General features: G+C 61.1%; 54 protein-coding genes, 1 tRNA gene and 3 pseudogenes (2 of these 58 cut by a window edge). 26 read left to right on the top strand and 32 right to left on the bottom strand.

Annotated features, from left to right (window positions below):
- The 8 genes from FJ970_RS25025 to FJ970_RS24990 form a co-directional block, all read left to right on the top strand.
- Window positions 1-3,294, top strand: the 3' portion of a protein-coding gene (locus FJ970_RS25025) for a DEAD/DEAH box helicase (RefSeq protein ID WP_181178800.1). Its footprint begins 66 nt before the window's first position; only the last 3,294 of its 3,360 coding nucleotides appear in the window; its start codon lies off the left edge, out of view; its stop codon occupies window positions 3,292-3,294.
- 299 nt (window positions 3,295-3,593) lie between these two features.
- On the top strand, window positions 3,594-4,049 hold the full coding sequence (locus FJ970_RS25020) for a hypothetical protein (RefSeq protein ID WP_140764484.1): 456 nt from the start codon (window positions 3,594-3,596) through the stop codon (window positions 4,047-4,049).
- A 9-nt stretch (window positions 4,050-4,058) separates the two neighbouring features.
- Complete coding sequence (locus FJ970_RS25015; protein ID WP_140764481.1) at window positions 4,059-6,155, top strand: pyrroloquinoline quinone-dependent dehydrogenase; 2,097 nt, start codon at window positions 4,059-4,061, stop codon at window positions 6,153-6,155.
- 225 nt (window positions 6,156-6,380) lie between these two features.
- On the top strand, window positions 6,381-7,340 hold the full coding sequence (gene cyoA, locus FJ970_RS25010) for a ubiquinol oxidase subunit II (protein WP_224597697.1): 960 nt from the start codon (window positions 6,381-6,383) through the stop codon (window positions 7,338-7,340).
- Window positions 7,330-9,333, top strand: coding sequence for a cytochrome o ubiquinol oxidase subunit I (gene cyoB / locus FJ970_RS25005; RefSeq protein ID WP_140764478.1), 2,004 nt, complete (start codon window positions 7,330-7,332; stop codon window positions 9,331-9,333). The genes cyoA and cyoB overlap by 11 nt, the downstream gene beginning before the upstream one ends.
- On the top strand, window positions 9,330-10,037 hold the full coding sequence (locus tag FJ970_RS25000; protein ID WP_140764475.1) for a cytochrome (ubi)quinol oxidase subunit III: 708 nt from the start codon (window positions 9,330-9,332) through the stop codon (window positions 10,035-10,037). Before cyoB ends, FJ970_RS25000 begins: the two co-directional genes overlap by 4 nt.
- A complete protein-coding gene (gene cyoD / locus FJ970_RS24995) occupies window positions 10,034-10,498 on the top strand; it encodes a cytochrome o ubiquinol oxidase subunit IV (RefSeq protein ID WP_140764472.1) in 465 nt (154 codons plus the stop codon). Before FJ970_RS25000 ends, cyoD begins: the two co-directional genes overlap by 4 nt.
- 116 nt (window positions 10,499-10,614) lie before the next feature.
- Window positions 10,615-11,346 (top strand): DUF4396 domain-containing protein, encoded by a 732-nt coding sequence (locus FJ970_RS24990; RefSeq protein ID WP_140764469.1) that lies wholly within the window; start codon window positions 10,615-10,617, stop codon window positions 11,344-11,346.
- A 346-nt stretch (window positions 11,347-11,692) separates the two neighbouring features.
- Here FJ970_RS24990 and FJ970_RS24985 read toward each other — a convergent pair whose 3' ends face one another.
- Window positions 11,693-11,887: a c-type cytochrome gene (locus FJ970_RS24985; RefSeq protein WP_140764467.1), complete on the bottom strand. Its 195-nt coding sequence runs from the start codon at window positions 11,885-11,887 to the stop codon at window positions 11,693-11,695.
- Window positions 11,888-12,426: 539 nt separating this feature from the next.
- Between FJ970_RS24985 and FJ970_RS24980 the strand changes: the two genes are divergently transcribed.
- A complete protein-coding gene (locus FJ970_RS24980; protein ID WP_140764464.1) occupies window positions 12,427-13,647 on the top strand; it encodes a cation:proton antiporter in 1,221 nt (406 codons plus the stop codon).
- 556 nt (window positions 13,648-14,203) lie between these two features.
- Here FJ970_RS24980 and FJ970_RS24975 read toward each other — a convergent pair.
- Window positions 14,204-14,528 (bottom strand): annotated as a pseudogene (locus tag FJ970_RS24975) (pyruvate oxidase); the annotation flags it as partial.
- Window positions 14,529-14,922: 394 nt separating this feature from the next.
- Here FJ970_RS24975 and FJ970_RS24970 point away from each other — a divergent pair.
- Window positions 14,923-15,486 carry a sigma-70 family RNA polymerase sigma factor gene (locus FJ970_RS24970; protein ID WP_140764462.1) on the top strand — a complete coding sequence of 188 codons (564 nt, stop codon included), beginning with the start codon at window positions 14,923-14,925 and terminating at the stop codon, window positions 15,484-15,486.
- Here the strand turns inward: FJ970_RS24970 and FJ970_RS24965 are convergent, their stop codons facing one another.
- The 21 genes and pseudogenes from FJ970_RS24965 to FJ970_RS24865 form a co-directional block, all read right to left on the bottom strand.
- Complete coding sequence (locus tag FJ970_RS24965; RefSeq protein WP_181182874.1) at window positions 15,487-15,663, bottom strand: hypothetical protein; 177 nt, start codon at window positions 15,661-15,663, stop codon at window positions 15,487-15,489.
- A gap of 121 nt (window positions 15,664-15,784) precedes the next feature.
- On the bottom strand, window positions 15,785-17,131 hold the full coding sequence (locus FJ970_RS24960; protein ID WP_227791903.1) for an IS5 family transposase: 1,347 nt from the start codon (window positions 17,129-17,131) through the stop codon (window positions 15,785-15,787).
- Between the two features lie 250 nt (window positions 17,132-17,381).
- Window positions 17,382-17,600, bottom strand: a complete 219-nt coding sequence (locus FJ970_RS24955) for a hypothetical protein (RefSeq protein WP_027144326.1) — start codon at window positions 17,598-17,600, stop codon at window positions 17,382-17,384.
- A 270-nt stretch (window positions 17,601-17,870) separates the two neighbouring features.
- Window positions 17,871-18,530: pseudogene (locus FJ970_RS24950) on the bottom strand (class I SAM-dependent methyltransferase); the annotation flags it as partial.
- Between the two features lie 70 nt (window positions 18,531-18,600).
- Entirely contained in the window at window positions 18,601-19,593 is a 993-nt protein-coding gene (locus FJ970_RS24945) for a GNAT family N-acetyltransferase (RefSeq protein WP_140764672.1), read from the bottom strand.
- Entirely contained in the window at window positions 19,590-20,654 is a 1,065-nt protein-coding gene (locus FJ970_RS24940) for a glycosyltransferase family 4 protein (protein ID WP_140764675.1), read from the bottom strand. The genes FJ970_RS24945 and FJ970_RS24940 overlap by 4 nt, the downstream gene beginning before the upstream one ends.
- A 159-nt stretch (window positions 20,655-20,813) precedes the next feature.
- Window positions 20,814-21,746 carry a beta-xylosidase gene (locus tag FJ970_RS24935; protein ID WP_140764678.1) on the bottom strand — a complete coding sequence of 311 codons (933 nt, stop codon included), beginning with the start codon at window positions 21,744-21,746 and terminating at the stop codon, window positions 20,814-20,816.
- The gene (locus FJ970_RS24930; protein ID WP_140764681.1) at window positions 21,739-22,500 is read right to left on the bottom strand and encodes a TIGR04290 family methyltransferase; all 762 of its coding nucleotides are present in this window, start codon (window positions 22,498-22,500) and stop codon (window positions 21,739-21,741) included. The genes FJ970_RS24935 and FJ970_RS24930 overlap by 8 nt, the downstream gene beginning before the upstream one ends.
- 2 nt (window positions 22,501-22,502) lie before the next feature.
- Window positions 22,503-23,306 (bottom strand): sugar phosphate nucleotidyltransferase, encoded by an 804-nt coding sequence (locus FJ970_RS24925; protein WP_140764684.1) that lies wholly within the window; start codon window positions 23,304-23,306, stop codon window positions 22,503-22,505.
- Window positions 23,306-24,406, bottom strand: a complete 1,101-nt coding sequence (locus FJ970_RS24920; protein ID WP_140764687.1) for a glycosyltransferase family protein — start codon at window positions 24,404-24,406, stop codon at window positions 23,306-23,308. Before FJ970_RS24920 ends, FJ970_RS24925 begins: the two co-directional genes overlap by 1 nt.
- Before the next feature lie 14 nt (window positions 24,407-24,420).
- Complete coding sequence (locus FJ970_RS24915) at window positions 24,421-25,017, bottom strand: histidine phosphatase family protein (protein WP_140764690.1); 597 nt, start codon at window positions 25,015-25,017, stop codon at window positions 24,421-24,423.
- A complete protein-coding gene (locus FJ970_RS24910; RefSeq protein ID WP_140764693.1) occupies window positions 25,014-26,117 on the bottom strand; it encodes an inositol-3-phosphate synthase in 1,104 nt (367 codons plus the stop codon). Before FJ970_RS24910 ends, FJ970_RS24915 begins: the two co-directional genes overlap by 4 nt.
- A 246-nt stretch (window positions 26,118-26,363) precedes the next feature.
- Window positions 26,364-26,561 (bottom strand): hypothetical protein, encoded by a 198-nt coding sequence (locus FJ970_RS24905; RefSeq protein ID WP_224597712.1) that lies wholly within the window; start codon window positions 26,559-26,561, stop codon window positions 26,364-26,366.
- Window positions 26,562-26,638: 77 nt separating this feature from the next.
- Entirely contained in the window at window positions 26,639-27,685 is a 1,047-nt protein-coding gene (locus tag FJ970_RS24900; RefSeq protein ID WP_140764765.1) for a UDP-glucuronic acid decarboxylase family protein, read from the bottom strand.
- Between the two features lie 23 nt (window positions 27,686-27,708).
- Window positions 27,709-28,812 (bottom strand): glycosyltransferase family protein, encoded by a 1,104-nt coding sequence (locus FJ970_RS24895; RefSeq protein WP_140764696.1) that lies wholly within the window; start codon window positions 28,810-28,812, stop codon window positions 27,709-27,711.
- Complete coding sequence (locus tag FJ970_RS24890; RefSeq protein WP_140764699.1) at window positions 28,809-29,903, bottom strand: glycosyltransferase family protein; 1,095 nt, start codon at window positions 29,901-29,903, stop codon at window positions 28,809-28,811. The genes FJ970_RS24895 and FJ970_RS24890 overlap by 4 nt, the downstream gene beginning before the upstream one ends.
- The gene (locus FJ970_RS24885; protein ID WP_140764702.1) at window positions 29,900-31,030 is read right to left on the bottom strand and encodes a glycosyltransferase family protein; all 1,131 of its coding nucleotides are present in this window, start codon (window positions 31,028-31,030) and stop codon (window positions 29,900-29,902) included. Before FJ970_RS24885 ends, FJ970_RS24890 begins: the two co-directional genes overlap by 4 nt.
- Before the next feature lie 2 nt (window positions 31,031-31,032).
- The gene (locus FJ970_RS24880; protein WP_140764705.1) at window positions 31,033-32,133 is read right to left on the bottom strand and encodes a glycosyltransferase family 4 protein; all 1,101 of its coding nucleotides are present in this window, start codon (window positions 32,131-32,133) and stop codon (window positions 31,033-31,035) included.
- Window positions 32,118-33,410 (bottom strand): TIGR04295 family B12-binding domain-containing radical SAM protein, encoded by a 1,293-nt coding sequence (locus FJ970_RS24875; protein WP_140764708.1) that lies wholly within the window; start codon window positions 33,408-33,410, stop codon window positions 32,118-32,120. Before FJ970_RS24875 ends, FJ970_RS24880 begins: the two co-directional genes overlap by 16 nt.
- Complete coding sequence (locus FJ970_RS24870; RefSeq protein ID WP_140764711.1) at window positions 33,407-34,486, bottom strand: NAD-dependent epimerase/dehydratase family protein; 1,080 nt, start codon at window positions 34,484-34,486, stop codon at window positions 33,407-33,409. Before FJ970_RS24870 ends, FJ970_RS24875 begins: the two co-directional genes overlap by 4 nt.
- Window positions 34,483-35,589 carry an NAD-dependent epimerase/dehydratase family protein gene (locus FJ970_RS24865; protein ID WP_140764714.1) on the bottom strand — a complete coding sequence of 369 codons (1,107 nt, stop codon included), beginning with the start codon at window positions 35,587-35,589 and terminating at the stop codon, window positions 34,483-34,485. The genes FJ970_RS24870 and FJ970_RS24865 overlap by 4 nt, the downstream gene beginning before the upstream one ends.
- Window positions 35,590-35,802: 213 nt before the next feature.
- Between FJ970_RS24865 and FJ970_RS24860 the strand changes: the two genes are divergently transcribed.
- Window positions 35,803-36,075 (top strand): hypothetical protein, encoded by a 273-nt coding sequence (locus tag FJ970_RS24860; RefSeq protein WP_140764717.1) that lies wholly within the window; start codon window positions 35,803-35,805, stop codon window positions 36,073-36,075.
- Window positions 36,076-36,196: 121 nt separating this feature from the next.
- On the opposite strand, the gene FJ970_RS24855 is transcribed toward FJ970_RS24860, so the two are convergent.
- The gene (locus tag FJ970_RS24855) at window positions 36,197-36,793 is read right to left on the bottom strand and encodes a response regulator (protein ID WP_181178807.1); all 597 of its coding nucleotides are present in this window, start codon (window positions 36,791-36,793) and stop codon (window positions 36,197-36,199) included.
- A gap of 4 nt (window positions 36,794-36,797) precedes the next feature.
- Window positions 36,798-37,043: a hypothetical protein gene (locus FJ970_RS24850; protein ID WP_181178808.1), complete on the bottom strand. Its 246-nt coding sequence runs from the start codon at window positions 37,041-37,043 to the stop codon at window positions 36,798-36,800.
- Window positions 37,044-37,125: 82 nt separating this feature from the next.
- Between FJ970_RS24850 and FJ970_RS24845 the strand changes: the two genes are divergently transcribed.
- The 3 genes from FJ970_RS24845 (at window position 37,126) to FJ970_RS24835 (ending at window position 41,204) form a co-directional block, all read left to right on the top strand.
- Window positions 37,126-40,236 (top strand): CheR family methyltransferase, encoded by a 3,111-nt coding sequence (locus FJ970_RS24845; RefSeq protein ID WP_140764723.1) that lies wholly within the window; start codon window positions 37,126-37,128, stop codon window positions 40,234-40,236.
- Complete coding sequence (locus tag FJ970_RS24840) at window positions 40,233-40,610, top strand: response regulator (protein WP_140764726.1); 378 nt, start codon at window positions 40,233-40,235, stop codon at window positions 40,608-40,610. The genes FJ970_RS24845 and FJ970_RS24840 overlap by 4 nt, the downstream gene beginning before the upstream one ends.
- Before the next feature lie 327 nt (window positions 40,611-40,937).
- Entirely contained in the window at window positions 40,938-41,204 is a 267-nt protein-coding gene (locus tag FJ970_RS24835; protein WP_140764730.1) for a hypothetical protein, read from the top strand.
- A gap of 328 nt (window positions 41,205-41,532) precedes the next feature.
- Here FJ970_RS24835 and FJ970_RS24830 read toward each other — a convergent pair whose 3' ends face one another.
- Window positions 41,533-43,833 (bottom strand): FdhF/YdeP family oxidoreductase, encoded by a 2,301-nt coding sequence (locus tag FJ970_RS24830; protein ID WP_140764733.1) that lies wholly within the window; start codon window positions 43,831-43,833, stop codon window positions 41,533-41,535.
- A 127-nt stretch (window positions 43,834-43,960) separates the two neighbouring features.
- Here FJ970_RS24830 and FJ970_RS24825 point away from each other — a divergent pair, with 127 nt between their 5' ends.
- The 3 genes from FJ970_RS24825 to FJ970_RS24815 all read left to right on the top strand — a co-directional run bounded on the left by FJ970_RS24825 (window position 43,961) and on the right by FJ970_RS24815 (window position 45,143).
- Window positions 43,961-44,182, top strand: a complete 222-nt coding sequence (locus FJ970_RS24825; protein ID WP_227791902.1) for a hypothetical protein — start codon at window positions 43,961-43,963, stop codon at window positions 44,180-44,182.
- A gap of 74 nt (window positions 44,183-44,256) precedes the next feature.
- The gene (locus tag FJ970_RS24820; protein WP_224597725.1) at window positions 44,257-44,757 is read left to right on the top strand and encodes a diguanylate cyclase; all 501 of its coding nucleotides are present in this window, start codon (window positions 44,257-44,259) and stop codon (window positions 44,755-44,757) included.
- Window positions 44,758-44,915: 158 nt separating this feature from the next.
- Window positions 44,916-45,143: a hypothetical protein gene (locus tag FJ970_RS24815; RefSeq protein ID WP_181178809.1), complete on the top strand. Its 228-nt coding sequence runs from the start codon at window positions 44,916-44,918 to the stop codon at window positions 45,141-45,143.
- A gap of 992 nt (window positions 45,144-46,135) precedes the next feature.
- Here FJ970_RS24815 and FJ970_RS24810 read toward each other — a convergent pair.
- Window positions 46,136-46,339, bottom strand: a complete 204-nt coding sequence (locus FJ970_RS24810; RefSeq protein ID WP_140764736.1) for a CsbD family protein — start codon at window positions 46,337-46,339, stop codon at window positions 46,136-46,138.
- A gap of 600 nt (window positions 46,340-46,939) precedes the next feature.
- Between FJ970_RS24810 and FJ970_RS24805 the strand changes: the two genes are divergently transcribed.
- Window positions 46,940-47,122 carry a hypothetical protein gene (locus FJ970_RS24805; RefSeq protein WP_140764739.1) on the top strand — a complete coding sequence of 61 codons (183 nt, stop codon included), beginning with the start codon at window positions 46,940-46,942 and terminating at the stop codon, window positions 47,120-47,122.
- 381 nt (window positions 47,123-47,503) lie between these two features.
- Here FJ970_RS24805 and FJ970_RS24800 read toward each other — a convergent pair whose 3' ends face one another.
- Entirely contained in the window at window positions 47,504-48,025 is a 522-nt protein-coding gene (locus tag FJ970_RS24800) for a ferritin-like domain-containing protein (RefSeq protein ID WP_140764742.1), read from the bottom strand.
- Window positions 48,026-48,845: 820 nt separating this feature from the next.
- Here FJ970_RS24800 and FJ970_RS24795 point away from each other — a divergent pair.
- The 4 genes and pseudogenes from FJ970_RS24795 (at window position 48,846) to FJ970_RS24780 (ending at window position 51,186) form a co-directional block, all read left to right on the top strand.
- Window positions 48,846-49,748, top strand: a complete 903-nt coding sequence (locus FJ970_RS24795; RefSeq protein WP_140764745.1) for a hypothetical protein — start codon at window positions 48,846-48,848, stop codon at window positions 49,746-49,748.
- 266 nt (window positions 49,749-50,014) lie between these two features.
- Window positions 50,015-50,494: a divalent metal cation transporter gene (locus tag FJ970_RS24790; protein WP_265336195.1), complete on the top strand. Its 480-nt coding sequence runs from the start codon at window positions 50,015-50,017 to the stop codon at window positions 50,492-50,494.
- Between the two features lie 61 nt (window positions 50,495-50,555).
- Window positions 50,556-50,914 (top strand): annotated as a pseudogene (locus tag FJ970_RS24785) (hypothetical protein).
- A gap of 2 nt (window positions 50,915-50,916) precedes the next feature.
- On the top strand, window positions 50,917-51,186 hold the full coding sequence (locus FJ970_RS24780) for a hypothetical protein (protein ID WP_227791900.1): 270 nt from the start codon (window positions 50,917-50,919) through the stop codon (window positions 51,184-51,186).
- Between the two features lie 27 nt (window positions 51,187-51,213).
- On the opposite strand, the gene FJ970_RS24775 is transcribed toward FJ970_RS24780, so the two are convergent.
- Both FJ970_RS24775 and FJ970_RS24770 read right to left on the bottom strand, forming a co-directional pair.
- Window positions 51,214-51,540 (bottom strand): hypothetical protein, encoded by a 327-nt coding sequence (locus FJ970_RS24775; protein WP_140764748.1) that lies wholly within the window; start codon window positions 51,538-51,540, stop codon window positions 51,214-51,216.
- A gap of 62 nt (window positions 51,541-51,602) precedes the next feature.
- Window positions 51,603-51,761, bottom strand: coding sequence for a DUF982 domain-containing protein (locus FJ970_RS24770; RefSeq protein WP_415752050.1), 159 nt, complete (start codon window positions 51,759-51,761; stop codon window positions 51,603-51,605).
- Window positions 51,762-52,117: 356 nt separating this feature from the next.
- On the opposite strand from FJ970_RS24770, the gene FJ970_RS24765 reads away from it, so the two are divergent.
- From FJ970_RS24765 to FJ970_RS24755, 3 genes are all read left to right on the top strand, one after another.
- Window positions 52,118-52,858: a DUF4142 domain-containing protein gene (locus tag FJ970_RS24765; RefSeq protein ID WP_140764753.1), complete on the top strand. Its 741-nt coding sequence runs from the start codon at window positions 52,118-52,120 to the stop codon at window positions 52,856-52,858.
- 21 nt (window positions 52,859-52,879) lie between these two features.
- A complete protein-coding gene (locus FJ970_RS24760; protein ID WP_140764756.1) occupies window positions 52,880-53,482 on the top strand; it encodes a general stress protein in 603 nt (200 codons plus the stop codon).
- A gap of 447 nt (window positions 53,483-53,929) precedes the next feature.
- Window positions 53,930-54,592: a hypothetical protein gene (locus FJ970_RS24755; RefSeq protein ID WP_181178810.1), complete on the top strand. Its 663-nt coding sequence runs from the start codon at window positions 53,930-53,932 to the stop codon at window positions 54,590-54,592.
- Window positions 54,593-54,665: 73 nt separating this feature from the next.
- Here the strand turns inward: FJ970_RS24755 and FJ970_RS24750 are convergent.
- A tRNA-Pro gene (locus FJ970_RS24750) sits at window positions 54,666-54,742 on the bottom strand.
- 198 nt (window positions 54,743-54,940) lie between these two features.
- Here FJ970_RS24750 and FJ970_RS24745 point away from each other — a divergent pair.
- A complete protein-coding gene (locus tag FJ970_RS24745; RefSeq protein WP_227791898.1) occupies window positions 54,941-56,461 on the top strand; it encodes a phosphomannomutase/phosphoglucomutase in 1,521 nt (506 codons plus the stop codon).
- A gap of 18 nt (window positions 56,462-56,479) precedes the next feature.
- Here the strand turns inward: FJ970_RS24745 and FJ970_RS24740 are convergent, their stop codons facing one another.
- Window positions 56,480-56,820: the end of an NmrA/HSCARG family protein gene (locus tag FJ970_RS24740; RefSeq protein WP_140762821.1), read on the bottom strand. Its footprint extends 547 nt past the window's final position; the window shows 341 of its 888 coding nt (coding positions 548-888); its start codon lies beyond the right edge, outside the window — the gene reads right to left on this strand; the stop codon is at window positions 56,480-56,482.

Genomic DNA, 56,820 nt, shown 5'->3' with positions numbered 1-56,820 from the left:
CGTCCGGGAGAACAGGGCGTCCCGCCTTCTGCGGCAATTGCGGCGGCGCTGGCCGACTCGCTGGAGGAGGGTCCGAACAAACATCTGGTCCATATCACCGCCTCGGAACGCAGCGCCGAAGAAATCGCCGGGGCTTTGCATCAGTTTCTGCCGAGCGCGGACATCATCTTCCTGCCCTCATGGGACTGTCTGCCTTACGACAGGGTGTGGCCGACACGCGCCAATATGGGGCGGAGGCTTTGCGCGCTCCGTGAGATCGCAAGCGAGCCCAAACGTGCGCGCGTCGTGGTTCTGTCGATCGAGACCACTCTGCAGCGAGTGCCCCCCGCACCAGTCATCGCCAGCGGCTTCACAATCCTGGAGCCCGGACAAAGGTTCGACCCGGATGATTTCCGAACGAGAGCCGAGGCGGTCGGATACGGTGTCGACGAGAGAGTCGATGAACCGGGAGAGATAGCCTTTCGGGGCGACCTCATGGATATTTTTCCCGCCGGCGCCGATCACCCCGTTCGCGTCGTCCTCGGTCCGGATAGCCGCATCCGAGAACTCAGGACATACGACCCGATCAGCCAGCTTAGCGAACGACCGCGTGAGTCGATCACGGTTGGACCGGCGTCCGAACTGATTTTTGAAGCGGGGAACCATCCCGAGTTGGCGGCCATGCGCGCGACGTCGATGGAAGATCGCCTTGTCGCCTTGTATGTCGGTATGCCATCAGTATTGGATCTGGCATCCAGCGCCTGTGTCTCCTTGCCAGAAGGTCTCGAGGGCCCGCCGCTCGATCGGTTCCTGGACCTGATCGAAGACGCACGTCGTGCCAGGCGAGAGGTTACCGGGCCAGAAAAGCCCCTGCCGGCACAGTTTTACCTGTCGCGTGGGGAATGGGACGCCGTAGTTCGAAAACACTGCAGAACAAATGCTACTGTTTCGGCCACCCGAGTTGCCAAATTCTATCAGCAAGCGCGATCCCGGGATCAATTCGCCGAGTTCGTCGAAAGGCAGACAAGGTCGGGCGTCAGCGTGGTGTTCACGGGAGAGGCCCCTGAACTGCACCGAGCGGATCGTCTGCTCGATCGGAAGCTTGGCCGGCGCATGGAAGCGGCGGCGGACTGGCCGCAAATCCGTTCGGCCGAAAGCGGCTCTCTTCTCAAGGCTGAATTCGTCATCGACGACGGGTTTGTCGACGAGCAATCCTGTGTCGCGGTGGTGACGGCGACCGACCTATTTGGTCCTGCCTTGAAGGCAAACGGCAGCGCGGCCAGCCTGCTCGAACCCGAGTTGCGCATTGGCGATGTCGTCGTCCATGAGGACCATGGCCTGGCCGTGCTCGTGGCGGTCGAACAGGTCGACTTGGCCGGGCAACAACAGGATGTCGTCAGGCTGGAATACGATGGCGGAGCTTCCTTGCTGGTTCCGGTCGATGAGTTTGGGCTTATATGGCGCTACGGGTCGGAGCCCGGTGCGGTGCCGCTCGATCGCTTGAACAGCGACGGGTGGCTCAGCCGACGCAAGGCTGCGTTGCGCGAGATCGACAGGCTAGCCAGGGGCCTGGTGGGCCTTGCCAAGGCCAGGTCCAGCCAGCCAGCCGAGATCATAAAACCTTCCCGCCAGGACCTGGCCCGGTTTGCGGCGAAATTTCCCTATACGGAGACTCCCGACCAGGCTGCCGCCATCCACGACGTGCTCGACGACCTGTCGTCTGGGAGAACAATGAACCGGCTTGTCTGCGGCGATGTCGGTTTCGGCAAGACTGAAGTGGCCCTGCGTGCCTGCGCCGCCGCAGCCCTCTGTGGGAAACAGGTTGCGGTAATAGCGCCGACAACGGTCTTGGCACGGCAGCACTACGAGACGTTCAGCCGCCGATTTGCGGGAACTGGCCTCGAGGTCGCCCACCTTTCAAGAATGATCGGAGTGGCGGAGGCGAGAACGGTCAAGGAGCGGCTGCGGAGCGGCCAGCTCGCCGTGGTTGTGGGTACGCAAGCCCTGGCTGCCAAGAGCGTCATCTTCGCCAATCTGGGACTGCTGGTGATCGACGAGGAGCACCGGTTCGGCGTCAAGTTGAAGCAGGCGCTGCGGAACATGGCGCCCCGCCTTCATACGCTGAGCATGAGCGCCACCCCGATACCGCGGACGCTAAAATCGGCGATGTCGGGTGTCCAGGAGGTCAGCGTCCTCAACTCTCCGCCCGCCAAAAGACGCCCCGTCCGCACGATCCTGGCGCCCTTCGATCCAGCTTCGGCTAGAGCCGCCCTTTTGCGCGAATTTCGCCGGGGCGGACAGAGCTTCCTAGTGGTTCCGCGCATCGAAGACATCGATCCGGTTCGCCAGCAGCTAAACAGACTGGTGCCGGAACTCGCGGTCAAGACGGCGCATGGCGCAATGAAAGGGAGACGGCTAGACGAAATCATGGTGGGATTCGCTGACGGTGACGGCGACGTCCTGTTGAGCACAGACATCATCGAGAGCGGCCTCGACGTACCGCGGGCCAACACCATCCTGATCTGGCGGGCGGACAGATTCGGTCTGGCACAGTTGCACCAGCTTCGCGGCCGAGTCGGAAGGGGAGCGGTGCAGGCCATTGCCTTTCTTCTGACCGAGCCTGGCGTCGAACTGGCCGAAGGCACAAGAGCTCGACTTTCGACCATGATTGCGCTCGATCGGCTTGGCTCCGGCCTCGCGATCAGTCAAAGAGACCTCGACCTGCGCGGGGCAGGAGACCTCTTCGGCGAAGATCAAGCCGGGCACATGAAGCTGATCGGAGCGGGCCTTTATCAGCATTTTCTGGAGCGGGCTGTCTCGCTGGCTGGAGGTGGGGCCAATCCCGACAAGCAGCTTGCCGACATCAACGGCCCCGGCAATGGGGCCTTTCCCGCAAGCTACGTCAGCGAGCCCACGGTGCGTGTCGGCCTTTATGCGAGGCTGTCTCACATGACTTCGGAGACGGACCTCGACGCATTCGGCGAAGAGCTTGAGGATCGCTTTGGAGAGATTCCCGGCGAAGTCGCGGATTTTCTGGAACTCACCAGGTTGCGCATAGTCGCGGCGGAACTGGGCGTCAGCAAGATCGATGTGGGGCCCGAAGCCATCGCGATCACCTTCCGTAAGAAACCGGTGGCATCCGAATGGCGCTTCAAGAACGCACAGGGCTTCGAGTTCCGCAACGGTCGCTTGATTTTCAGGCCATCGATCCCGCCTCGCGGTTCAGATATCGATGCGGTCCGCGCGGTGCTCGGCGCCTTGCGTGCCAGGGCCGCCAGCCGACTATCCAGGCGCGATCGGTTCCCGGGCGACTAAGGCCGAGGCAGGGACTGTCGACCAAGGGAAACATCGATGGATAACGAAGGCGCGTCCGGTCTCCACGGTGATAACCCGATCGCCGTTACCGATCGCGCTATGCCTGATGTAAAGGAATTGGCTGCGATAGCCTTCCAACGGACGCGAATGCCGATGGCGGTAACTGAAGCCACCCAGAAAAATCTTCCTATCGGAATTGCTCGCCTATGTGCCCGCCCTCGGTGCGGCGCGGGCCGCCCAGCGCTGAGGCCTACGCACAGCCGCGCGCTTCCGCCGCTCACCAAATCTTGAAGCCGCGGTTGGAACAGACCGTCCGGCTTCAGGTTAGCAAACTTGCCTCGCCGCAGGCGCAAGACGCCCGCGGGCGGCTATCCCAAGACCTCGCAGGAATGATCATGAAGACCCATCAACTGCCGCACGTCACCGCTAGTGGGCCGCTCGTCATCATCACGGCGGCGGTGCTGGCGTCCGCGATCGCCTTCTATTACTTCGCGGCCCCGTTGACCGGGGTAACCGGATCCGCCGGAGCCATGCTCGTGCTCATCGCCAGCTTGGCGCTTGCGCTGGACGGCCTCGTCTTGCGCTTCAGAAATAGCGGGCCCGTTTTCATCCTGGCCTGGATCTTGGGCCTTCTGGGAGCGCTCGGCACATTCACTGCCGCCGTCTTTCTCCACGCTTGGTGGCTCGTGGCGGTCGTTGCCGTTGTGCTGGCCGGACTGTTGATCACGCTAGGTTTCCGCCAGACCAAGACTTAGGACACAACCATGAGAACTGCTGTCTTCCGCTCGGCCCTGAGCTTTGCCGTCTTTCTGTTGCTGGCGTTTGGCCTTCATCCCGTCTCTGCCCAAAATGACAACAATTCACCCGAGTCACAACCGGGCGGCATACCGGATGCCGCTAAACAGCCGAAAGAGACGAGCGGGGGCAGCAATCCTTCGGCCGTGGATGCAGGATCGCCGAAGGAGGCGGCAACAGCCCCGCTGCCTGCGCCCAAGCCAATTCCGCTGATCCCGCCTGGACCGACCTGGAACAGCTTTCACGGCCAACTCAACGGCCAAAAGTATTCGCCGCTCACCCAGATCACCGTGCGAAACGTCGGCTCGCTGCGTAAGGTATGGGAGGTGCATACCGGCGATATGTCGGATGGCTCAGGCGCATTGCCGGCGTCCGTCTGGTCCGCAACCCCCATTTTCGCCAATGATACGCTTTATATCGGGACCCCCTTCTACGGGGTGCTGGCGCTCGATCCCGGCACAGGGGCGATCAAGTGGAAGTTCGAGTCCAAAACCACCTTGAAAGCCTTGACACAGCCGGCTCTCAAGAACCGAGGCGTCGCTTACTGGGAGAGCAAGAAGCCCATTGCGGGCGAGGGCTGTCAGAAGATCGTGTATCTCGGCACCATGGACGCGCACCTCTTCGCGCTGGACGCCGATACCGGACAGCTCTGCAAGAAATTCGGCTCGGCTGGCGTGCTGGACGTGAACCAGTGGAACGATGTCAATGCCAAGTTTCCGCTGTCGCTCTTGCAGCCGCCGACCGTGGCGGGCAATCATGTCATCATCGGCTGGGCCGGCAAGGATTGGGCCTATGCCGAGGCGCCACCCGGCACGGTGTTCTCGCTGGATCCGCAGACGGGCGCGCGACAGTGGTCGTTTTCGGCGCTGCCGTCGCGGATCGCCAGACGCACCGGCACCGCCAATGTCTGGACGGCAATGTCCGTGGACGAAGGGCTTGGGCTTTTGTACCTGCCAGTCTCCAGCCCGTCGCCGAACTATTGGGGCGGCAACCGTACCGACCCGATACCGCTTGCAACGTCCACCACCGCCCTGGACCTGGAATCCGGCAAGGTCGTCTGGTCGCGACAGTGGGTTCATCACGACATCTGGGATTACGACATCAATTCGGCGCCCACGCTCATGGACATCACTGTTGCGGGCAAACAGATTCCCGCCCTGATGCAGGCGACGAAGATGGGCTTTCTGTTCGTGGTCGACCGGCGCACCGGAAAAGACGTCTGGCCGATCGAGGAGCGCCCCGTGCCTGCCGGAGACGGTGCCGTGCAAAGGGAGGTCTACGCCCCCACCCAGCCATTTCCGACCAAACCCGCGCCGCTGCTGGACCAGTCCAGAAAGCCACCAATCTGGCGAATAGCTGATGTCGTCGGCCTGGGCGAGTGCAGCCGGTTATGGGACAGCCTTTCGTACCGTGGCATGTACAGCCCGCCCACCCTCAAAGGCGACGGCGTGCTGGCTTACCCGGATTCGGCGGGCGGAGTGCAATGGGGTGGGGTCGCATTCGATCCTAACACCCAAACTGCGGTGGTCAATTTCTCGCACGTCGTCCAATCCATAAAGCTCTATCCCCGCGCCGAATACGAGCGGCTTGCTGGCAATTCCGGCAATGAGCAGGGCTACTATCCACAGGAGGGCGCACCGTACGGCATGTCACTGCGAAACGCTCTCAATTGGCTTGGCATGCCCTGCTGGGCGCCGCCCTTTGGAGAAATCGCGGCCATCGACATGACCACCGGCGACATCAAGTGGCGCCGGCCGATGGGGGCGTCGCAAAAGTGGGGCTTCTATATGCCCGAAGACCTCGGCTCCGTGACGATTGGCGGCCCCGCGGTGACGGCAAGTGGTCTGATCTTCATCGGCGCTTCCATGGACGCCAAGGTACGCGCCTATTCGCTCGCCAGTGGCAAGGAACTGTGGTCCGACATCGTCCAGGCGCCCGCCGTGGCCAATCCGGCCGTGTATGAATATCACGGCCGCGAATACGTCGTGTTCGTTGCCGGCGGCAACACCATTCTGAAGCACCAGGTCGGTGATCAGGTTGCCGCTTACGCTCTCCCGGGGCCGTAGCCACGAAATGCCGGTTTTGTCGGGACCGTTGGCAAGCCCATGTTGGGGGCGCTGCAGCGCTGTGATGGTGTCGCGGATTCAACATCGGCCACGCCGGGAGGCCGTGAAGGGTTGGTTCGAATGAGAGCTGGGAACCGCCAAAGCGCAGGGATGGCGCTGTGCAGGGCGCGCAGGGGCGAGGTCGAAGGACGCGCCTGGGAAACGTGCGATTGCCACCAAGCCGCCATGGCGCGCATCTCGCGAGCCGTCCCCACCTTGTTGGGCATGTCGGCGATTTTGACCGGGTGTTCGGGAGGGGTGTTGGACCCGCAGGGACCAATCGCGGCCGGCAACGCCAAGATCCTGCTCAACTCCCTGGCCATCATGCTGGTAATCGTGATCCCGACATTGGTTGCTTTGCTTTTTTTCGCCTGGAAATACCGAGCCTCGAACAGCCAAGCCCGCTACGATCCCGAGTTTGTCTACTCCGGTCGCATAGAGCTGATCGTCTGGGGTATTCCAACCTTGACGATCCTCTTCCTGGGGGGGCTTATCTACTACGGATCACAGCACCTCGATCCGCGCACGCCGATAGCCTCCGATAAGCCGCAGCTCAACGTCCAGGTCGTGGCGCTCGACTGGAAATGGCTCTTCATCTATCCCGACCAGCAAGTCGCCACCGTCAACAATCTGGTCATCCCGGCTGGTGTGCCCGTGCATTTCACATTGACTTCCGCCAGCGTCATGAACGCGTTCTTCATACCCCAGCTCGGCAGCATGATCTACGTCATGAATGGCATGCGGACGGAGCTGCACCTGCAGGCAGACCATGTGGGCACCTACTATGGGCAGTCGGCGCATTTCAGCGGCGACGGCTTCTCGGACATGCATTTCCTGGTGCATGCGGTTCCCGCGCGGGAATATGGCGCGTTCCTGTCCGGCCTGAAGGCTGATACCGGCGTCTTGAACGCGGACCTCTACCGCAAGCTGGCGCAACAAGGCTCCGAAGTGCCGGCGTCCGTGTTTGGTCATGCACAACAAGGCTTGTTTGATGCCATCGTGCGCCAGGCGCTGCCCCCGGGCCCCGGTCGGGCCAAGAACCAGTCCGGCGGCGAGCCGGCCATCAGGCCCAAGGCAGCGCCGTCGCCCACCGGTTCGGCAAGCCCAACACCGCAGGAACGAGAGGAGGCGAACGATGCTCGGTAAGCTCGACTGGTCGGCCATTCCGTTTGACCAGCCGATCCCACTTGGAGCGGCGTTGATCGTGTTTATTGCCGGCCTCGCCGTGCTGGGCTGGATCTCGCTCAAGGGATACTGGCCTTATTTGTGGCATGACTGGATAACGTCGGTCGATCACAAGCGCATCGGTGTCATGTACATCGTGCTTGCCATGCTGATGTTGCTGCGTGGCTTCGTTGACGCAATCATGATGCGTACTCAGCAGCTGTTTGCGATTCACGGACCCGGTTACCTGCCGCCCGAGCACTTCAATCAGATATTCTCGGCCCACGGGACCATCATGATCTTCTTCGCCTCGATGCCGTTCATGATCGGACTGATGAACTTCGTTGTGCCGCTGCAACTGGGAATACGTGATGTGGCCTTCCCCACCCTCAACTCGGTCAGTTTCTGGCTGACGGCGACGGGCGCCCTCCTGGTCAACATGTCCCTGGTCGTCGGCGAGTTCGCGCGTACCGGCTGGCTGCCCTATGCGCCACTTTCCGAGCTCGCATATTCGCCCGGGGTCGGTGTGGACTACTATCTGTGGGCGATCCAAATATCCGGCGTCGGGACCCTTTTGACCGGCGTGAACCTGGTTACCACCATCTTGAAAATGCGTGCCCCGGGCATGGGCTATCTGCGCATGCCAATGTTCTGCTGGACATCGCTGGCCGCCAATCTCCTGATCGTGGCTGCCTTCCCGATCCTTGCCGCAACGCTGGCGATGCTGACGCTCGACCGTTACCTCGGCTTTCATTTCTTCACCAACGAAGCCGGTGGGAACCAGATGATGTTCGTCAATCTCATCTGGGCCTGGGGCCACCCGGAAGTGTATATCCTGGTGCTTCCCGCCTTCGGTGTGTTCTCCGAAATCTTCTCCACGTTTTCGTCGAAGCCGCTGTTCGGCTACCGCTCGATGGTGACGGCGACGATGTTCATCTGTCTCGTGTCTTTCATGGTCTGGCTGCACCACTTCTTCACCATGGGCGCGGGCGCAAATGTAAATACGGCCTTCGGCATCGCCACCTCGGTGATCGCTGTCGGGACGGGGGTGAAGATCTACAACTGGCTCTTCACCATGTATGGCGGGAAGATCCGCTTCGACACCCCAATGCTTTGGGCGCTTGGCTTCGTCACCACATTCACCATCGGCGGAATGACCGGCGTTCTGCTTGCCGTCCCGCCAGCCGACTTTGTCCTTCACAACTCGCTCTTCCTGGTGGCGCATTTCCACAACGTGATTATCTCAGGCGTTCTCTTCGGCGCGTTCGCCGGCTTCACCTTCTGGTTTCCAAAGGCGTTCGGCTTTCGCCTTCACGAGGGCTGGGGCAAGGCGGCTTTCTGGTTCACGCTGCTCGGCTTCATCCTCGTCTTCGCACCGCTTTACGTGGTGGGTCTGCAGGGCATGACGCGCCGGTTGCAGCATATCGAGGTGGACGCCTGGGTACCGTGGATCGTCATCGCGGCGGCCGGTGTCGCGGTGATGCTTGTTGGAGCGGCGTGCCAGATCGCTCAGCTCTTACTGTCGATCAGGGACCGTGACCAGCTTCGCGACGACACGGGCGACCCTTGGGACGGGCGCTCGCTGGAGTGGTCCACACCGTCGCCTCCGCCTCCATTCAACTTTGCGCACCAGCCGCATGTTGAAAACCAGGAGCCCTATTGGAGCATGAAACAACACGCGATCGAAGGCCAAGATCCAAAGACGGACAGGCAGTACGAGCCGATCGACATGCCCAAGAACAGCCCGACGGGTTTCGTGTCAGCCTTCTTCGCGACGATCATTGGGTTCGCACTCATCTGGCACATATGGTGGCTGTCAATCCTCGGGTTCCTCGGCGCCTATGCCACATTTGTCGTGTTCGCCTGGCGCGACCAGGCCGAGATCGTGATCCCGGCCGAGGAGGTCGAACGGATCGACCGCGATCGCACGGCCGCGCAAATCGCCAGGCTGCGGCGCAGGGAACAACTGACATGAGTGACCACTTCGACACGATGCCCAGCGACATCGCCGCTGGAAGTGCCAGACGCGATCCCTACGTGCTGGGCCGTTCGAGCGGGCAGGGAGAAGGGCGCTCACGACACCAGGGTGCCACCGGACACGGCGAGGGCGGTCCCGCCTCGAAATTTGTAACCGTCACCTACGGATTTTGGATCTTTCTCCTGTCCGATATCATTATGTTCTCGGCGTTTTTCGCTTCGTACGCGGTGCTAGCGAATGCAACCGATAACGGGCCGACCGGCAAACAGCTGTTCGACCTCACACGCGTTGCCATTCAGACCGGACTTCTGTTGACCTCGACCTTCACCGCAGGCTTGGCCTCCCTGGCGGTCGAAAGACGTTCGATGATCCGCACACAGGCGTGGCTCCTGGTCACCGGCGTGCTTGGCGCGTTGTTCCTGCTCCTCGAGGGACAGGAATTCATCACCATGATCGGGGAGGGTGCCGGTCCCGCCCGAAGTGCGTTCCTGTCGGCCTTCTTCGCATTGGTCGGCTGCCATGGCGTCCATGTGGGGCTTGGGATCCTGTGGCTTGGAACCATGATGGCCCAGCTTTGGGTGAAGGGCTTTCGGGTCGAGATCTTACGCAGGCTCCACTGCTTCAGCCTTTTCTGGCATGCCCTCGACATTATCTGGGTCGCCATTTTCAGCCTGGTTTATCTGCTGGGAGCATCACAATGACAGACGAGACCGTCTCATCCGACGCCTCCAGGGACACCCGCGATACCGCCCCCGGTGAGGAGACGATCGCGCGCAACGAGCCCGCGGCTGGACTGCCGGGATATCTACTCGGCTATGGCCTCGCGGCCTTGTTGACTGTGGGGTCCTTCATCGCCGCCAGGACGGAGTTGATCTACCAGCCCGCGGTGATTTCCGCGCTGGTCGTGCTGGCCCTTGCACAGATTGGCGTGCATCTGGTTTTCTTCCTGCATCTGACGAGCGGACCAGACAACACAAACAACATTCTGGCCCTCGCCTTCGGAGTGTTGATCGTCGCGCTGATAGTGCTCGGTTCCATCTGGATCATGGGACATCTCGACCAGAACATGGCGCCGATGAAGTCGCAACAGCTTGCCTTACTACCCCTTTGTTCTGCCGTACGCCTTCGGCTGGCGTCGGCCATGGCCCGTCCGGCGGGCTGATAAGAGCAAGACACCGTCGCAGAGGCGAAACGATTGGATGGCATCTGGATGCGGCGGACCGGAGAACGACAGGACGCATCGACAGTTCGACCCGAAGAACAGTGAAGGAGGAACTGATGATCCCCGAATGGCTGCATTGGGTGTCCCTGCTTTCGTTGCTGGCCGGCGTTCTATCTTCGATCTGGATAGCACTAGACGAGTTCCGAAATCCGCGAGAGATGTGGATCATGAACCTCGTTTGGCCGGTCTGTGCCCTCTTCGGTTCCGGCTTCGTTCTTTTCGTCTATCTGCATGCCGGCCGGTCAGGTTCGAAGGCCAGAGGGGAGCGGCCGGGCGGCGCAAGAAGGGCAGGCTCCGACAAGCCGGTTCTTTCGCCGATGGCGATCGCAAAGGCTGCTTTTCATTGCGGAGCCGGCTGCACCGTGGGCGATGTCATCGCCGAGACGCTGGCGCTTGCGTTCCCGACCGTCCTGTTGTGGCTGGGCTGGAAAAGCCTGTTTGCCGAAAGAACGATTTCGATCTGGATCCTGGACTACATCTTCGCCTTTGTCCTGGGCATAGCTTTCCAATATTTTACCATCAAGCCGATGCGACAGCTGTCTGTGACGCAGGGATTGCTACAAGCGCTCAAGGCCGACGCTCTGTCGCTGACGGCCTGGCAGGTTGGCATGTACGGCCTGATGGGCCTCGGGCAGCTTTTGATTTTTGAACCGGCCTTCGGAACACGGCTGGAAGCCAACACGCCTGAGTTCTGGTTTTTGATGCAACTGGCCATGCTGGGCGGCTTTGCAACCAGTTATCCCGTTAATTGGTGGCTCCTCAGAAAAGGCGTAAAGGAAGTAATGTAGGCGGGCGCAAGCCATGGTCCGCTGCCGCTGCAACCAGATGCTTGATCCGATCCTCGCGACCGCGGATGTCGATGCAGAACACCTGATAGGAACTCGCGGCAGACTCGACCGACTTGCGCAGGTCTCGCACTTCGTCTGAGGTCACCGCGCCGCCTTGCTGCCCCGGGCAGCTGGCGACTGCCGCAATCCGACCGTCCGAAAGTTTGATCCAAATGACGTCATCGCCAGTGAGTTCGGGCTTTCAGGCGTGGACGCAGCGTGCCCGCCGTTGAGGATGATGCGCAAGAGAGAAAGCGGCCGTCGGACTGGACGATGCCGTCGCCTTTGAGCGATGGAAAAAGTCCTTTCACGCCGACGCCCCCGCTTGGTGGCATGCCGAGCATTGGGCGGCATAGACTGCCTGTCCGGCACGAACGACGTCCTGGTCTGGAACCTCAGTGCTTTCCAGCGCGGTAGCCGGGAGTGACCTCAGATAGGTTGCGATCGCCTGCAAATCTTCGTCGGTCATCTTGGACGTCGAATCCTTGATCACCTCGGCCATCGGCCCGTACCCCGTGGTGCGGTCATTACGCCCGGTCTTGAGAAAGCGGGCTATGTCCTCTGTGTCCCACGATCCCAGATCCGCACGCCGGTCCCCAGTCAGGCTATGAGCGGGATGAGATTAGTTTCGGTCATATCCGGAGTTTTCGAAATAGTGTGAGCATTCTGTCGGTGTGATGCGGTTGAGAATTTGGCCGATCGCGTCGCAAACGGTTTGGACGGTGCGGCTTGCTGCCTTTCTCAGCCAGTGCTTGAGTTTTGAAAAGAGCTGTTCGATCCCCGGTTCCGGGCAAGAATGAGCCCAGGCGACGCATGGGCAGCGCTCTCTGGTCGGAGGTTTGCGGAGCGTCAGCGTCTCCTGGGCGGTCGGCGACGTTTCTGCGACCAGATTGGCTTGAGCGCATCGGAATTAGATCCTGCGTGCTGCCGGCACGTCTCCGATTCGAGTTGCTCGACTTCTTCACGCCGGCGCTTCCAAAGGGGCTCATTTCCCTAGTTGTGGAGCCTCGCCAGGTTGACCAGATAGTATCTGAGGCTGCTATGAACGATCTTCCAATCCTCACCCTGGGAATGATCCTGCTTACCGCTTCTTTGGTGGCGATGATTTCCAGACGGCTGCGGCTTCCTTACAGCGTCGGGCTTGTCGCGGCAGGTATCGCCCTTGGCTTCACGCCCGGCGTTGTCGCACTCCCCCTCAGTCGGGATTTGATTTTCACAGTGTTTTTGCCACCGCTAATCTTCCAGGCGGCACTCGCGATCGAATGGCGTCGTTTTCGCCTGAACCTGCCGGTCACCATTCTGCTCGCGTTCCCCGGCGTCGCGATAGCCGCTGCGGTGGTTGCGAGCGGCATGCATCTACTGCTCGGATGGACCTGGATCGGTGCCGGGCTGTTCGGCGTGCTGATAGCCGCCACCGATCCGGTGTCGGTTATCGCGGCCTTCAAGGAGATGAAGGTTCAACCCCGCCTCGCTCTGCTTGTCGAATCTGAAAGTCTGCTCAACGACGGCGCAGCCGCGGTTGGCTTCGGCATCCTGGCGGCAATCCTGGCAGGCGCCGACGCAACGCCCCTGAGCATTGTCGGGTCGCTGTTCTGGACGGTCGCGGGTGGGATTGCCTCCGGCGCGACAGTGGCAGCCCTGCTCCTTCTGATCGCCGGCCGGACCGAAGACCATCTTGTTGAGATAACCCTCACGACCATCGTCGCTTACGGTTCGTTCCTGCTTGCGGAGGATCTTGGCATGTCCGGCGTGCTGGCCACTCTCACGGCGGGCCTGATTGTGGGCAATGTCGGTTGGAAAGGCGCTATTTCCGCCAACGCAAGAAGTCACGTTCTGGCATTCTGGGAGTACGCGGCCTTCCTGGCAAATTCGATCGTGTTCATCTTGATCGGCGGCCATGAAGCTCATCAGCCACTTGGAATATTCGCAGGCACCTCGGCAGTCGCGGTCGTGCTCGTGCTGTTTGGTCGGAGCTTGGCCATCTATCCCTTCGGTGCCCTGCTTGCCGCCACGCGCTTGAAGGTGGATACCCGTTATCAGCACGTTTTGGTCTGGGGTGGGCTGCGCGGCGCGCTCGCCCTGGCCCTGGCGCTCGCACTTCCTGAAAACGTTGCAGAGCGCGGTGAAATAATCGTTGCCGCATTTGCGGTCGTTGCCTTTTCCATTTTCGTCCAGGGCTTGACCATGCCCTGGCTTATCAGATGGATGGGGTTGACCGCCGAAAACGCGGGTTCCGCGACAAGCGATCGCAGCAGGCGATGAAGAGGCCCGACGGCGTTCTCGTATTTGTGACTAATGTGGCCATAGGATGTGACCGGGGCTGGAAAGACGATGCCAGGACCGGGACAGCATTGGCCCGTTCACACATGTTGCATCTCACTCCACAAAACAGAACTGTGAGGCGGCGCCATCGTTGGCCGATTGACCCGGCTGTGGCATTGGCCCCGCGCGGGGATTGCGCTTCGATGCAAATGCGGGCGAATATGTGCCTGGCGAAACCGATCGGGACGGTGCTCGAGCAATCAACCGCCCTTGAACAGCCAGCCCCGCCGCTAACAGCGGCCGGGCAAGTCGAACATGCAGAACTGCAACAAACGAGCCAGTGCTTCGGAGCGCTGCCGAAGGCTGGACCTTCTCCGGTTGGCGACGATTTGGAAGCCCTTCCGAGCCGGCGATTGCAGCAGGCTCGGATGAGCCGACAGGCGATCAAGTAGGCGCCATCCGCCCTCCCGTGGCGGCCAGCAGTTGCATGGGCGGCTGCCGGACTGGCGTTTGCGCATCGGCTTCCTTCATGCAACAGTCTACAAGAAGCCACCATCTAGGCGTCCATCATCGACTTCGACGGCTCTCGGCCGATATGTTCTTCAATGCGTTCGTGCCGGCGTCTGTGGCAAAGCCTTGCGGAAGTTCTTGGGATAGTCGGGAGGCATCCTGGGCGGCATCAGCGGTTCATAGGCACCGACCAGCGCTAGGACCTTCGGCTGCGAAGGCCTCGTCGAGCACGGTCTCGATCTGATCGGCCCCGCTTGATGCGAAAACCGCTTCCCCCATCGTTTCCGCGGCTTGGGCAAAATCGATCGCCTGCAGTTCGCAACCGAATTGCGGGTTGCCCAGAAACTCATCTGCTCGCAGGCAATCTGATTGAAATCGTGACATCTTGGAAAGCGGCCGCCGGGCGCCTTGCCGGGGAACCCCGCTCATCCCGAACCGTAACCGCAAGGGTCATGGAGCGTCTGCACCAAGCGGGCTTCTGTAGTTGTGGGGGACATTTCGGGGGGCATGAAGTGTCTTCAGATGTGAGGAAACATCGGCGATCAGCCGTCGTTGACACGCTTGTGAGTGCGAGGACCCCTACTCAAAAGAGGCGCCTTCCGCGCGATGATATCCACTGATTGGAAGACAGCTATTTCGACCTGCGGAATTTCTGAAGAGTCGTCTCCAGCACGAGGAACGAACCAAAGTTCCATGCATTTAGCAGGCTGCGTTCATACACTATTTCTTCTGGGAGCTGGACCATTGTCATCCGGAGGCTACCTCTTGGGCGACCAGGAAACCAATGAAGTTTCCATCGTTGAGCTGATCCCCGCCCTGCGGGCTTTCGCCCGTACCTTCTGCCGTATCCCCGATGATGCCGACGATCTGGTGCAGGAGACACTGACCAAGGGCCTCGCCAATATCGACAAGTTCGAACCCGGGACACGCATGAAGTCATGGCTCTTCACCATCATGCGCAACACCTACTACACCCGGATAAAGATCGCTGCCCGGGAAGCGCCAGGCCTGCTCGACTGTGCATCTTCCAAACCGACTTCGGAAGCCACCCAGGAATGGAGCGTTCAGGGCAAGGAAGTTCACCGCGCGATTCAAAAGCTACCCGAACACCAACGCGAGGTTCTGATGCTGATCGGTGTTCTAGGGGTGAGCTATGAGGAAACGGCCGAGATATGTGGCTGCGCGGTGGGGACGGTCAAAAGTCGGCTAAACCGTGCCCGGGCCAACGTTCTCGAATTGCTTGGGGAGAGTTCGCTGCAGACATTGGTGGAAAGGCGAAACCATCTGTCGGACGGTCAGCTCGATATCGACGGTGACAGCCGCAGATAGTCAGTTCTTCACGTGACGTTTACGTCTCTCGACCAGCGCGTTTTGCAACTCCATCGCCAGTTTGGTCAGCCGGTCCGGTATCCTTTCCTGCTCAATCGCAGATAGGAGAGAAGTGATCTCCCGATCCATAGCCAGACCGAATTCTGGGTCCACCGTATCATCGCTCGAACGAGACATCATATTCTCTTGATAGACAGCAGTCCCTTGGTCGTAGTGTGGTGACGAATGCTCGACATTACAAGGTGAGGTTCGCCGCCGGCACGGTTGCTGGCTAGTCGTCCGTGAACAATGAAGTGGGTCAGGCTGCGCTGGATCTGGGGCGGCTTTGGAGTGCTGTGATGAGAAGCCACAAAAGCAGCCTGAACCATTTGATCAGGAGCGAGAAGTTGTAGCCGGCGGCGGCGAGGATGGCGTTGATGGCGTCGCCCTGTTCGCCGGCGAGGTAGTTGCGGCCCATGCGGTGCTCGGCCTTGATGTGGCCGATGACGGGTTCGACTGCCGATCGCCTGCGCATCTGACGCTTGATGGCAGGTGTGACGCGGCGCTTCTGGCCGGCGGTGAAGACCCTGAGCTTGTGGCTTTCAGGTGCGTTGTGGCCGCGATATCCGGCGTCGGCGAGGATGCGGCCGATTTCGTTGCCGATGGTCTTTTCCATGTCGGGGATAACGGTCGCGAGCGTATGGCCGTCATAGGGATTGCCGGGCAGTGCCTGAGCGTGCAGGGCGAACTGGCCGCCCTTCGAGCGTTCGAGCGTCGTGGCGATCGAGACCTTGACGCCGAACTCGTAAGGGGCATGCGCCTTGCCCTTGCCGATGCACTCGACCTCATGGGCGTGCAGGCTGTAGATTTTGCGGCCGCGCTGGCGCTGACGTTGCTCCAGAACCGCCGAGGCCTGGTAGAGCGGCCACTTGAAGCTCGCCTCGAGGTCCGTTTGGCCGGTGATCCGGCGGGAGATGTCGCGAATGGTGCGGCCGAGATAGGTCTTGAGCTTGCGCAGCGCCTTGTTGGCCCGCTTGAACTGCTTGGCGTGCGCGTAGCGCTGGTGCTTGATCAGCGCCAGCTTGCCGACCCGCACGTAGGTCTGGCGCAAATCGAGCCCCGCCTTCTTGGCCAGCCGCACCAGCCGCTCGCGCGCCCGATTGACGAGCTTGGCGTCGGTGGGGAACATCACGTTCTTCGGCTGCACGGTCGTGTCGACGATCACCCGGCGCGTATCGGCCGGCTTCATCGCTCCGCTCTTGACCGCCACCGCCAGGCTTTCTTGCAGGAGCGCCGTGATCGGCTCCTCGCCCATGCGCTGGCGCCAGCGCGTCATCGATGAGCGCTCGAAGGAGAGCTCGTGGCGGAAGAACTCTTCACCGCACAGATACTGGAAGTAGGGGTTCTCCACCCAGCGGGCGCACAGCTCCTCGTCCGACAAGTCGAAAGTGTGCTTCAGGATCGCAAGGCCCGCCATCAGTCGCGTCGGCAAGGGCGGCATGCCAGGACCGTCCGAATAGACCGCGCCGAAACGCTCCTCCAGCACCGGCCAGTCGATCGCCTGCGCCAGCCGCACCAACTCGTGCTTCATGTTGATGATCTGATCGAGCCTGGAGCGGAACAGGTCCTGCTCTCCCGTCTCGCGCTTCTCGCGTGGCCTGGACATTCGCCGTCCCCTCGATTCGCCCGCCAAAACGAGTGAATCACGCATCGGCGCACAAGGGAATCGTCAAATCGAATTGCAAGAAAACGGCAACCAGACACCGCAAATGTTGCAACGCTATTCCCGCATTCCTCGCCGATTAGGAAACCAGATCAAAGCCTTGCGGATAGTTCACCGACGACTGGCTAGGCTTGCACAGATTTATTTCCTTAGCCCCATGTCGCCGCGGGCCAAGAATGCGGTGTGACGGCGTTCAATCCTTCGGCAACTGGTTCGCGGCATGGTCCTGATATTGATCGGACTTGATGCGATTGCCATCCAGTCCACGCTCCTCGCTGTGCTGCTTCTTGTCGCGATTGGACAAAACGGCGTTTTCTCCGACCTTGTCCTTGGGCAGGTCGGTCATCGCGCCGGCGCCGGTACCCTTGCCCTGTGTGCCGCGGCCGAAATGTTTTTTGTCGCCGGATGCCATGACTTTCTCCTTTGGATCGGTGACGTTCTTCAGCGCTTCTGGTTCGACGTCCGAACTGGCGGTGCGCGGTAATGTTCCGCCGCCGCGAGCAAGCAGGAAGGCATCGCCATCCCATAACCGAAACGGCTTCTCGCCATTGATGACGACCCGCAATTGGTGAGCTTCGGCCAGACGACTGATATCGGCGCGGTCCAAAAAAAGCGATCCGCGATAAGAATAGTTCAGCAGGGCCAGCCACCCCGGCTGTCTCAGAACGCGTGCAATCTCCTCGAAATGCCGCTCAGCCATGCCGGCCAGAACGAGATAAGGAAAGCAGTCGACCGCCAGCACGCAATCGAAACTGCTGTCGTCGAATTCGGTCAAGTCGAGACCGGAGGTTCGCCGCACCTCGACATTGCCCAGCGCGGCGCACCGCTCAGAGGCGATGGAGATCATCCGCGAGGATATGTCGATGCCGACCATCCGGTTGAAGGAGTTGGAAAGCGCACCTTCGAAACGGCCGATGCCGCAACCAATGTCCAGGACGTCCCGGCCGGTGCCGGTGAAATCCTGCTCTTTGAGCCATGCAGCGATTTCGTCGGTGGTGCCTGACAGCCTGTCCTCATCGCCGAGGGATGCGAGTTGGACGCTTGCTGTTCCCGAAATCGCTGCCGCCGCATCGAAGCTCGATGCCAATCGCGTGACGACAGCGGCATCTGTCTCGTCCTCGTCGCGTGCGTGCCGAACGGCCGCGCCCGTGGCCCGTAACAAGGCGAATGCGCTTGGATTGCGGCGAAGCAGCCCGGCTACCTCTTGCAGTCTGTCCGCGTATTGAGGAACCGACGGGATGATATCCAGCACGATCTCCGCCAATTCCGCCGCCCCGATCCTCGTCTGTAGGTAAAGCGCCAGCCTGGCGATGACGGCTTCGGCGCAAACGCCATCCTTCATGCAGTCTTCGACGGCCGATCTCATCGCTGTCCGGCGCTGGGCCGATTTTGGGCCGGTCGCGATCATGGTATCAATTCCGCGTCCAGACCCTGCGCATCGTCCACCTGTCGATGGCGCCCCAGCCATATTTGTAGGCTTCCTGACCGCGCAGGAAATCGAACTCATGCGCCCCCTCGCGGATCGACTCCTCGATCGCGTGGCCGATCAGGATCGCGCCTGGACTCTCTTCGGCATAAGCAGGGTCGAAGCCCCCGAGATAGGCATAGGCGCGACCGCGATGATGAAAGCCGTAATAGACGCCGACGGTTCTGCCGTCGATTGCGAGCAGCCAGCACCGGGCAAGGCCACGAGCGTCGAGCAAGGGAAGCGAGTGCCTGTGGAATTGCTTTACGGCGACGTCGGCCAACACACCACCTCCGCGTCCGGCCCAGCGCGCGTCGTGAAGGCGGATCAACTGATCGAGGAAGGTTTGGGGTTCGCCGCGTGCCGACGACAACGCGGTCCGGCCGCGCCTGGCTGCGGCCTGTCGCGCCCGTCGCAACTGGCGCCTTCGTCGGGAGGGCACACAGCCCGCAAGGGTTTCGTCGCCGGCGAGAGCGAGCACGGGGCAAACGCCATGAAGGCCTGGCCGCCCGGCCTTCAGGTCGGGATAGATCATGGCAAGACCGGCAGCGTCTTGCGGCAAATCCGACAAGACCCATTGCGACCATTCAACCGAGAGGATCTTTTCAGCAATTGCGGCTGCGACCAGGGCTTCGGTGCCGGGAACACACAGGATGTCCAGATAGTCGCTGAGCGAAATCCCGACCGGAAGCAATTTCGAGCCCGCGACCCCGTGCTCGAGATAGAGCGGCGCCAGTCCCAACAGATCGCCTCCGTGCCAGACCGCGACCGTCGCCAGGTCGCCCGGCGCGAATGTACGCCACCATGGCACCAGCCAGGCGGGAGATTGAAACGGCGTCGCGGAAGAACTCTGCTCCCACAGTTTCCACCAGTGCGGCGCGAGGCTATCGAATTGCGCCGGATCATCGATGATCTCGCTACGCAGCACAGGCTCGCTCACGGTGTGGTGGCGAGGCGCGCGGCATCGGTGCCAAGTCGCGCCAGTGCTTGATAGGCATCCATGTAGGACGAGATCATTCGTTGCAGCGAAAACCGCCGCCGCGCCTCGGTCCGGCATGCCTCGGCGTCCAGGCTGGGTGCCGCAATGATGGCTTGGGCCATCTCGTCGATAGAGTTGACGAGAAAGCCGGTCCTGCCATGCTCGATCACATCGGGAAGCGCGCCATTTGGAAAAGCCACGACCGGCGTGCCGCAGGCCAGTGCCTCCATGGCGACAAGTGAACTGGTTTCGGCGGCAAGGCTCGGGATGACCAGACAGCGCGCTGCGTTGAGAAAGCGTCGCTTGGCGGTGAAACCGATCGGACCAAGGAAGCGGCGGCGGCCATCGAGTCGAGGTTGGACCTCGTCGCGAAAGTACCGCGTGTGCATTTCGTAGGGATAGACCTTGCCGCCGACAACCAGTGGCACACCCGCCCGTTTGGCTGCCTCCAGCGCCAGGTGAATGCCCTTTTCCGGGCAGACCCGGCTCAGAACCAGTGCAAAGTCGCGCTTAGCTAGCGGCAGACTGAGCGCCTCTATGTCGACGCCATTCGGAATTGGCGCCGCCAGCCTGGCGCCGGGAGGCGCGGTTTTCTGCTGGGCAGCCGAGACGGCGTGGAGCCACAGGTCGTCGCGCGTCGGGCGCAGTGCCTCGGCCGGATACCAGTCCAATGGCAAGTGAAGGGTCACCAACGTCGGGCCATCGGCTGGCAGGTAGGCGTCGAAGTCGATGCCATGCAGATGAACCACGTCGATCGGCCAAGTGGCGCGGGCCGTGGCGATCGCGGTCCGATGAGCCTGCTGCGCGCGGCCCTTTGCCGCTTCGTCGAGCACGCCGCGTTCCGCCGGTGTTTCCAGAAGGGTGCCGCTCGCGCTGGAACCCCGGCAGCCGACGACGACAGACCGGTGACCCGCGTGAACCAGTGCCCGATCGAGCATCGACAGGACCTGCTCGGCACCTCCGACCGCGTCCGGTCCCACAGGCGCGAGGGGATAGGCGACATTGAGGACGGTAAGCGTCATGGCCGGCCGAGCGATTGTGAGGGATGGGCGAGGGCGCTTGCGACCGGCCGCATGTCCTCGAAGCTCGAAGGCAGTGAATTGCGGCGAATTGCGTGGCAACCGCGGGCCACGATTTCCGTCAGCGCATCCGTTGATCGCGGACCGGATCGCATGAGAGCCTCACGCCGCCGAGGCCCGCTGCGTCGGAAGCGAGTCGGACGTCATGCTGGGCGCGTAGCGGCGGACCATCGATGCGCAGAATTCAGCGAATTCCTCGGGCACCAGTGGAGGGCTGGTGTGGTGAGGCATCATTCCACGATGTTCCGGCGTGAAGCAGAAGGTGACCGTGACATCGAAAGGGGCGAGGGCTTCCATCTGTCGGTCGAACCAGTCCAACGCATTCGGCCTGAAGCTGTCGGCCCAGGAAAGCCCCGTGCGCACGTTGGTGACGCCGAGCCGCTTCATCCATGCGACGGCGTCGTCCAGTCGGGGGTCCTCGAAATGAAACCACTGTACCAGCCCCATTGCAGGTGTGTGGCGCAGGAATTCTTCTATCGCCGGCTTCGGCGTACCGTCCTGGCGCAGCAGCCCCATGTGGAAATGACGATAATAGGAGGAGCCCTCCGCTTCGCGATGCCGCGTCGTTGCCCCCCATTCGCGCGGAAGGTCGTAGAGGCTATACCACTGAATTCGTGGTGCGTTGCCGAGCAGCAATTCGGCGGTGCGCTTGAGGCCCCAGACCTGTATTTCCTCGGCCCCGAAGGTCGATATGCCGACTTCGCTGACCCAGATGGGAAGATCGGTGACGGTTGCGATCTCGCCGATCCTCTGCGGCCATTCCTGAATTTGCCACAAGTTCCAGTCAAGAGGAAAGCCGTGTACCGCAACGGCGTCGACGTGGTCCAGTACGCCGAATCCCTTCATGTGCGCGATAAAGTCGGGGTCTATTGGCGAGATGCCGCCAAGCACCTTTGCCAGGGCCGGGTTCTCGGATGCGATCGCATCCGCCGACAGAATTGCCATCCTGGCAAAGCGGCTCCAATCGGGGTCGAGCTCGGGGTCCCAGTGCGATTTGTTGTTGGGCTCGTTCCAGATCATCGCGGCTTCAATCATGGAGCTTTCCTTTCGAAGGGTAAATTGCGCCGCCGCCGGCCGGATCGCCGGCCGCGCGACAGAAATAGACCTCCTGTTCGGGATGCAGAACGATCTCGAAACCCGCGCTGCGCAGCATCGCCTCGGTGCAGGCCCGGTTGGGTATCCACCAGTTGGTCGGATCATCCGCGTAGCGTTGCTCTACGAAATGCAGCTTGGGAAATTCTGGCCGGTCGAACAGATCATGCATCCAGAAGGGATAATTCTCTTCCAGCTCCAACAGATCCGCGCTGCCGCGTTGCATGGACTGAAAAATCATCATGTCGCCGGCGACGTGCTCGCGGATTAAGTCGAGCGCGAGCAAGGGGTGGCGCAGATGGTAAAGCACCCCCATGAACAGCACGACGTCGAATGTCTCGCGCAGGGCACCAACGTCGTAGACCGATAGCTTCTGGAATTCGATCTCGCAATCCGCGATCTCGGCCGCAAAGCGGGCCTGCGCCAGATAGCCCTCGTCGAAATCGATGCCGAGGACACGGGCGGCGCCTCGCCGTTTCATCTCGATTGAATAGAAGCCGGCATTGCAGCCGATGTCCAGCACGGTCTTGCCGGCCAGATCGGCAGGTATGGCGTCAGCGAATTTGAGCCATTTGATCAGGGGGTAATTGCCGAGAAAGTGGTCGGGTGCAGTTTCGACGCCGGCCAGTTCCATGTTGTGGAACCATGGGCCGAGCGCGTCGATGCGTCGTCGGATTTCGGCTTGGGAATGCAACATGGTCAGCCTCCTTCGCCGGGGACAACGGGAACATGCGAGTGCGTGCCGGGCATGATCGCGGCGGGCTGGTGAGGGGCGGATGGGACGCCGTCTTCAAGCAACCGTAGGGCTGTGCGATAGCCGTTGAAGGTACCGACATCGACATAAGCGGACCCAGCCTTGACACCGTGGGCCACACCGCCGGCCGCAAGGTAGGCGTTGATCAATGTGCCGATGTATTCGTCACGGCGGTCCCGCTCGCGCCACAGTACCGCAAGCCGATGCAGGATATGACCGGGCATCTTGAACGCGCCCCAAACCCAGTTCGTGGAGGCATCCTGTCGCTTGACCTGGATTTCGATCACGCGCTCGTCGTCCTCGGTGCAGACGGCGTCGAAGAATTCCGGGCGGTCAACGGGGAAGAGCAGAAATGAAAGCTGATCGTCGGGCAAATGACAGAAACCGTCCTCGGGAAACCAGATCGTATCTGGAAGACCGACCAGGACGACCTCGTCTGACGCCACGAGGGGCACTGCCCGGAAAATCGCATCGCAGAGGCCGACGGGGTTGGGCTGCACCACAAAGAGGGCCGTCGCGTCGCCGTAGCCGGCTGCGTAGTATTCCAGAATGTCGGATTTGCCCGATCCGATGATGAAGCAGATCTTGTCGACGCCGGCCTTCACCATGCGCCGCACCAGATACTCGCTTACTGCGCAGGGACGTTCGGTCTGGCCGTCGATCCGGCTGCCAACCGGCAGCAGCTCCTTCGAGAAACCGAGCGGTTGAATGCGGCTGCCACGTCCGGCAGCGGGCACAATGCCCAACATCAGACTGCTTCCTCCATCGGTTCGCCGACCGGATTTTGCGAGGCGTCGACCAGGATTTTATCCAGTTCCGCTGCACGCTTGGCGGAAGTGTGCTCGCTCAAGACCCGCTCGCGGGCACGCCTTCGGATGCCGTCGAGTTCAAGCTCCGGCAATTGCAGCGCGGCGACCACATCATCCGTGTCATGCGCCAGCAGGACTTCGCGGCCGGGTTCGAAGAAGTCCGCGAGGCCTGGCCATGCATCGGTAACGATGGCAGCCCCACACGCAGCCGCTTCGAAGAGCCGTCCCGACGGGCACCAGCCTTTTTGCGCCATCGCTTCCCGCGTGACGTTGAGCGTCAGCCGCGACGATGAGAAGAACGCCGGATGGTCGGCGGGCGGCAGATGCCTGACGAAGAAGATGTTGTCGCTCCACGGGAATTCCTGCGGATATTGCGCGCCGCCAATGATGAAGCGCTGATCAGGCAGGCGCATGGCCGGGCGGACCAGCAGCTTTTCGACGCCGGCCTGGCGATCTGCCGCGTAGGTCCCGAGATATGACAGATCGCCGGCGAATTCGGCCCGCTTCTCTGCCGGCCGGTGCCTGTCCGGATCGACATGCCCATAGAGCGGCATTACGTGACGCGCACCCAGAACCGTCTTCAGCGCCTCGATCGCCGAGCCGCCGGTGTAGCTCAGGACGAGATGGTAATCGGCAAGGCCCTCTGGTCCGAAATAGGGCGGACGCTCGCCGTGTTCGACGCGGGCAAGCGTGACTGGAGTGTCGAGATCGTAGAAGACGCGCAGCCCGCGACTTGCCTGCTGGGCAAGGCGGGAAGCTTCGACGGCGTCGGGGCAGTAGGAGGTGACGACAACGACATCCGCTTGCTTCATTGCCCGTTCCGCGACGCGGCGAATGTCCTCCCAGTCCGGATAGATGACGACGTTGCCGCCGTCGAGCTGATCCAGATCGCGGGTCCCGGCATAGTAGGGAGTGTCGCGTTCGAAAAAGGTGATGGACCAGCCCAGCCGGGCGAGGGCGCGGATCAGCCCGCGCCATAACGTGGCATGGCCGTTCCCCCATGAAGATGTAACGGTGAGACCGAAAATGACCATCCGCATGGGGAATTTCCTCGTCAGGCAACTTCATTCATTCGCAGGAGCTTTGAGCCCCAGTCGCCCGACACGATCGTCGTGATCGAGGCGGGATCTATGTCGAAGCGAAAGCAATCGCCGACTGACAAGCCGAGCACCTTGCAGACGGCGGCCTTGATAACGTCGGCATGGCTGATCAGGGCGATGCATTGGTTCTGACGCAGCTCGCGGACGTCGTTCATCAGCGAGACGATGCGCTGCTGGACATCCAGCATGGTCTCGCCGCTCGGTGTCCTTGCCTCCTGCCGCTGGTCGTTCCACGCCCGCCAACCGGCGTCGTCATTCAATTCATCGAAGGTCTTTCCAGACCAGTCGCCGAAGTCGATTTCGTCGAGTTCGGCGCGGATCGCGATTTCACCGACACCGCAGGCGAGAGCAACCGGTAGCGCCGTCTCCTGCGTGCGCTCGCGTGGGCTGCACAAGACGGCGGCGATTGTCTCTCGGGCCATGCGCCCGCCAAGGTGCTCTGCTTGAGCTTTTCCGGTCTCGCCAAGGCAAACGCCGGCCATGCGCCCGGCAAGATAAGAGCCGACATTGTCGTGCGCAGCATGGCGGATCAAGAAGAACGTCGTCGTCATTCCGCGGCATCCAGCAAAGGCTCGTCCTTGCCGGCGATGAAAGCGAGCGTCCGCTGTCGGGCTTCGGCGTCGGTGAACTGTTCGGGAGGTGACTTCATGAAGTAGCTGCAAGGACCCGTGAGCGCTCCGGCGATGCCGCGGTCGAGCGCCAGCTTGGCGCAACGCACCGCGTCGATCACCACGCCGGCTGAATTGGGCGAATCCCACACTTCCAGCTTGAGCTCGGCATTAAGCGGCACGCCGCCGAAGGTCGTGCCTTCGACACGGATGTACGCCCATTTGCGGTCGGTGAGCCAAGGCACATGGTCGCTGGGTCCCACATGGATGTTGCCGGGCTCCAGGGGAACATCCAGCTGGCTGGTCACCGCTTGCGTCTTGGAGATCTTCTTCGATTCCAGCCGCTCACGTTCCAACATGTTAAGAAAGTCGGTGTTGCCGCCGAAATTCAGCTGATAAGTGCGATCGATGCGCACGCCGCGCTCGCGAAAGACATTAGCCAGCAGCCGGTGCACGATCGTCGCGCCGACCTGGCTCTTGATGTCGTCGCCTACCAGTGGCAGCCCGCGTTGCTCGAAGCGCCGCCGCCATTCCGGACGCGAGGCGATGAAAACCGGTATGCAGTTGACGAAGGCGCAGCCGGCCTCGAGCGCGCATTCAGCATAGAAGTGCGTCGCCTCCTCCGAACCCACCGGCAGGTAGGAGACCAGCACATCGGCTCCGCTGTCGCGCAAGATCCCGCTGACGTTGGCAACCGGCTCTGGCGCCTCTTCGATCTCGTTGCGCAGATATTTGCCGATCCCGTCGAGCGTCGGCCCGCGCTCGACGCGAACACCGGTCGTCGGTGCGTCGGCAAAACGGAATGTGTTGTTCGGGGCGGCGTAGATCGCCTCCGCGACGTCGCGACCAACCTTGCTCTTGGCGACATCGAATGCACAGACAATTTCGATGTCGTCGACGTGATAGCCACCGAGATCGACATGCATCAGGCCCGGGACCGGTTCATTGCTTTTCGCATCACGATAATAGGAGAGACCCTGCACCAAGGACGACGCGCAATTGCCGACTCCAACGATGCCAACACGAATCTTTTTCGATCCCACGAAACTGCCGCCCTATGCTGTTCAAAGGTAAGTTCCTTGCGCCGAACCGCCACCCTGCCGGAATGTTCCCTTGCTCGACTGAAAAATTGTGACCACAAGCGGACCGAGAGTGCACGACAGCTTAAGGAGGGAGCGACCCGAGCGCATGTCTCGCGGCACCACGCTGGATCATGCACGGCTGCCCAGACAGAGACTGCCGCGGAGTTCACGCGCTATCTGGCCCGGATCACGCCAGGGCGTGGCCCATCAATCCAGCCTTCGCAGCATGTCTGCTTCCTGCTCGAGAATAGCGGCCACTTCTTCCCGCTGCAGATGCGTCATCATCAGGCTGACGCAGCACTCCAGATAGGTGATCGAGGCTCGCCGCAAATAAGCAGCCATTTCCCGTTCCGCCATCTTGTCGATGTCCGTCGCGGATCGCTTGGGTTGCATGACGTCCTCCATATCTGGTCCTGTCGTCAAACCACAAGCTGGAGCGGATGTTCCCGCGGTTCGATGGGCAGAGGCCGCGGTGCCGGCTATCAGGCAGGGAGGTTCTGCAGCCCGCCTGACATAGCCCTCGCCCTTGTGGCGCGACCGGGTATTTCATCGCCGATCTGGCCGCCTTCGAGCGAAGCGAAATAGTCGATCGTCCGCGCGAGCCCCTGGTTGAGAGGCACTCTCGGCGTCCAGCCGAGCAGTTCTTTCGCGCGCGATATGTCAGGCTGCCTACGTCGAGGATCGTCCTGCGGCAGCGGCAGAAACGTCATGTCCGACTTGGTGCCGGTCATCGCCTTCACCAATGCCGCCAGCTGCATAATGGTGAATTCTCCGGGATTGCCCAGGTTGATCGGCTTTCCCGGATTCGGAGCGATATCCATCAGACGCATCAACCCATCGATCAGATCGGAGACGTAGCAGAAAGATCGCGTCTGCAAGCCGTCGCCGAAGATCGTCAGCGGGCGCTTCTCCAAGGCCTGCATGATGAGGTTCGAGACGATGCGGCCGTCCGCCGGGTCCATTCTCGGCCCGTAGGTATTGAAGATACGTGCGACACGAGCATCGGCGTTGGCGGCTCTCAGATAGTCGAAGCAAAGTGTTTCGGCAGTGCGCTTGCCCTCGTCGTAGCAGGCGCGTGGGCCGATGCAGTTCACGTGGCCGACATAATCCTCCCTCTGCGGATGTTGTTCCGGATCGCCATACACTTCACTCGTGGAGGCCTGCAGCAATCGGGCATCCTTGCGAGCAGCGAGTTCAAGCAGGTTCAACGTTCCGATGACGCAGGTTCGTGTGGTGTGGATCGGATCGGCCTGGTAACGCGGCGGTGACGCGGCGCATGCCAGGTTGAAGATGCGGTCCACCGGCTCACCAAGGTGCAACGGACGGCAGATATCCTGCTCGATCAACCGGAAACCCGGATGGTCCATGATCGCGTTGATGTTCTCCATGCGCCCGGTGAGAAAATTGTCGGCGCAGATCACGCGCCAGTCATCGCGTAACAATGCTTCGCAAAGATGCGATCCGAGGAAGCCCGCGCCACCGGCAACGAGCACCGTCTTTGCCCTTGGCGCTTTTTTTGTTTGTCGCATCGCGATTTTCTCCTGTCTGCCGGTCATGCTGCACTTCCGATATTGAGATCGAGGACCACCGTCCCTTTTTGCGTAAGCGCCGTGATGAATTCGCGAGCCCTGGCCACACCGGTGTGGGAGGCAAGGACGAGTTCGCGTGCCCGGTCTGCCATGGCGAGACGTGTACGAGCCGATTCCCGGGACAGAATCGCGACGACATCATCCGACTTCTTGGCGGTGTGGATCGTCGATGCGGGAAAGAAACTGTCGAGGCCTGGCGAGCGATCGCTGATGATCGGCGTGCCGCAAGCGGCGGCCTCGAAAAGTCGCACGCTGGGCGACCATCCCGCGGCAATCATGGAACTGCGTGTGACGTTCAGCGTATAGCGCTGACGGCTGTAGAATGCGGCGTGATCGGCCGGCGACAAATGTTCGATCCGCTCGACGTTGTCGGGCCAGTCGAGGTCGGAGGGATATTGCGAGCCGGCCACCACGAAACGCCGATCCGGCATGCGATGTGCAGGCTCGAGCAGGAGCGCATTCAGCGTGGCCTGTCGGTCCATGCTGTAGGTGCCGAGATAGCCGAGATCCCAGCGGATCGAATCCGCGGTGCGGTAATGCCGTTCCGGATCGACCGAACAGTAGAGCGGCTCGGCGCGACGCGCACCGAAGGTCTGCGCCAGATCGGTAAGCACTGGGCCGCCGGCGAAAGAGAAATAGATGTCGAAGTAGGGGATCTGGCGCCAGCTCAAATAGTCGCAATCGTCCGCCGACAGCTTCGCCAGAGTCACAGGCGTGTCGACGTCGTAAAAGCAGAATTGTCCCTTGCAAAGTGAAGCGACGATGTCGATGACTGCGCGCCCTTCCGGCACGAAAGAACCGATGACCACGACGTCGGCCTCTTGCAGGCACCGTGCGTAGTCGCGTTGCAGTTCCTGTACGGTATCGTAATAGCGCAAGGAGCAGAAATCCGGATCGCGCAAATCGCGGTGATTGGCGTACCACGGCACATCGCGCTCCAGAAAAGTAACGCGGTGGCCGAGATCGTGAAGGCCCTTCAGCAGACCTCGAAAGGTGGTGGCGTGGCCGTTTCCCCAGGACGAGGACAGCGACAGGCCGAGAAAAACGATATTCAACTGCGTGGTCACTCAGCTGCCTCCACGGTCCCATGCGTCAAATGCCGTTTGAAGACTTCATCAGCCACGGTCGCCCGCAACGCGTAGGTATGGTCGGCGAGAACGCGGCGAAGTGCGGCCTGGCCGATTGCCTTTGCCCGACCAGGGGTCAGCGCCCGCATGATTTCGGCGACATCGCCACCGTCGCGCGCCACAAGGATTTCCTCGCCGGGTTTCAGGAACAGATCCACGCCCAACCACGAATCGGTGATAAGGCAGGCGCCGGCGCCTGCCGCCTCGAAGACACGCGTGGCCGGTGAAAAACCATTGGCCGCCATGCTGTCGCGGCTGATATTCAGCACGGCCTTTGGCGTCACATTGAAGGCGTTGTGATCGCGGGTCCCGACATGGCCGAGCCAGTCGACATTGGCGGGGAGCCGCTTGTCGCCCCAGCCCGATCCGCCGAGCAGAAACCGTTGTCGCGGCAGCTGGCTCGCGGGATCGAGGAAGAAGGATCCCACACGTGCTTCACGATCCGGCAGCCTGTTGCCGAGGAATGCCAGATCGCAGGCAAAGCGGGCATTGCCGGCGACCGGGTGATGCGTTTCTGGATCGAGCGCGTTATAGATCGGCACGCACTCGTTTGCGCCCATGGCACGATAGGCCCAAACGACAGGATCGCCGCCGCCATACGTCAATACGAGGTCGATTTCCTGCAGCGCGTGATGCAGCGGGTGGTCCGGCTCCCCGCGCAACTGGGCGAGCGTGGCCGGTGCATCCACGTCCCAGAATACCGTGAGCGCATCGCTGCGGGCGTGGTCCAGGACGGCGCGCAGCAGCGCCTCGTCCTCGAAACCGACGCCGCTCGCCTTGACGACGATGTCGGCCTCGGCCGCACGCGCCGCCACCTGTATCAGGGCATGCCCGGTCGCCTCGTAAACGACGACGGTGCACCATTCCGGCGCCTCGATGTCCCGGTTCTTCTGCCTGTCATAGACGTCGGGCTCGTAGAAGGTGATTTCGTAGCCCAGTTGGGAAAGCGCCTTCAGCAAGCCACGGTAATAGGTCGCGGCACCGTTCCAATAGGACGACAAAAGGCTCGATCCATAGAATGCGATCTTCATGCGGCGGCTTCCTTTGCGGCGGTCGGGTGAGCGGTGTGCCGATTCGTGCATTGCGACAGCACGTCGAACAACTCGTTGACGCGGTGCCGGCAGGTGTGTCGCGAACGGATGGTCTCAAGACCCGAGGCCACCAGGGAGGTTGCGAAATCGGAATCGGCCAGCACCGCCTGAATGTGTTGCCGCATTTGGATGCCATCCTCGGCAAACAGGAAGTCGACGCCGGGTCTGAAAAGCTGCTCGACATCCGACCATGGCGCTGAAATCAGCGGGATGCCGCAGGCGAGGGCCTCGAACATGCGGATCGTTGGAATACCGGGCAGGCTTTCACGGTAGGGGCGCCGCGGAATGTGCACCGTGACACGATGCGCGGCAAACGCTTTGGGCACTTCGGCGTTGGCGATCCACCCTTCGTAGCACAGGCCACCGGCGGCCAGGTCGGCAAGTGCCGGCTTGGGATAGCGCACACCGTGAACAGTGGCCTCAAGGCCGAGATCGCGCACCGGTTCGATCAGAAACTCCCTGAGTTCGGCGGTCCGTTCGTCGTCGCCCCAGTTTCCGATCCAGACCAGATCGGACGTGCGGTGGATCTCCGGGTGGGGCTTGAACAGGCGATCGTCCGCCGCTTCATGCCAGGTGAAGACACGCTTGCCCCAGCCGGCGCGCAGATAGCTCTCGCGCAGCGCTTCGCCAAAGGCGAGAACGCCGTCATAATGCTCCAGACGGAGCGCCGAGATTGCTTCGGCGGCCGACACGGCCCGGTGATGAGTGTCGTGAAACAGAAGGATGAAGTTGCCGCCACCGGCCCGGACACGGCCTATACGAGCGACAAGCTCCGGGTCGGTCCATTCGTGGACGATCACCACGTCGGCCTCGGCGATCCAGGCTTCGTGGTCGAACCCGGCATCATAGGTCACCGGCATCAATTCGGGGAAATCCTTGCGGAAACGTTCGATCGCGTAGGATCCCTTCTCGGCCAGCAGGCTCGACCGGCTCCAACCGTCCGCCGGCTCCAGAGCAATGGCCTGATGCCGGCGGGCTACCAACTCCCGCATGACGCCCCGAAGGAAATGGGCATTGCCGTGGTTCCAGTCTGAGACGAGGGAGTGGGTGTAGAACAGGAAGCGCATGATCAGCGCTCAGCCACGGCCAGCGCCGCCTTTTCGTAGACATCGCGCATGGCCACTGCCTGCCTCGCCAGCGTGTACCTGCGGCTGCGGCGGAGGGCTGCCTGACCGAGTTCCCCCCTGTGCCCGGCATCGCTAGAAAGGCGATTGATGCAGGCAGCCAGATCATGCGGGTCGCGCGCGTCGAAGAACATCGCGGCCCCGTCCCATAATTCGCGATAGGTCGGGATGTCCGAGAGCACCAGGGGCGTTGCCGACATAGCCGCTTCCAGCGCCGCCAGGCCGAACGGTTCGTAGAGCGATGGCGATACAAAAATGCCGGCGCGGGCCATCAAGGAGCGCACCTCGTCATACGGCAGTGCCCCGAGAGGAACGGCGTGGTCGACGGTGGCACGCTCGCCGTTCGGGCCGTGCATCGAACCGGCTGTAAAGATGGGCCATTGCGTCAAGGAGGCGGCCTGGTCGACCGCCGCCACGTTCTTTCCCTCGTCCCACCAGCGGGCGGCGGCGAAGACCAGCGGCTGGCGGTGTTCGACGTGCGGGACCGGACGTGCGCCATTTCCGACGACGTGGAGGCGTGCGATCGGGCCATAGCACGTCTCAAGCAACTGGGCATGACTGCCGCTCGGCGCGATGACCGCATCGGCCCTTTCGAAGCCGCGCCTGTTGCACTCTTTCTGCCAGCTCCATGCGCTGTCCAACGCCTGTCCCCTGACGGAATGGAACCATGTCGTTACGCATGAATGCGAAACGACTATGACTGGGCAGGGCGCATCCAATCCCACCGCCTCCGTCGGCGCGTTGAGGTGCACGAGGTCGATGGCATGGTCACGCATCGGCGCACGCAACTCCCGCGGCAAGCCGTCCAGATCGCCGGCGTCGCGGGTCATCCAATCGAGCGGCGTGTTCAACCAGATCAGCGTTGCGAAGGTCCGCGCCTCCTCGGCCTGCTGCCTGGATGGTTGCGGCCCCAGACCGGCGAACACGATGCTGTCGCCGCCACTGACCAGTTCCCGGCCGAGGTCAAGCGCATAGCGCCATACTCCGCCCATGGCGTCGACCGTCATCAGGATGCGCCGTTTGCGCGGCCTCAGTGTCCGCAACATGCCGCCTCCAGTTCCGCCAGCGGACGCGGACGCTTCTCCTGGATGTCGCTGAACTTCTGGAACGATGTGAGATAATGGTCATGGGCGCGCTCCCAGGCGAGATCGTCGGGTTCGCCCCAAAGCTCGCGATAGCTGGGCGAACTCGGATATGGATAAAGCGGGACGGGTTCATTGGCCCACACGCCATTGTCGATCAGGTGGGTTCGCCAGTGATCGACAAGTGCCGGATCGTCCTCGACCACGCCGATCAGATTGGCCTGGACGAAGGGAACGTGGCGTCTGGCTTTGACAAGCAGCGCGGCAAGTTCCTCGGTGCCCAGCCGGCAGCGCTTGGCCAGCATGGCGCGCCCTTCCACCGTCAGGCTTTCGAGCCCGGCTTCGATGGATACGCAGCCGGCCGCGCCCAGCAATTCAAGCAGCTCGGGTTTCCAAAGATCGATGCGGGTCTGTACGCCGAATTTCACGTCGCGATCGACCAATGCCTCCAGCAACGCTTTTTGGGGGAGGAAGATTTCGTCGATGAAGTAGATGTAGCCGACACCTTGGGCGATCAGCCGATCGATTTCGCTCACCACCGCTTCGTGGCTGCGGCGGCGATAGGCATCGCGGAAATCGATCTTGGCGCAGAAGCTGCAACTGTACGGACAGCCGCGTGACGCCTCGACCTCCGCGCCGAACCCATGCTGTTGGTCATCGAACCTGTGATGGTGATGCGAATGGGCGGCGATCCAGTCGGATGGCCATTCCAGCGGCGGATGATCGACAAACGCACTGGCATGGACGCCGCCGTTCGAAACCAGTTTGGCGTCCCGCAGATAGGCGGTCGAGGGGACCAAGCTCCAATTGTCGCGCCCGGCAAGGTCGGCGACGACTTCCTCGCATTCGCCGCGCACGACAATGTCGACGCCTAGCTTGCGCAAGGTCGGCGCCGGCGTCGCCGAACCATGCGGCCCGACGGCGGCCGTGCGTCCGCCGCGCCCGGCGAGACGATTGAGGAAATCGGCCGGCACGCGCAACTCCGGCGGTGCGCAGCGCCAAAACAGATAGGTCGGCGCGGTGCTGACGACCGTCATCGCAGGCGCGAAATCAGCCACACGTTCGTAGAGCCCTGAGTTGTCGAGCTTCTGCAACTGGCCGTCCAACAGCAGCACCTCATGGCCGGCCGCTTCGAGCAGGGCTTTGGAATAGCCGAGTTCCAGCGGCAGATGCGGTTGGCGGCAGCCGAAATAGATGCTGTCGTCATACGTCCAGGAGGGGTTGACCAGGGCTATTCTCATGCGACGCACCTCACGGCTTCGGAATGGGGCTCGAGCCGGTGGCGCTGCAGCCAGTCGGCGAGATGGCGAATGCCCTCGCGCCACGCGACGTGTGCCTTCCAGCCAAGCGCGGTCTCGATTTTGCGGGTATCGGCGACGAAGAAGGGCTGGTCGCCGGTCCGCTCTCCATCGTGGCGGATCGAAAGCTCACGGCCGGTCAGGCCGCCGATCTCGCTCAACAGCATACGCAGGCTGAGCGCATTTTCTGGTCCGCCGCCAAGATTGAATGCCTGGCCATTGGTGATGTCGATATGGTCCAGCACGGCCCTGTAGGCGGCGACCGCATCGGCGACGTACAGGATGTCGCGCACCTGCCTGCCGTCGCCATAGATGGTGATTGGCCGTCCCGCCAGGGCACTGAGCAGGAAGTGCGCCACCCAGCCCTGGTCCTCGGTTCCAAACTGGCGCGGACCGTAGATGCAACTCATCCGCAGCACCGCCGTCTGCATGCCGTATGATTTGGCATAATCGAGCACATACTGGTCCGCCGCGCCCTTGGAGCAGCCATAGGGGGTGCAGAAATCCAGACCTCGGGTCTCATCGATGCCGCCGGCCTGGATGGCGCTGTCGCAAGCTATGTAGCGGTCGCCGTCCTCGCGAACCGTGACATCGGGGAGGCTGCCATAGACCTTGTTGGTGCTGGCGAAAATCACCGGGATGCGCTCACCACTCAGTCGCGCCGCTTCCAGCACGTTGAACGTTCCCCGGAGGTTGATGTCGAAATCCTCGTCCGGCCGGACCAGGCTCGTGGTGACGGCCGTTTGCGCGGCCAGATGGAAGATCGCCCTGGATCTCATCAAAACGGGCGCCAGGGTATTGGCGTCCCGCACATCGACGGTTTCGACGGTAAGGCGGTCGCCATGTTTCCGGGCCAGCCATTCAAGGTTCTGTTCGACGCCGGGACGACTGAAATTGTCGACCACCAGCACCGGCTCGCCATCCGACAGCAGGCTGTCGGCCAGGTTTGATCCTATGAAGCCGCTGCCGCCGACGATGGCGACCGGCGCTTCGCGACGGTCGCGTGCGCCCGGGCTCATGACACCAACCCGCGATCTTCGAGCTCGCGCTTCATTTCGGCGCCGCGGTCGACAGCGACCGTGTTGCGTACCCAGGAGACGAAATCCCCGAGAGAATTCTCCAATCGGCGCCCCGGTTCGAAACCGAGCAGCTCACGTGCTTTGGAAATATCGGCGAAGCAGTTGCGTATGTCGCCGGAGCGCGCCTTGCCGAGCAGCTCGGGCGAACGGCTCGGGGTTCCCATGGCCTCGGCCAGCAAACGTGCGACTTCGCTGATCGCATAGGCCCGCCCGCTGCCGATGTTGATGACGTGGCCCTTTGCCTGACGTTGCTGCAGCGCAAGGCGGAAGGCGCGGGCGACGTCCTGCACATGAACGAAATCGCGCTTCTGTTCGCCATCCTCGAAGATCATCGGCCGTTGCCCATTGGCGAGACGTGAAGCGAAGTTGGCCAGCACGCCGGTATAGGGATTTGATAGCGCCTGGCCGGCTCCGAAAACATTGAACAGGCGCAGCGCGACCGCATCGATGCCGTACGCTTCGCCGAAGATCAGCACGGCGCGCTCCTGGGCGTATTTCGTCAGCGCATAGATCGAGGCGAGATCGACCGGCTTTTCCTCGTCCGTCGGCACCGGCGAAAGGGGTTCGCCTTCCGGCGACAGCGGATTCCACTGTCCGCTTTTGATATCGCTCGCCTTGCGCCGGGCGTTATTGATGCGCCGGCCGTGAGGCGTGACATAGAGGCCCTCGCCATAGACGCTCATCGAGGAGGCGACGACGATCCGCTCGACCGGGTGTTTGATCAACGCCTCGAGCAAGGTAGCCGTGCCGAGATCGTTGGTGCCGACATAACGCGTTATCTCGTACATCGATTGTCCGACGCCGACTTCCGACGCCAGATGAATGACCGCGTCGACGCCTTTCAGCGCTTCGGCGACGACCTCGCGGTCGCGGATGTCGCCCTTGAGCAGTTCGGCTCCGCGCGGAAGCGCGACCGCTTCGCCCGCATGCACCTGCTCCAGCAGGGCATCGAGAATGCGAACGGAATAATCCTGAGTGATGAGTTCTTGTGTGACGTGGCGGCCAATGAAGCCGCAGCCTCCTGTAACCAATATGCGTTTCACGACGACTCCTCGGACAAGTGACCTCGGCGCCCCGAACTTTTCGGCAAAAGGTTTGTTCCCTGTGCTTCAACAAAGTTCCCTTCGCGGGCGTCGGCGGAAGCGAGCGCATCGCCATCGGCCCATATGGTGGAACATTGGCGCCGCAATACTGTTAGGGCGCTCGAGGCCGCCATGACGCCGCTACGGCGAAGCCAATCATCAAGGGAGATTTCAATGTCGCAGTCTCAGACGACCACCAATCACGACGAAATTCGCAAATGGGCCGAGGAGCGGCAGGGCCGGCCGGCGGTGGTTCGCACCAAGGGCGAGGGCGGCATACTGCGGATCGACTTCGGCGAGCCCGAGGAAGCATTCGACCCCGTCGATTGGGACGAGTTCTTCCGGATATTCGACGAGAATGATCTGGCGTTCCTGTATCAGGCCAAGACCAGCGACGGAAAAGCCAGCCGCTTCAACAAATTCGTCGAGCGTGAGCGCAAGGGTTGAGAACGCCAGCCTGCGGGCGATCCAGCCGGACTCCAGAAAATCTTGGAATTCGCTGGAACAATCGACGGCTCCATTTGCAACCCCAAGGGAGCGACTTAGCCTCGGGCTCGGAGGATGAAATTCAATGCATGAGCTTTGCGCCGCGGGCTTTCGCCACCTCTCGCATGATGTCGTTGAGCCAGTTTTCAGTGGACTGGCCAAGCTGCCTTTGGTCGATGTCCCGGATGGCTTGCTCGAGTGCTCTCTCGACGAGCCGGTCCGATGCGTTGACGTCTCCCAGCAGAAGACGCGCCGCGAGGCGCAGTTTGGGCAAAAGGCTAAAGACGTCTTCTGGCGAAGGGGGCAAGGCGATGTCCGCTTGTTCCGACCCCTGCGCTGGAAAAAGGGCGTTGAACACGGCCTTGCTGCCCGAGGATTTTCGCAAATTGCTGGCGTAGCGAAGACGTTCCGGAATGGCGATGTCGTTGTCGCCGCTGAAGAACACGAACGGGATGCCACGGTGCATCAACTTGTCCGCGATCGGAAACACGTGTCGGCCGTTGAGATTGATGTCAAGGATCGCAGCTTCGGCTTGGTCGGTATGTTCGGCCGCCTGCTCCACGGTTGCCGCGGGTCCGAGGATGATGGCGCCCATGTTGCCGAAAAACCGTGCGAGATCTCCCGCCATCGCCCATTCGTCTTCGACAATCAGAATATGCAATCCCCGCAGATCGCGCACGTCGTCATCCTTTCTTCGAAGGGAGTTTAGGATGCAGAGAAGCTGCTTTCCATTTTCTATCATCCAGAGCCGCCTGCAATCGTTTCGCAAGCACCAGCATGCGACCCGGGACGGGCCCTGCATCGAGGTACTTGATTAATTGAGGCGAACCTGGCGCCATAGGTGCCAGGAGCTTCAGGCCAGCAAAGCGTTTTGTCATTGAACCACCATGGATGTCGGGTTCAACGTCATTCGTGCTGCCTTGTTCCATTCTGCCTGCGCGCTATATGGTTGTGTCCTGTCCGAACCGATCTTGAGGGAATCATGTCGGGTCGGTGAAAGAGGGACATGCCGTGACAGCCCGATCCATCAAGTTCCCCATCGTCGGCGTCGGCGCGTCAGCGGGTGGCATTCCCGCGATGGAAGGGCTGTTCAAGGGCATCACCAGTCAGCCCGGCATGGCGTTCGTGGTCATCACGCATCTAAGCCCCAAGCGCAACAGCCTGCTGCATGAGGTTATCGACCGCTACACCGAGATGCCCGTGGTGGTGGTCGAGGACGGCGTGGCTGTTGAACCGGACCACGTCTATGTGATGCCGGAAAACGTCACTCTCGTCATCGAGGATGGCGTCTTGCACCCGAGGCGGCCCAATGGGCTTACCCAGGAGCGTAAACCCGTCGATATTTTCTTCAGCGCACTGGCCGACGACCAGGGCGAATACGCGGTCGGCGTCATTCTGTCGGGCGGTGATTCCGATGGAACCTTGGGCGTCAAGGCCATCAAGGAGCGAGGCGGGCTCACCGTCGCGCAAGCGGCTGACGGCTACGGTCCGCGCAATCCCGACATGCCGCAGAGCGCCATTGCCAGCGGGCTCATCGACGTCGCCGTGCCCGCCGAGGAGATTGGGGCGAAGCTCGTGGCTTACGCCCGCGGCTTCGACACGCTGGACGGGCTGGCGAGTGACGAGGACGTCCATGCGGCAGACCTAGATCAGGTCCGCGAACAGATATACGGGATCTTGCGCAGCCACTCCGGCCACGACTTTTCAGGTTATAAAACCAAGACATTCCTGCGCCGGATCAAGCGGCGCATGCAGATCGCCCAGATTCAGTCCATCGGCGCCTATATCGATTGGCTGAAGAAGGACCCTCGCGAGGTGATGAACCTGTTTCGCGATCTGCTGATCAATGTCACCAACTTCTTCCGCGATTCCGACGCCTTCGAATTGCTCGAACAAAAGATCATACCGCGGCTGTTCGACGGCAAGACGGCGAGCGATACTGTCAGGGTCTGGGTTCCCGGCTGCGCCACGGGCGAAGAGGTGTTTTCCATCGGGATCTTGCTGCGGGAACACATGGAAACGCTTTCGGCCGTGCCTCGCGTCCAGATTTTCGCCACCGACATAGACGAGCCGGCGCTGGCGGTTGCGCGCGCGGCACGCTATCCCGAAGCGTTGATGCAAGGACTTTCCCCCGAACGCAAACAGCGGTTCTTCAACGGCGATGGCGAAAGCTACGTCCTCAGCAACGAAATCCGGGAACTGTGCATCTTCTCGCCACATAGCGTCATCCGCGATCCGCCCTTCTCGCGCATGGATCTGGTTTCGTGCCGTAACCTGCTGATCTATTTCGGCCCAGCCATTCAAAGCCGCGTTCTTCCTGTCTTTCACTATTCGCTGAAGCCCGGGGGTTATCTTTTCCTCGGCACGTCCGAGAGCGTTGGGCAGCACGAAAATCTGTTTGCCACCGTCGACAAAAAACATCGCCTCTTCCAGGCACGGGAGCATGTCTCGCCGCACATCAGGCTGCCGGCCCTGATCGGCGATGTTCCTTCCGGCGTTTTTCCCGCCGAAACCGCTGGCTTGAAGAAGGGAACGGTCGGCTATCCGCTGCGTCAGGCTGTCGAGGCGCAGGTGCTGGAGCGGTTCGCGCCGCCGCATGTCCTCGTCAACGCCGAAGGCGACGTCGTCTACTATTCGGCGAGGACCGGCAGGTATCTCGAAGCGCCGCAAGGTATCCCCAGCCGGCAGTTGCTGACGATGGCGCGCCGCGGGCTCCGGCTGGACCTGCGTGCCGCATTGAGGGAAGCGACCACGACACGCCGCACGGTCGTGCGGGAAAACCTCGCCGTCGAGGAAGACGAGGAACGCGTGCAACCGATCAGGCTGACGATCGAGCCGCTCGCCGAGCGGGGCAATGGTGAGCCGCTTTACCTTGTCCTCTTCGAGCCGTCGGGACCGACGCAGGCCCGATCCGATGAGGCCGGCGGAAGTCGTGACAGCGACAGCACCGCCGATCTCGAGCGGGAACTGCGCGATGTAAGAGAGCGTCTCCAATCCACCATAGAGGAATACGAGACCGCCCTTGAAGAGGTGAAATCCTCGAACGAGGAACTTGTCTCCGTCAATGAAGAGTCGCAATCCACCAATGAGGAACTTGAAGCGTCCAAGGAAGAGATGCAGTCGCTCAACGAAGAGCTCAACACGATCAATGCGGAGTTGACCAGCAAGATAGAACAACTCGATCACGCCAACAGCGATCTGCGGAACCTGTTCGAAAGCACCGACATCGCGACCATTTTCCTCGACCGCAGTCTTGTGGTGCGGACCTTCACGCCGGCGGCTTCGTCCTTCTTCAGCCTGCGCCCCTCCGACGTCGGCCGGCCGTTGACTGATTTGTCGAGCCAACTCGATTATCCCGAGTTGAAGCAGCACATCGACAACGTGTTCGAGACAGGCGAGACCCTGGATCATCATCTTGCGCGCGATGCCAGGGGTCTGTTTCACATGGTCCGTATCAACCCCTATCGGGACAAGGGCAACAGGATACAGGGCGTCGTGGTGACACTGGTCGACGTTACCACCCTGGCGCGGGCGGAAGAGCATCAGCAGGTGCTCATCTCGGAGCTCAACCATCGCGTCAAAAATATGCTGGCGGTGATCGCCAGCATTGCCAACCGCACGCGGGACAGTTCCGATACGAAGGAAGAGTTCGTGGACGCGCTGATCGGTCGGCTGCACGCCATGTCCCGCGCCTACGGACTGCTGACCCGCGAGAGGTGGAAGGAGGCTTCGGTCAAGGAATTGCTCCATCAGGAACTCGAACCGTTCGGCATCGAACGGATCGACCTCGATGGCGACGACGTAAAACTCGGCCCGCAACAGGGCCTTTCCCTCAGTATGGCGATCCACGAACTGGCCACCAATGCGGCCAAGCATGGCGCCTTGTCCAAGCCCCAAGGCAGGATCGGCGTCAAATGGGAGATGGAGGGCGACAGTTTCACGCTCGGCTGGCGCGAAAAGGACGGCCCTCCCGTCAATGAGCCGTTGAACGATGGCTTTGGCCTGAACCTGTTGAAGGGGGAAATCGGCTACAGGCTCGGCGGCCATGTCGAGACCTCCTTCCGCAAGAACGGTCTCGAGATCCAGATCGCCTTTTCGGCAAACCATAAGGACGCGACATGAGCGATAGATCGCGCGTTCTGGTGGTCGAGGACGAGTGGCTGATCGCGGAGGACGTCGCGTCTGAGCTGCGTGCAGCGGGCTATCCGGTGGTCGGCCCTGTTTCGTCCGTTGCCGCCGCGCTTCAACTTGTCGAGGCGGACAAGGTCGACGTGGCGTTGCTGGATATTCAACTCAACGCTGAAACGAGCCTGCCGGTCGCGGAAGTCTTGCTGGCCCGCGGCACTCCGTTTGCCTTCGTAACGGGATTTGGGGAGCGCGATGTTCCAGCCCCGTTTCGAAGCTGCAAATTCGTGGCAAAGCCCGCAAGCGAAACGGACATCCTCACCGCCGTGGCGGAGCTCGCGTCGCTTCGCGCAGCCAGGAAACAGTCGTGATTTAAAGCCTGTCGTGATCAATCCAGCGGATTACGAAGGACGGACCGATCTCGCCATTCTGGAACCGTGGCCAAAAGCGGATCTCCCGTTCAGGGGTGAACAACTCGAAGACGTCAAAGTGGAACAACTGGCGTCGATTGGTGTTCGGTATCGTGTGGCGTCATTGCTCCCCCCGATTGACGCGGCACGATCGGGTTCCCCTCAACCTGATCAGCCCGCGCACTCCCCGGCCGGGAAGCGCGGGCTTTCCGTGAGGAGCGGTCATGTTTTGAACCAGGTGGAACAACCTACCCGTTCGGCAGTTCGGCGCGCAGGAGGAACCACCAAATGCATTATGCCGATGAAATCGCGCTCAGGCGCGTGAAGATGCTGGTTGAACAATATGTTCTCGCCCGAAGCAGAAGGTATGATTTCGTGTCGACCGAGCTGGCATGCAAGGCCATTCGTCGGGTGGTTCGGAGCCCCATAGAAGATGCCGAACTGGATCATCTGCTGGCCCGAAGTGCGGTCAAACAGGGGCTTTCGGTGCGGTTCGACCGCGTAGGCCACTTGGAGGCTGCTTCAGCCGAGTTCACCGAGGAAAAGCCGGCATGAGAGCGGCGTTGTAATATGTGTGGTCGCGGCGTTCCTTGCCTTAGCGGGCTGCAACGACAATGCCGACCCTGTCAAATCCAAGACAGATACGATGAACAGCCAGCCGGTCGACAAGAACCCGACGACGGATACCGATCCGACGCCACAGTCCAGTACTGGCGGGGACCAGCAGGGCACGCAACCCAAGCAGCCGGCATTGCCGAAGCGATCTGGCGGTTAGGGGTCAACCGGCGGTCAGGGTTGACGCCGCTGCCTGTTCAGGATTTTGCCGCCAGCCAAAATGGTGGGCGAGGTGGAAAGGGGATGCCCCTCTGGTCTCGGTCATATATCAGCCGATAATTCTTACCGGGACCGACTTCGCGGCCGGCACGTGAGCCTTCTTGGCGCGATGCCAGAGCGGCACCAGGGGATTGAGCTCTGGATAATAGCCGGCGCAGTTGCCTTGAGGCACGGAATAAGGTGTCACGCGCAAGCCACGCACGCGCCGCTCCACGCCGTCATCTGCATGGGTTTCGAGATCGACCTGCTGCCCCGCGCTCAACCCGAACCGCTGGATGTCGGCCTCGTTCATCAGCAAGACCATGCGTGTGCCATGGATGCCGCGCAGCCTGTCATCATAACCGTAGACGGTTGTGTTGAACTGGTCATTGGAACGCACCGTCATCAGCGTCAGGACCTTGCGCCCCGATATATCGATGTCGGGGTTCGTCTCGAGCGTCGTCGGCAGCTTGAAATTGGCCTTCTTATTCGGCGTCTCCCAAACTCGTTTCGATGCCTTGATGTCGCGATGAAAGCCTCCAGGCGCCAGGAACCGTTTGTTGAACTGGCGAAAATGTTGGGGGAAGCAGCGCTCGATCTCGTCGCGAATGCGCGAGTAGTCGGCAACCCACTCGTCCCAAGGGATTGAACTCGAGCCCGGCACGGTGGCCTTGGCCAGCTCGGCGACGATCTTCGGCTCTGAAAGCAGATTTGGCGAAGCTGGCGGGCGTGATCCAAACGAGCCATGGATACAGGCGGTGGAATCCTCCATGGAAACGGTTTGATCGCCGCTTGCCTGCCGGTCTCTCTCCAGCCGCGACAGGCAGGGCAACAGATAAGTTACCGCCCCAGGGATGAGATGACTGCGGTTGAGTTTGGTCGCGATTTCGACATGCAGGCCTAATCGCCGCCAAGCCTTCTCGACCAGGCCGGTTTCGGGCACGGCGCGCACGAAATTGCCGCCTAGGCCGACAAAGCCCTTCACCGAGCCAGCAATGACACCTTCGCAGGTCTCGACCGTATCGAGGCCCTTTTCACGCGGAGGCTCGAAAGCATAGAATTCGGCGAATTTGTCGAGCGGAACGAGCTCAGGCTTTTCAGATATGCCGACGGTGCGCTGGCCCTGGACGTTGGAGTGACCACGTAGCGGCGAAATGCCGGCGCCGGGTTTTCCCATGTTGCCGCGCATCAGCAGCAGGTTGCACAGCATCTGGACGTTCTCGGTGCCGTGCCTGTGCTGCGTCAGACCCATCCCATAATTGCCGATCACCGCATTGGAGCGGCCGTAGACTTCTGCCACATGCTCCAGATCCGCTCGCGCGATGCCCGACCGTGTGACGATGTCGTCCCACTTGGCAGCGCGTAAATAGGCTTCGAAATCAGCAAAACCGTGCGTGTGTTCAGCGACGAACTCGACATCGAGGACGCGCAAATTTCCATTCTCCCGAGCCGCGTCGTCGAGTGCCAGCACCGCCTTGGCAATCCCGGTCATCGCTGCAATGTCGCCGCCGCTGCGGACCTGGAAGAAGTCGCTGGACATCTTGGTGCCGGGGCTTGGCGACAACATTTCGACGGGGTCCTGCGGATTCTTGAAACGCCTAAGCCCTCGCTCCGGCAAGGGGTTGAATGTGAACACCGGCACGTCACGCTGGCGAGCCTCCTGCAGCGGGTGCAACAGCCGCGGCGCCGTCACGCCGGTGTTGTGGCCGAAGAAGAACATCATGTCGCATTTGGAAAAGTCTTCGAGCTGCACGGTCCCAACCGGCGAGCCGATCGACTCGGGAAGCCCGACCGAGGTTGATTCGTGACACATGTTGGAAGAGTCGGGCAGATTCGACGAACCGTAGATGCGGGCGAAGAGCTGATACATGAACGAAGCTTCGAGCGAGGCCCGGCCCGATGTGTAGAAGACGACCGACTTCGGATCGAGCCGCCGAAGTTCCATGCCGATCTCGGCAAAGGCTTCATCCCAGGAGATCGGCTCATAGCGGTCGTTGACAGCGTTGTAGCGCAGCGGATCGGTGAGCCTGCCTTGCTTTTCCAGGTCGCGATCCGGCCAATCGAGCAGTTCGGTGACCGAATGTCGTGCGAAGAAGTCGGGGCCGCAGCGCAGCTTCGTCTGATCCCACATGGTGGCCTTGGCGCCATTTTCGCAAAACTCGAAGGGTCGCGGCTCCGCTGGCTTGGCCCATGAGCAGGAAACGCACATGTAGCCGTCCGCCTTGTTCTGCTTGAGCAGCGTGCTCCATATCCCAGACATCAGCAGGCCTTCGCCATATGCCTTGCGGATCAGGGAGGACAGGGATCCCCACCCGCCCGTCGGGTGGTCGTATTTCTTGATTTCGACACGATCGGTAACGGCGGGTTTCATCGCGGGTCGTCCTTGCGAAAGCCATTACCAAACCTCGCCCCTGCTTGATTGTTCCCGAAACGAACGTCGCTGGTGCAATCTGGCCGCCCTCAATCCTCGCTTGCCAGGCCAGTAAGGGAGCAGCGCGATGGAGCGACGCAACGCGGTAATTTCGCTGGTGATAGCCGCCGTCATTATCGTCGGATTCCTGATCGGCTTTCATTACGTTGATATGGGCTGGCGCACCTCGCCCCTGAAACGAGCGCCTGAGCAGAACCAGGAGGGTAACGCTCCGGCGGATACCTCACCGGCCGCGGCATCCAGAAAAATCCCAAGGAAAATACAGAAATGCCGGGGCAGCAGTGATTGACGGCTTTCTAGCAACAGCAGCTTGGCTCAGCAGGGACGCTATCTTTCATATGAACTCAGACGAGAGGGCGTTGTGTGTCAGATCCCTCCGTTCTGATCCTGATGTATTTTCTTCTCCCCGTCTGGTTGGTCGCCGGTTTTGCCGACTGGCTCTGCCATCGCGCGTCGCATATCGAGTCGACCGCGGGCGCCAAGGAATCGCTGATCCATCTCGTGATGTTCGCCGAGGTCGGCGTGCCACTGCTTGCCGCCATGTTCCTCGATGTGAACGCCCTCGTCGTAGCCGTCATGATCGTCACCTTCTTCATTCACGAGGCGACGGCGATCTGGGATGTGCGCTACGCCACAACGGCGCGCACCGTAAATGGGGCTGGTCAGCGTCGTCTCCCTCCATTGGGGACGTTGCTTGCACTGTTCGGGACAGGACGGCAAACCGCACGCTTTGATCTTGCCTGGAGATCGCAGCCGCTGCCGGTGACTTATATCGTCTGCGTGATGGTCGTGATCCTGCTTTTCGAATTGCTGCCTTATCTGGAAGAATTCGTCAGGGGTTCCGTGCCAATGCCGGCAGGCTGACCCGCCGAAAGCCGGACGACACGACCCGGGCCAGACGACATTGCGGTGACGCGCCTATCGGAAACGACGTCTGCAACCGTCTGGGCGCGTCCTGCGCGGAACATCTCCGCTTTGCTGGCCATTATCAGAGGGTGAGAGCACGGACATGGAGTGTGCTGATGGGCATCCTTTCCGATCTGGACAAGAAGCTGACCGACAACATGTATGAGCATGGCAGCGAGCTTACCGATGCCGTTGCGGATCTGCCGCGGGCGATCGTCGAAACCGTCGACCGGCTGATGCCCTTCATTCAGCCGGAAGCGCGCGAGGCGGTAAGATGTCAGGTTCTCGGCCTAATCCACGAATACAGGATCGAGAATCCCGCAGGCGCGAGCGAGCAGGGTTGAACGAACCGGCATGGTCTATCGAATGAGGCTCGGGTCGGCTGACATTGCTCCCTTTGCCACGTTCCATTTCTCGCCATCCGCGCCCGCGCGGCGTTCGATTGACCGGCATGCGGCGCACTCCAGATCAACTTATGATTTGCTTCGGTCGTGGGGAGACTGTTCTTGTGGCGCATCAAGTGCCGGCTTTGGCCTTCGGTGGCGCGTCATCTAAGGCTGGATTAGATTACCGGTGGCCGTTGGTCTGGGCGTTTCGACGGGATGCTCGTGTTCAGGTCCGGTCGAGCAACGATCACGAACGGCGGCCTCGGCCGCGCATCGTCCTGGATTTTCAGCGCAGCATGCTACCAGCCAGGAACACCACGGCCGCCACCAAACGACGGCTGCAATGAACAAAAGCGGCCAATTGCTGCCGGGCCGCGGTTCGGTTCGCACAATGCTTCTGCTAGGATAGTGCTATCTGGTCTCGCTTCGGCGGGCCCACGCCATGCTTCGTGCCTGCTGCGTGATAGATGAGTCCATGTGATGGAAGCAGTTCAACCGCGGCCTGGCTCCGCTGCCCCAATGGCCGTCCGGCGCCCAGTAATTGTAGACACCCCAACAAGCATTGCCCGTGCGCCGCGCAATTCGCTTGGAGCGCTATTTTCCTCAGTGCAGCTGTCGCGACGGTCCTAATCGCCGAACTAGCGAACGAGTACGACTTCCATCTCAGCTGCACGGTACGACTGAATGGAGGCGCAAAGTCGCCATGCGATAGGCCAGGACCGGGCTTCTTCTCCCGATCTGGCACTCTTTAACGCCAAGTTGGAAGGATGAGATCGGGTGGTGGTGCATGGTATACCAGGCAGCGAAGCTTGAGGCACAGGCGACGTGAATGGGAGATACCGCAATGAAGGACAAAGCTGGTCGCGACTGCCTTTGCCCGGCTACCCAAATTCTCGTTTTTTTGGTGCCGCAGCCCGGACTGAAGGCTGCGGCTCCCTCGCTCCCGCACGCTACCAGCCCTGGCGGGCATACCATTCGTCGATATCGCGACGAACTCGATCCTTCTCGATACCGTAGCGCTCCTGGATCTTGCCTTCTAGCTGGTCGCGCTTGCCGCCGATGCGGTCGAGATCGTCATCGGTAAGCTTGCCCCACTGCTCCTTGACCTTGCCCTTAACCTGCTTCCAGTTCCCTTCCACGCGGTTCCAATCCATGCTCGGAAGTCTCCTTGTTGAACACGAGGGCAAACGGCCGCAGGGCGCAGATGTTCCGGTGCAGAGTGAACTGCCGCTGGTTTTATTTTTGGAACATTTCTGAGCTTGCGATTTGGGAATGAGACGGCGGGCAGTCCCCGCACCCTCGCAAAAGGCGGCTTGCGGGACCGGGTTCCAGAGCCAGCACCGGGCCCCTTGGCTGTTCCCGCCGCGGCGGAGCCTAGGATTGAAGCTTGTACCTCAAAAATCCATCGTCTCTGTTGGTACCGCGGTGTCTCGAGTTTGCCGGCTTCAGTCCGCAGGGCGCCAGACGATCCTATTCTGAGAATCTGAGACTCGAAGCCTGCCGATCCGCAAGTGTTCTGATCTGAGGCGGCTCGTCCCAAGCAAATGCTGACACCTTCGATGTCGGGTAAACGTTTCGCTTGTAGGAGCGATTTTGTTGGTCGTGTCCCATCAAGCGGTGTAGCTGGCGGTTACGAAGCCGCTCGCGAGCGCGCCGTTAGTAGCGCTGTAGCGAGTGAGCGGGGTGTCGGTGGTCATCGGCGTTTTCCGGTAGGGTTTGGTTGTGGATCCAACCCCATTTCGGAAGGACCACCGATGACCGACGACATGATGAACCTGCGCACGCTCGTGGAGAAGACCCCGGATGCCGATCTGCTGCGCGAGATGATCGGCTTTGCCGCCGAGCGGAAGCGCCCCGGCCGTGACAAGCCTGCCGCATCCAAGCTTCCATTGCGGCTTGCAGGGCGCGGCGCATCTAGTCCGAGATGCAGGCCGTGAGCCGCCGTGGCTGTTGGCTGACATGGGACCTTCCGTCCTGACACTAATGCGCAAACTGTCGTGTTACGATCTGATGGCGCTAGGTCACCGATCTGACGGTTCTCAAAACAGATGAGGAGAGTTGCTACGTCCAGAATCAATCCCCGCGCCTTGCTCTTTCACCCCGGCAGCGCAGTCGTCGCCTTGCCGGTCGTGGCAACTGCACTCGGCACAGGGCCGCCGGGCCAAGACCCAGAACGGTCCAATCAATTGCGAATGCTGATTAATGTGCACAAGGCAGCATACTAGTCCTTAGGTGAAAACCGCGGCCTCGGTCGGGAGCCCGAGGCCGCATCGCCAGTTGCCCTTTTTGGCACGCGAACCGAGAGTATGCGAGGCGCCTCAGGCGGCCGCCTGCAAGGCCCGCTCGTTCGCGCCGCTTTCGCCCAGCTTAGTAAGGGTTTCGTCGGTGGCGGATTCTTCCTTGAGGGTCTGGCGCAGCAAGGGCAGCGCATCCTTCAGGCCCAGTTGCTCCGCCCACGCAATCAGCGTGCCGTAGCGCGCCATTTCATAGTGCTCGACCGACTGGGCAGCCGCCACGAGGCCCGCGTCGAGTGCCGGCTCGTTCTTGTATTCCTCGAGGATTTCCGAACCCTCTTCGATGATCCCGTCGATTGCGGGACACGTCTTGCCCCGGGCCTGCTTGCCTAGCATTTCAAAAACTTGCTCGAGCCGGTCGACCTGACCTTCCGTCTCGGTGCGATGCTTTTCGAAGGCTGCGCTCACCTCTTCCGATTGCGCCGCCTTGGCCATCTTCGGCAGCGTCTTTAGAATTTTCTTTTCCGCATAGTAGATGTCTTTCAGGCCATCCACGAACAGGCTTTCCAGGCCGTTCGCAGCGCCGAACGAACTGTTCTTCACCATCAATGTCTCTCCTTCGGTTGGCTTGCTGTTCCAAACAGAACGGCGTTCGCCCAGTGTTCAAAGTTAGCGAAATTCGAGGAAGGCGTTTCGACTTCCTCGAGCAACCAGAACCGACAGAGTCAAGCGACGTTCCCGGCGAAATATTTTGTGATCTTCTACTCGACGAGGCACGGGGTCGGGCTGGGATGGTGATCACTTCGGGGGCGCTTGCCGCCGCGTGAAAAGATTTGGTCTATCATGGTGAGCGCGGCACTTGGCCCGGCAGGGACCAGAAGATCCTGGGCGGCGACCTTCCGAGATGCGGCAAACGCAATTGCCAGACGGCATATGCCGTCATGCGTCGTCGACCCGCCGACCAAATGCGCTAGCTGTAACGGGAAAATAGGGCAATTCACCGAAACCGGCTGTCTCGGACGGTGTATGATCGTCGGCAGCCTGATGACGCTGCTGGTCTCGCAGGTCTGATGGCGGAAAGGCTGAGTTGCCGCCTCATTCCTGGAACCCTTGGACTTGGGTCCGATCTCCTTCTAGCGAGGTGGAACCAACGTGCCGTCTTAAAGTTGGACGCCGATCGGCCGCGCTCCTGGGCGGGGACGGGAAACGAATGCAATGGGAGGCGCCAGATCAGCTGAACGAACCTTGTCTATTCTGTCCTTGATCTGGGTGACTAGACCTTTGGAACGAAAGCCGGTTCCGGGAATTGGTATTCGTCTCGACAATACAGGAGGTTGCCATGGGACGCGGTATATTGCTTTGACTGCTGGGAGTTCCAATCCCGATAATCATTCTGCTCATGCTGTTCGCACGCTAGGAGCGTCAGATGAACCCCGTAATTGCTGACATTGAAGTTTCCGGCTCAAGGGAGTCGTCGTCATCCGCCGTGAGCTGGGCCCCGATCATTGCGGGTGCTTTTGCTGCGTCGACGCTGACGATAATCCTGATGCTGATCGGCTCGGGACTGGGACTGACGATGATTTCACCCTGGACCGGCGCAAGCGCGTCGGTCACCACTTTCGCGGTTTCGGCCGCCGTATGGCTGGTCGTCGTACAATGGCTGTCGGCCGGGTTAGGCGGTTATCTTGCCGGCCGCCTGCGCACAAAATGGGTCGGCGTTCACGATGATGAAGTCTACTTTCGCGATACCGCGCACGGCTTCCTTGCCTGGGCCTTAGCAACGCTGCTGGTTGCGGGGGTCTTCGGCTCGGCTTTATCGGCAACAGTCGGGGCGGGTGTGCAGGCCACGTCCAACGTCGTCTCGGGCATGGCTGCGGGCGCTACTTCCGCCGTCACGAATGCCGCGGGCGGCGCGGGTGACAATGACAGCTTGGGCTACTTCGTCGATGCGCTGTTCCGGCCAGCCAATAGCGGAACCGCCGCTCCTGCTGGCCAGAACGATGCCGGCGCGACCGCCCAGGCGACCCACATCCTTGTCGCGAGCGCTTCCAGGGGAGGGGTATCGGCCGACGACAAGACTTATCTTGCGAAACTGGTCGCATCCCGCACCGGGCTTTCGGAGGCCGATGCCGCAAAGCGCGTAGGCACGGTTCTCGCAGGAATAGAAGACGCCAAGAACAAGGCGAAGGCCGCCGCGGACACTGCCCGAAAGGCAAGCGCCACTTTTGCGCTGGTCGGCGCCCTTTCGATGATCGTGGGTGCTTTCATCGCCGGCGTTGCCGCGGCACTTGGCGGCAATCAGCGCGATGAAGACGCGGCCCGCCACTGACCGCCAGCTGCCTTGCTGGGTTGCCTGATCAAATTCGCCCGTCGGCTTGCCGGCGGGCGCTCGTCTTTGGTGGAACGTGGTAGTCGAAATCAAGGTCGGCTGGTTGAGAGTCTCCGCCTGAGCGAACGTGCTGTGGTGATGTAAGTTGGCCAGCCTCGGCGCCTCGATATCGCCATACCTGTTCATGTTCTTATTCCTCCGGGGCAATCGAGGACCAGTGGAACAAGAGCTATCTCCGTGCCAATCGGGCCATAGCGGGACTGGGGATGGCGTTCTGGGGGACCGTTTCGGTAGGCGTGCTGATCGTGGCCGCCCTCATGCTGGCGACGCACGGCTTCGACCAGGTGGAGGACTATCACCAGTTGCCGTTGATGCTGATCCCAGTATTCGGCTTGTGGGGTTTCGTCCTGCTCATAGCCTCTCTCGCCTTTGCCTGCCTCGGCGCTGCTCTCGAAGTCGGGCTGCAGCAGGCTTACCTCGTGGCTCAAGGTTTTGGCTGGACGTGGGGCGAGGATCGCAAGCCGCGCGACAACCCAGGGTTCAGCGCGGTGTACACGGTATCGTTGTTTCTTGCCGCTATCCCCATCATGCTTGGTCTCGATCCGCTGAGGCTCACCATCTTTTCCATGGCGCTGACGGCGGCCAGCTTGCCGATGACCGTGGTTCCACTGCTGTTTCTGCTGAACGACGCTATGTCGGCGCGCATCGCAACGGTATTTTCTCCAATGCCGCGGTCATCTTCATGATCGCGCTCGGCTTTGTGCTGGCTGTGGTGACGATTCCGCTGCAGATATTCGGAGGCACATGATGAAATTGCTGCGTGATCTCCTGGACAAGCAGGTGGTTGACCGCGAACAGGTCAAGGCAAGATCGATGGGCTGGTGGTGGCGGAGTTGCGGCAGGGCAAGCCGCCAAGGATCGTTGCGATCGAACTTGGCTCCATCACTTTGGCGCGCCGCCTCGGCGCAGGACCCGGGCGGTGGATGGCGCAACTCGCGGCAAAGCTGGGCGGAAAGCGCCATGGCGAGCCGCATCGGATCGCCTGGCACAAGGTGAAGGATATCGGTATCGATATCGAGTTCGATGTGGATGTGCGTCAGACGTCGATCTTCGCCTGGCAGGACTGGCTGCGCGATCATGTCATCGGACGCATCCCGGGAGCTTGATGATGACCAACGTCAATCTCGAACATCTAGCTGGGCGATGCGTTCTATCGCAACGAGGCAAGAGCATCGGCTACATCGAGGAAATCTGCGCCGAACGGGATGACGACGATTTCGTCGCGTGGCGGTGCTCGATCTGTTTCGGCTGCGCCGCCGTGATGGTCTGTACCGCATCCCTTGGGACAAGCTCGACATCCGACCCGGCGCGCCCGCGGCTGCTGTGCCCGATGACCGAAGTCTCTGGCATGAAGAGCGCACCCGATCTTCGCGAATAGGTCATCGCCGCGCATCGTCGTGAATTTTCAGCGCAGCATGCTCGCGGCCAGAAAAACCGCGGCTGCGACCAAAACGACAGCTGCTATGACCAAGAGCGGCCAGTTGCCGCGAGGCCGCAGTTCCGGTTCGCCTTCGATCGGCCGCATCGCATTGGCGAAGCTGGCGTCGTTCTCGAATTTTGGCCGGGAACGTGGCGGCTCTGCTTCAGCTACCGGATTTTGTGTGTCGGCCGCCTCGGCGTCGGTTTCCAGCGGGGCAATGGCGGGATCGAATCCCGGCGTTTTGTCCTGCGTCGCTCCCGCCTGAATCTCTCCTCTGGCAGAGGCAGGAGTAGGATTTGACATCTTCGCCATGACCTCTCTCTTTCCAATTTCCAACCGAACTCTGCCAAATCCGCGGCGGAGGTTTGCAATGCCTAGATTTGCTCAAGCAGGATCCTGGCGTCCTTGGCCGCAACGATGAACGCCTGTCTCGCGACCTTTGGATCTTTTTCGCCACGCATCACGGCGAGGCACGCCCTGATCGCGGCAAGACACATTTCGGATGTCGGCTTTGGCCAGTCCCGCAGCAGCACTTCAGCGGCATCGGACACGGAGACGACAACCCTGTCTCGTTCAATTCGGCCCGGTTGAATGACGACCGTTTTTCTGAAACGGCCTGTAAGCACCTGCCCCTCCGAGACCTGCCCCTGTCACTTTACGAAGCCTGCCGAAGGAGACGGCGTCGCGCAAACCGCTCCCAACTCCGCGACCGTCGATTTGTTCCCGCGCACCCCGCGTTTGGAATGGCGGCGCCTGGAAACCGCTTGCCTCCACGGCGGTCTTTGGCGCCGCCTGGTCCGCCATCGTGTCATCTGGACGCGGGGAACAAAGCGCATTTTGGCTTGTTAGGAACGCAGCGAAAATTCGCTCACTGACAAGGATAAAGCCGATGAAAACACGACACCTTCTTGCCGCCTTCGCCACTGCGTCCGTTGTTCTCGCAATGCCTGCCTTCGCTGCCGACAGCGCCCAGGATTTTGTCGACAAAGCTGCCGTCGGCGGCAAGTTCGAGGTCGATTCGAGCCAGATTGCCCTGGGCAAGACCCAGGACCAGCGCATCAAGGATTTTGCTCAGATGATGATCCGTGACCACGGCGCCGCCAACGCCAAGCTGGAAGCGGTCGCCAACCAACAAAAATTGAAAGTACCGGCAGCGCTCGACGCCCAGCACCAAGCGGATCTGGACAAGCTCAAGAACGCGCAGCAGCCGATCGATCCACTGTATGTCGACATGCAGCGCAAGGCGCATGACGACGCAGTCAAGCTGTTTGAAGATTATGCCAGCGGTGGTGACAACGCGGCACTCAAGACTTTCGCCCAGCAGACGGTCGGTACGCTGAAGATGCACCAGCAGACGATCGAAAAGATCGCCGCCGCGCAAGATGACATCACCGGAGCGACAACGCCGGCGGTGAAGACCGACAATACTCCGAACGCCGCCGCTCTCGTACCGGGCGCAAACAGCTTCACCGAAGCCCAGGCCAAGAGCCGTATCGAGAATGCGGGATATAAAAACGTGTCGAAGCTTACCAAGGACAACCAGGGCATCTGGCGCGGTCAGGCCTCCAAAGGAGGCGAAAACCTCAACGTTGGGGTCGATTACCAGGGCAACGTCCTTGCAAGCAAGTGAGCATGGATCAGGAGAAATCACATGAAAACGGTAACCGGACTTTTCGACAATTATGACGACGCAGCCGATGCGGTCGGCGAGCTCGAGGCGACGGGCGTTCCGCATTCCAATATCAGCATCGTCGCCAATAACTCGGATGACTGGTACGACACAAACCGTTCCGAGGCCGCCGAAGATGCGGGCAGCGGTGCGGGAATCGGAGCTGTGGTCGGCGGTGCCGGGGGCCTGCTCACGGGGCTTGGCGTCATGGCCATCCCTGGTGTTGGCCCGGTGGTCGCGGCCGGATGGCTCGCCGCCACCGCCGTGGGAGCGGTGGCCGGTGCCGTCGCCGGTGGGGCGGCCGGCGGCATCATCGGCGCCCTGACGGACTCGGGCGTGCCCGAGCGCGATGCACACGTGTATGCGGAAGGTGTACGCCGCGGCGGCACCCTGGTGACGGCCAAGGTGCAGGACGAGCTCGTGCCGAACGCCGAGGAGATCTTGGGTCAGTCCCGATCGGTCGACCTGACTGAACGCCGCAGGATGTACGAGGCCGACGGCTGGACCGGCTTCGACGTCAATGCAGGCGAATACGTGCCAGGCGAGATCGACCGCGACCGGGGACGCGCAATCAATCGACGCTGAAACCGAATCCGCGGACGAGGTCGGGAAACTGGACCTGATCCTGCTGCGGCACCGAATGTAGCCCTCGATCCTGCTTCGTTATGACGGAGCGCTACGATCGAACCCATCTCGACGGAATCGGGTTGGGTTCGATCTCACTTGTGGGGAGCCGTAGGCACGGCGAAGAGGTAGGCGTGAGCCTCTGCCTTTTTCTGCCTTCTGCGGAATCGGCCCTGCACGATCCTTCAGTGACGGAACGGACGGGCCGCCCGCAATAGATGTCATTAAATCAGCTTTGCCGCTCTTAAATGCGTACATCACTGGGGATGCCGATTTCATGGCGGAATTTCCACTTATCACCGACATCCATATTTCCAAGCCCGGCTCTTTTGCAACCAAAACATTGCGGACACGTTTGTCTTACGGTCCGCAACCAGGAGGAGGATGCCGTGAACGGAATAATCTATCTTGTCGGCCTCGTGGTGGTCGTTTTGTTCATTCTGTCACTTTTTGGACTTCGGTAAGATCATGGCCAAAATAGCCCCGACGGAAAGCGTTGCAGTGACCCCAAAAGGGGCTACATCGTCCTATCTTGAATGGGGAGGCATATTCGGCGGGGGTGTCATTGCTTGCGCCACTTCAGTGGTTCTTTTGCAATTCGGGTCAAGTGCTGGTTTGGGGCTGGGTTCTCCAACTCTTCCCAACGGGGGCGCCTCTTGGAATGTGCTCGTGGCCGGGCTGTGGGTAGTTATCGTCGCCATAGCAAGTTCCGCAGCCGGCGGTTATGTAGCTGGACGAATGCGCACGCGCTGGGAAGATAGCAACCAAAGCGAAAGCGAATTCCGCGATGGCATACACGGCATCGCAGTCTGGGCTCTAGCGACACTCGGAGCAGCGTTTTTCTTGGCGATCATTGCTGGCCACGGCGCGGCCGCCATAGCCAATCCCGCTGTCAACGAAAGCACGATGCGCCTTTCAGCCCATATAGCTGCCATATTTGGCTTTGCGACTGCTGCAGGCTCCGCGCTTGGCGCTGCGGCAGCATGGTTTGCAGCGATTTCCGGGGGTGAACACCGCGATGAGGGAATCGCTTTTCACCACGTCGTGCCGGTGTTGTTGCGCAAGCGCTAGGCCGCGGCATCTGTTTCTGTGGGGATATCTGTGGGGTAGCGGAAATGCCGTGTTGCTAACCCATTGTTTTGACTGGTCGGAGTGGCAGGATTTGAACCTGCGACCCCCTCGTCCCGAACGAGGTGCGCTACCAGGCTGCGCTACACTCCGTGACCAGACGCGGGCTTATAGCTGCCACACTTCGTTCCTGCAAGCGGCATTGGCAGCACTTCTGTCGCATTTCGTGCGCTTTCGTCGGGCAGTGCCGGAAAGCCCGGATTTCCATCTGGGATAAACGCGGCTTAAAGCCTTGTGTGCTAAGCCGCTGCGTCGATAGATTGTGTTTCTGCAGCCTGGAGCTCTGCTGTCTTGCCCCCAAAAATCGTTGGTGAAGCATGGCCCAACAGCTTCGAATTCGAAACCGCGGCGCTGATCAAGGCATCCGGTTTTCGGGAATACGATGCGCGCTGGTGGTTCGGCCATCCCGGTTCGACGGTGCCGCCCGAACTTAACCTGATCGGCGTTCAGGCGCTGGGTATGGGGCTGGGCACGATGATCCGCCGTCTCGGCGTTGGACCCGACATCGTCACCGGACATGATTTCCGTTCCTATTCGCTTGGCATCAAGCTGGCATTGGTTTCCGGACTGATGGCGGCCGGCGCACGGGTGAAGGATATCGGCCTGGCGCTGTCGCCGATGGCCTATTTCGCGCAGTTCGCACTGGAGACGCAGTCGGTGGCGATGGTCACTGCCTCGCACAACGAAAATGGCTGGACCGGCGTCAAGATGGGTGCGGCGCGGCCGCTGACCTTCGGGCCCGAGGAGATGAGCGCGCTGAAGGCGATCGTGCTGGCCGGCGATTTCGACCTTACAGGCGGCGGCTCCTATGATTTCGTCCGCGATTTTCGCGCCACCTATCTCGACGACCTGACCATGGGCAAGCGCTTAACACGAAAGCTCAAAGTGGTTGCCGCTTGCGGCAATGGCACTGCCGGCGCCTTTGCACCTGACGCGCTGGAACGGATCGGCTGCGAAGTGATCCCGCTTGATGTCGAGCTTGATCATACGTTTCCAAACTACAATCCCAATCCGGAAGACATGCAGATGCTGCATGCCATCAGGGACAAGGTGCTGGAGACAGGGGCCGATGTTGGGCTGGGCTTCGATGGCGACGGCGACCGCTGCGGTGTCGTCGACAATGAAGGCAACGAGATCTTCGCCGACAAGGTCGGCGTCATGCTCGCGCGGGATATTTCGCGGCTCCATCCGGGTTCGACCTTTGTCGTCGACGTCAAGTCGACCGGACTGTTCAACACCGACGCGGTGCTGCGCGCCAATGGCGCGGCTACCGACTACTGGAAGACCGGCCATTCCTACATCAAGCGCCGCGTTGCCGAACTCGGCGCGGTCGCCGGCTTCGAAAAGTCAGGCCATTTCTTCTTCAACCCTCCGATCGGGCGCGGTTATGACGACGGGTTGGTCACGGCAATCGCCATCTGCCAGATGCTGGACCGCAACCCGGCCAGTTCGATGGCCGATCTCTACCGTGCGCTGCCGCTCACCTTCGGCACGCCCACCATGTCTCCGCACTGCGCGGACGAGGTGAAGTACGGCGTCGTCGAACGGGTGGTCTCCGATTTTCAGGCGATGAAGCGGGACGGTGCCAGTTTCGCTGGCCAGAAGATCGCGGACCTCGTCACCGTCAATGGCGTGCGCGTCGTTGCCGAGGACGGCACCTGGGGTCTGGTGCGCGCCTCGTCGAACAAGCCGGAACTGGTCGTGGTCGTCGAAAGCCCGGTCTCGTCCGAGCGTCGCCGGCAGATGTTCGATGCCGTCGACGCCGTGCTGCGCCGCAGTCCGGAAGTCGGCGCCTATAACCAGACTTTCTAGTTCAGCGTTCTGGCTAGTTCAGCGTTCCAGCGCTTTGGTCGTCAGAACGCTCCAGTCGAACGCGCGCGCCCAGTCGGCAAAGCCGTGCCAGCGCACCTCCGGAAATTCCCTGTGCAAGCTGGCGATGTCGACGTCGTAGCCGACGCGGTCGAACCATTCGAACATCAGCGCAGCGTCCTCGCTTTGCTGACGAGCAACCGCGATCGGTATTTCCTGATAGCGGATCGGATGGCCGATGGCGCCGGACAGGATTGCGGCCTGTTCTTCGCCCGACAATTCGTCGCCGGCGAAATCGAAGCGCTTGCCGAATACCCGTTCCCGCCGCTCGGCGAGGGCGGCCACGAAAGCGCCGATATCCG

Origin of the sequence: Mesorhizobium sp. B2-1-8 (genome assembly GCF_006442545.2) — a bacterium.
Classification (GTDB): domain Bacteria; phylum Pseudomonadota; class Alphaproteobacteria; order Rhizobiales; family Rhizobiaceae; genus Mesorhizobium.
This window is presented reverse-complemented; position numbering and strand designations above follow the sequence as displayed.

Excerpts from the sequence above, each read along its gene's own strand:
- FJ970_RS24980 (WP_140764464.1), top strand. The coding sequence starts at position 12,427 with ATGAACGATCTTCCAATCCTCACCCTGGGAATGATCCTGCTTACCGCT.
- FJ970_RS24940 (WP_140764675.1), bottom strand. The coding sequence starts at position 20,654 with ATGACGCTTACCGTCCTCAATGTCGCCTATCCCCTCGCGCCTGTGGGA.
- FJ970_RS24905 (WP_224597712.1), bottom strand. The coding sequence starts at position 26,561 with ATGGAGGACGTCATGCAACCCAAGCGATCCGCGACGGACATCGACAAG.
- cyoA (WP_224597697.1), top strand. The coding sequence starts at position 6,381 with ATGGCGCGCATCTCGCGAGCCGTCCCCACCTTGTTGGGCATGTCGGCG.
- FJ970_RS24885 (WP_140764702.1), bottom strand. The coding sequence starts at position 31,030 with ATGCGCTTCCTGTTCTACACCCACTCCCTCGTCTCAGACTGGAACCAC.
- cyoB (WP_140764478.1), top strand. The coding sequence starts at position 7,330 with ATGCTCGGTAAGCTCGACTGGTCGGCCATTCCGTTTGACCAGCCGATC.
- FJ970_RS25000 (WP_140764475.1), top strand. The coding sequence starts at position 9,330 with ATGAGTGACCACTTCGACACGATGCCCAGCGACATCGCCGCTGGAAGT.
- FJ970_RS24775 (WP_140764748.1), bottom strand. The coding sequence starts at position 51,540 with ATGGCGAAGATGTCAAATCCTACTCCTGCCTCTGCCAGAGGAGAGATT.
- FJ970_RS24960 (WP_227791903.1), bottom strand. The coding sequence starts at position 17,131 with ATGTCCAGGCCACGCGAGAAGCGCGAGACGGGAGAGCAGGACCTGTTC.
- FJ970_RS24815 (WP_181178809.1), top strand. The coding sequence starts at position 44,916 with ATGGGCATCCTTTCCGATCTGGACAAGAAGCTGACCGACAACATGTAT.
- FJ970_RS24830 (WP_140764733.1), bottom strand. The coding sequence starts at position 43,833 with ATGAAACCCGCCGTTACCGATCGTGTCGAAATCAAGAAATACGACCAC.
- FJ970_RS24840 (WP_140764726.1), top strand. The coding sequence starts at position 40,233 with ATGAGCGATAGATCGCGCGTTCTGGTGGTCGAGGACGAGTGGCTGATC.
- FJ970_RS24890 (WP_140764699.1), bottom strand. The coding sequence starts at position 29,903 with ATGAAGATCGCATTCTATGGATCGAGCCTTTTGTCGTCCTATTGGAAC.
- FJ970_RS24800 (WP_140764742.1), bottom strand. The coding sequence starts at position 48,025 with ATGGTGAAGAACAGTTCGTTCGGCGCTGCGAACGGCCTGGAAAGCCTG.
- cyoD (WP_140764472.1), top strand. The coding sequence starts at position 10,034 with ATGACAGACGAGACCGTCTCATCCGACGCCTCCAGGGACACCCGCGAT.
- FJ970_RS24795 (WP_140764745.1), top strand. The coding sequence starts at position 48,846 with ATGAACCCCGTAATTGCTGACATTGAAGTTTCCGGCTCAAGGGAGTCG.
- FJ970_RS24835 (WP_140764730.1), top strand. The coding sequence starts at position 40,938 with ATGCATTATGCCGATGAAATCGCGCTCAGGCGCGTGAAGATGCTGGTT.
- FJ970_RS24900 (WP_140764765.1), bottom strand. The coding sequence starts at position 27,685 with ATGCGACAAACAAAAAAAGCGCCAAGGGCAAAGACGGTGCTCGTTGCC.
- FJ970_RS24915 (WP_140764690.1), bottom strand. The coding sequence starts at position 25,017 with ATGACGACGACGTTCTTCTTGATCCGCCATGCTGCGCACGACAATGTC.
- FJ970_RS24780 (WP_227791900.1), top strand. The coding sequence starts at position 50,917 with ATGACCAACGTCAATCTCGAACATCTAGCTGGGCGATGCGTTCTATCG.
- FJ970_RS24920 (WP_140764687.1), bottom strand. The coding sequence starts at position 24,406 with ATGCGGATGGTCATTTTCGGTCTCACCGTTACATCTTCATGGGGGAAC.
- FJ970_RS24870 (WP_140764711.1), bottom strand. The coding sequence starts at position 34,486 with ATGAGCCCGGGCGCACGCGACCGTCGCGAAGCGCCGGTCGCCATCGTC.
- FJ970_RS24955 (WP_027144326.1), bottom strand. The coding sequence starts at position 17,600 with ATGGCATCCGGCGACAAAAAACATTTCGGCCGCGGCACACAGGGCAAG.
- FJ970_RS24875 (WP_140764708.1), bottom strand. The coding sequence starts at position 33,410 with ATGAGAATAGCCCTGGTCAACCCCTCCTGGACGTATGACGACAGCATC.
- FJ970_RS24850 (WP_181178808.1), bottom strand. The coding sequence starts at position 37,043 with ATGGAACAAGGCAGCACGAATGACGTTGAACCCGACATCCATGGTGGT.
- FJ970_RS24790 (WP_265336195.1), top strand. The coding sequence starts at position 50,015 with ATGGCGTTCTGGGGGACCGTTTCGGTAGGCGTGCTGATCGTGGCCGCC.
- FJ970_RS24965 (WP_181182874.1), bottom strand. The coding sequence starts at position 15,663 with ATGTCTCGTTCGAGCGATGATACGGTGGACCCAGAATTCGGTCTGGCT.
- FJ970_RS24810 (WP_140764736.1), bottom strand. The coding sequence starts at position 46,339 with ATGGATTGGAACCGCGTGGAAGGGAACTGGAAGCAGGTTAAGGGCAAG.
- FJ970_RS24760 (WP_140764756.1), top strand. The coding sequence starts at position 52,880 with ATGAAAACGGTAACCGGACTTTTCGACAATTATGACGACGCAGCCGAT.
- FJ970_RS24860 (WP_140764717.1), top strand. The coding sequence starts at position 35,803 with ATGTCGCAGTCTCAGACGACCACCAATCACGACGAAATTCGCAAATGG.
- FJ970_RS24935 (WP_140764678.1), bottom strand. The coding sequence starts at position 21,746 with ATGATTGAAGCCGCGATGATCTGGAACGAGCCCAACAACAAATCGCAC.
- FJ970_RS24805 (WP_140764739.1), top strand. The coding sequence starts at position 46,940 with ATGACCGACGACATGATGAACCTGCGCACGCTCGTGGAGAAGACCCCG.
- FJ970_RS24930 (WP_140764681.1), bottom strand. The coding sequence starts at position 22,500 with ATGTTGCATTCCCAAGCCGAAATCCGACGACGCATCGACGCGCTCGGC.
- FJ970_RS25015 (WP_140764481.1), top strand. The coding sequence starts at position 4,059 with ATGAGAACTGCTGTCTTCCGCTCGGCCCTGAGCTTTGCCGTCTTTCTG.
- FJ970_RS24925 (WP_140764684.1), bottom strand. The coding sequence starts at position 23,306 with ATGTTGGGCATTGTGCCCGCTGCCGGACGTGGCAGCCGCATTCAACCG.
- FJ970_RS24985 (WP_140764467.1), bottom strand. The coding sequence starts at position 11,887 with ATGGCCGAGGTGATCAAGGATTCGACGTCCAAGATGACCGACGAAGAT.
- FJ970_RS24880 (WP_140764705.1), bottom strand. The coding sequence starts at position 32,133 with ATGTTGCGGACACTGAGGCCGCGCAAACGGCGCATCCTGATGACGGTC.
- FJ970_RS24765 (WP_140764753.1), top strand. The coding sequence starts at position 52,118 with ATGAAAACACGACACCTTCTTGCCGCCTTCGCCACTGCGTCCGTTGTT.
- FJ970_RS24825 (WP_227791902.1), top strand. The coding sequence starts at position 43,961 with ATGGAGCGACGCAACGCGGTAATTTCGCTGGTGATAGCCGCCGTCATT.
- FJ970_RS24990 (WP_140764469.1), top strand. The coding sequence starts at position 10,615 with ATGATCCCCGAATGGCTGCATTGGGTGTCCCTGCTTTCGTTGCTGGCC.